The following is a 55,251-nucleotide window of genomic DNA, read 5'->3' as shown; positions in this document are numbered from 1 at the left end:
TGACGCCGGCGGTGCGATGGAAGGCCTCGACCTGCGACAGCGCGTTCTGGCCGACGGTGGCGTCCAGAACGAGCAGCACCGCATGCGGCGCAGTCGCGTCCACCTTGCGGATGACGCGCACGACTTTTTCGAGCTCGTTCATCAGCTCGGCCTTGTTCTGAAGCCGCCCGGCGGTGTCGATCAGGAGCACGTCGGTGGCCTGCTCCTTCGCCGCCGTCAGCGCGTTGAAGGCGAGGCTCGCCGAATCCGAGCCTTGTGCGCCCGATATGACGGGGGTCCTGGTGCGTTCGCCCCAGACCTTGAGCTGCTCGATCGCTGCGGCGCGAAACGTGTCGCCGGCCGCCAGCATCACCTTGCGGCCTTCGGACACGAATTTTTGCGAGAGTTTCCCGATGGTGGTGGTCTTGCCGGAGCCGTTGACGCCGACCACCAGGATGACGAACGGCTTCTTGCCGGCGTCGATCTCGAGCGGTTTCGCCACCGCCGCCAGCACCTTCTCGACCTCGGTCGCGACGACGTCCTTGACTTCGTCCGCCGAGATCGCCTTGTCGTAGCGCCCGGTGCCGACCGCATCCGCGATCCGCACCGCGACCGAGGTGCCGAGGTCGGCGCGCAGCAGCACGTCCTCGATGTCGTCGAGCATGGCGCGGTCGAGCTTGCGCTTGGTGACGAGGTCGGCGACCGCGGTCCCGAGCGAGGACGAGGTGCGCTTCAGCCCGTCGGACAGGCGGCGCCACCAGCTCAGCTTGGGGGTCTCGGGGGTGGTATCGTTCATGGTGGCGGTGTGTTAGCCGTTCCGGCTCGCAAACGAAAGTCTTGACCGAAAGTCCTGCAATTGCTCGATGTTCCCGAATTGACCGCCGAGGAAATCTTAGGCCGCGTGCTCCATCGCGACGGATTGATGCTGGTCATCGACAAGCCGGCCGGCCTGCCGGTGCATCGCGGACCCAAGGGCGGGGCCAATCTGGAAACCTCCTTCGACGCGCTTCGTTTCGGCCTGCCGCGGCCGCCGGTGCTGGCCCACCGGCTGGACAAGGACACCTCCGGTTGCCTCGTGCTCGGCCGCCATCGCAAGGCGACGGCGTCGCTCGGCCTGCTGTTCAAGCATGGCAAGATCGGCAAGACCTACTGGACCATCGTCGAGGGCGGCCCCACTGAGGACGAAGGCACCATCGACATGCCCCTCGGCCGGCTCAATGCCGAGCGCGGCTGGTGGCAGAAGCCCGATCCCGAGGGCCAGAAGGCCATCACCAACTGGAAGGTAATGGGCCGGGGCGACGGCCTGACCTGGCTCGCCATGGAACCGGTGACCGGACGGACCCATCAATTGCGGGTGCATTCGTCGGCGACCGGCTGGCCGATCTTCGGCGATAACATTTACGGCAACGGCCCGCGCTTCGGCGAGCCGAAGCTACACCTGCATTCCCGCGAGATCGTGGTGCCGATCTCTCGGAACAAGGAGCCGGTCCGCGTGGTGGCGCCGGCCCCACCCCACATGCACGAGCGGCTCCGGGCCTGCGGGTGGAACGGAGAATAATCCTGTCAGTCCCTCATGGTGAGGAGGCCGCGTAGCGGCCGTCTCGAACCATGCAGGCCCGCATCTCGCCCGCGGCCATCCTTCGAGACGCCCGCTTTGCGGGCCCCTCAGGATGAGGGCAGTGCCCGCCGCGCTCCCTATAGTTTACGAAACGTTCAGTGCTCGTCGCTAATGATAATGGTTGCTTAGAACAAGCTTCCGTCAATCTGCTCAGGACGAGCTGCGCGTCATGTCCACGGCCGAATTATCGATCATCGACGAGGTCGAGTCCGCGCTTCGGACTGGCTCGGCGGAAAAGGGCCTGGCAACAGCCCGCCGCGTCACCGACCTGTTCCTGTCCTCCGCCGGCAGTTTCGATGACGAGCAGATCGCCCTGTTCGACGACGTGCTCGATCGCCTGATCGGCACTATCGAGCTCCGCGCCATCGCCGACATGGGCGCACGCGTTGCGCTCGCCGAGATCAGCGCGCAGCTCGCCCCGATCGCGCAGGCGCCGCCATCGGTCATTCGCCGCCTCGCCAACAATGACGAAATCCGCATCGCCGGTCCCGTGCTGCAGGAATCCGCGCGCCTCGACGATGGCGCGCTGGTGCAGATCGCATCATCCAAGGGCGAGCCGCATCTGCTCGCGGTCGCCGGACGTTGGTGGCTGAAGGAGATCGTCACCGATGCATTGCTGGCGCGGCGCTATCCCAGCGTCAGCCGGCGGCTCGCCGCCAATCCCGGCGCGCGCGTGTCCGGAAACGGATTTGCTGTCATCGTCGGACAAGCCGAGGCCGATCCCGAGCTCGCGGTCAGCGTCGGCGTCCGCGTCGATCTGCCGTCAGACCTGCGCCGTCAATTGCTGCGCTCGGCGAGCGATGCCGTGCGGACCCGTCTGTTGTCGCGCGCGCCGCCGCATCTGTTCGAGGAGATCCAGACCGCGATCGCCGCCGTCACCGTCGGTGTCGAGCGCGAGATGTCGGGGGTCCGCGATTTCGAAGGTGCCAAGCGCGCCGTCGCAGGCCTCAAGGCGACCGGCCAGCTCAGCGAAGCGACGCTGCTCGGCTTCGCCACGCAGCGGCGCTACGAAGAGGCGGTGGCCGCATTGGCCGCATTGTCGGGATCGACCGTCGAAGTGATTCGCCCGCTGATGCAAAGCCTGCGCGAGGACGGCCTGCTGGTGCCATGCAAGGCGGCGCAGCTCACCTGGGAAACCACCGCCGCCGTGCTCGAAAGCCGCTTTGCGAGCGGCGCGATGAAGCCCGCCGATATCGCAAGGGCTCAAAGCAACTACGCGCGCATGACCCCGGAGAATGCGCGGCGGACGCTGCGGTTCTGGCAGGTGCGGGCGTTGTAGGCGCGTTAGAGACGCTGCGCGCCAAATATTCCGCCGTCGTCCTGGCGGAAGCCAGGACCCATAACCACCGAATTCAGTTTGGCGAAGACTGCTAGTTGGCCGTCGCGTGCGACAACTTCTCCATGGGGTAATGGGTCCTGGCTTTCGCCAGGACGACGGCGGAGCAAGTTCAGCGTCTCGAGAGCTAAACCGTCAGCCGCGCGCCATCACGACCGGCGATCCGCAGCGGCACGACGCTGCCCATTCGCTCGCCCGCAATCGCCACCGGCAGATAGTGCTCCGTCCGTCCCTGCTCCTCGCTCTCGATCAGCACCTCGCGCGCGGCGCCGATCTCGGCTTGCAGCCGCTGCAGAAGCGCAGCTTCACCGGCCGCACGCAGCCGCTTCGCACGCTCCTTGATCGCACCGCCCGCCACCTGCGGCATCCGCGCGGCCGGCGTGCCGGGACGCGGCGAATAGGGGAAGACGTGGAGGAAGGTCAGGCCGCATTCCTCGACCAGATCGAGCGAGCGCGAGAACATCTCCTCGGTCTCGGTCGGAAAGCCCGCAATGATATCGGCGCCCAGCGCGATATCCGGGCGCAGGCGACGGACCTGGCCGCAGAACGCGATGGCGTCGCCGCGCGTATGCCGCCGTTTCATCCGCTTCAAGATCATGTCGTCGCCCGACTGCAGCGACAGGTGCAGATGCGGCATCAGCCGCGAATCCTCGGCGATTGCATCCAAGAGATCGCTGTCCGCCTCGATCGAATCGATCGATGAGATGCGCAGGCGCCTCAGCTCCGGCACATGCCGCAAAATCTGCTTCGTCAGCAGGCCGAGTTTCGGCGCGCCCGGCAGGTCCGTGCCGTAACTGGTGAGGTCGACGCCGGTCAGCACGATCTCGGCATGGCCGCGCTCGACCAATGCCCGCACCTGATCGACCACGGCGCCCATCGGCACCGAGCGCGAATTGCCGCGCCCGAACGGGATGATGCAGAAGGTGCAGCGATGGTCGCAGCCGTTCTGCACCTGCACGAACACGCGCGGCAGGCCGCTCGCAAAGCCGTCGACGAGATGCGGCGCCATCTCCTTCACCGACATGATGTCGCTGACGGCGATTTTTTCGCTGGCACCGAGATCGAACGCCGCACGCGCCTCGCGCCATGCGGACGACCGCATCTTGTCGTCATTGCCGACGACGCGATCGACCTCGGCCATCCCGGCGAACATGCCGCTTTGCGTCTGCGCGGCGCAACCGGTGACGACGATGCGCGCTCCCGGCCGCTCGCGCTTCAGCTTGCGGATCGACTGCCTCGCCTGCGCCACCGCCTCGTTGGTGACGGCGCAGCTGTTGATGACGATGGTGTCGGAGAGCCCCGCGCCCTCGGCCTCGCGGCGGATCACCTCGGCCTCGAAGGCATTGAGGCGGCAGCCGAAGGTGACGATATCGACGGTCATCAGCCGACCGGCGCGAACAGCGCCGGATCGAAACTGCCTTCATATTCGAAGGTCGCCGTGCCCGTCATCAGCACGTGATCGTCGCGCTCGCGCCATTCGATGCCGAGCTTGCCGCCGGGCAGCGTGATCTCGACATTGCGCTCGGCGCGCTTCAGCCGCGCCGCCGCGACCGCCGTGGCACATGCGGCCGAGCCGCAGGCCCTGGTCAGGCCGGCGCCGCGCTCCCAGGTGCGGATCGTGATGTGCTGGGGATCGACGATATGGGCGAGCGTGATGTTGGCGCGCTCCGGGAAGATCGGATGGTTCTCCAGCAGCGGACCGAAACGCTCGAGGTCGTAGGCGTTGACGTCATCGACCCAGAAGATCGCATGCGGATTGCCCATGCTGACCACCGAGGGCGAATGCAGGATCGGATTGTCGATCGGGCCGATCTGCAATTCGATGTAGCGGGTGTCACGGAATTCCTGGTCGAGCGGAATGTCCTGCCAGCCGAATTTTGGCGCGCCCATGTCCACCGTATAAAGATCCGGCGCCGGACCCTGCCAGGCGTTGAGCAGGCCCGCGGCCGTCTCGAACGTTGCCTTGCTCTGGCCGGTCTTCTCGAAGATGCGGCGCACGACGCAGCGCATGCCGTTGCCGCAGGCTCCTGCCTCGGAGCCGTCACTGTTGTAGATGCTGATGAACGCTTCGGTGCCCTCGAAGCGCGGCTTCTGCAGCACCATGAGCTGATCAAAGGGCACGCCGCCTCGCGCCGATGCCACCGCGCGGGCATCGTCCGCGGTGACCTTTGAGGTGGAATCGCGCATGTCGACAACGACGATCTCGTTGCCGATGCCGTTCATCTTGGCAAATGCGTGGTTGGCCAGCGCGCTCATGAAAATTCCCGAATTTCGCCTGCCTTATATGGCGATCCTTGGCCCTCTTGGCCAGTAATTTGCCGACAACAGCCAGGAGGCTGCCATGACGCATCTGTCATGGGACGAATTCGGCGCTCGCGTGTTAGAACGGCGAAATTCGCGCGATCCGGGACATGCGGCCGGGTTAAGGCCTCGGGGACGTAAGGCCTTGGCGGATAAGCTATTGGGGAGAATAAAAATGTTCAGGTTTCGTCGTCTCGCTTTAGCCGCGCTGATCCCGGCAGCGGCCTTGTCGTTTGATCTGTCCGCCACGCTGGCCCAAACGCCGAGCCCGGCGCCGGCCGCATCAGCGAGCCCCTCGCCGGCTCCGTCGGCCTCGCCCGCCCCCGCGGCAAGTGCCTCACCCGCACCCGTGGCCACCCCGTCGCCGGCGGCAAGCGCCTCGCCCTCGCCCGCAGCCAGTGCCTCACCGAGCCCGGCCGCCCCGCCGCCCGCTGCGGCCGCGACGCCGGCTCCCGTGCAGACGGCCGATCCCTTCGGACAGGAGACCACGCTCGAGCCCAAGAAGGTCGTGATGGTCAAGGGCACTGCCAATTGGGACTCTGCCTTCGACACGCTGATCGACGCCTTCAAGGCGCTGAACACGTTGCTGGACAAGCAGGGCATCAAGCACGCCGGCAATTCGATGATCGTCTACACCTCGACGGACGACACCGGATTCACCTTCCTTGCCGAGATCCCGGTCGAGCAGGACCCGAAGAACCTGCCGAAGGACATGAGCGTCGGCAAATCGCCGGAGGGCAAGGCGTTGAAATTCGTCCATCGCGGCTCCTACGACAACATGGACAACACCTATGAGGCGATCACCAATCACCTCGACGACAAGAAGCTGGAAGCCAAGGACACCTTCATCGAGGAATACCTCACCGATCCCCTGAAGACGGCCGAGGACAAGCTCGTGATCAATGTTTTCGTGCCGCTGAAATGAGACCGATGAAAAAGCCAGCCATCCTTTTGACGTCCCTTGTTACGTCCTTTGCCGCCGGGCTGCTGGTAACGCCCGCGCTCGCCGACGATTTTCCGTCCGCGATTTCGGTGAGCGGCGAAGCCACTATCTCCGCCGCGCCTGATCTGGCGCAGATCGACGCCGGCGTCGCCAACGACGCCAAATCCGCGAAGGAAGCCTCCGACGCCAACAACGCCGCGATGGGCAAGGTGCTGCTGGCGCTGAAGGGCGCAGGCATTGACGAGAAGGATTACCAGACCTCGCGGCTGTCGCTGCAGCCGCAATACGGCCAGAACAAATCCACCGGCGCCTCGCCCGTAGTCGGCTTCCGCGCCTCAAACCGCGTCACCGTGAAGATCCGCGACGTGACCAAGGTCGCCGCCATCATCGACACACTGGTCGGCGCCGGCGCCAACGATATCGGCAACATCTCTTTCGAGGTCACGCAGGCCTCAAAACTGCTCGACGATGCCCGCGAGAAGGCTGTCGCAGACGCCCGCCGCAAAGCGGAGATCTACGCCAAGGCCACTGGCGTCGCGCTCGGCGCGCCGCTGAGTGTGTCCGAAGGCGGCGCTCCGATGCCGCTGTTCAAGGGACGCATGGCCGCAGCGCCGATGGCCGCAGGCGGCGCAGCCGTTGCGCCCGGCGAGGAAACGCTGGCGGTGACGGTGAATGTGAGCTGGGCGATCAAGCAGGGGCAGTGAGGCCGCAAGAGGCACGCTGCGGCGCCAATTTCAGGCGTCGTCCTGGCGAAAGCCAGGACCCATTACCCCAGGGCGTGGTTATAGCGCGAAGCAGCTAACCCGACTGTTCGCCAAACTACTCCCTGTGGTAATGGGTCCTGGATCAGCGCTCGCTCCGCTCGCTTGTCCAGGACGACGGGTTGTTTGCTTGATGGAGTCAGATCTCCACCACCTGCCCGGGCTTCATCGCCACGAACCGCTCCTGCGGAACCTTCGCGGCGTCGAGCGCCTCGACCAAGGCCTTCGCCGGCGCATCGATTGCTTCATCGGTCAGCTGAAACGTGCCGTGGTGATGCCCGAGTGCTTTCTGCGCGCCGCAATCCGCCAGCGCCTTCACCGCGTCTTCCGGGTTCATGTGCTGATCGCGCATGAACCAGCGCGGCTCGTAGGCGCCGATCGGGAGGATCGCCAGACGGAGCGGCCCGTGCTTGTCGGCGACGCGGCGGAAATGCCCGCCATCGCCATAGCCGGAATCGCAGACGACGTAGATTTTCCCCGCAGGCGTCTCCAGCACGAAACTCGCCCACAGCGCCTTGTTGCGATCGAACATGCCGCGCGCCGACCAGTGCCGGGTCGGCACCAGCGTCACGGCGATGCCGCCGCCGAGCTCGACGCGATCGTGCCAGTCGAACGCTTCCACCTTGATCGTCGCATCGGTGCTGCGCATCGTGACGTCGTTGCCGAGCGGGGTCACCACACGCGGGGCGAAATTCTTGGCGAGCCGCGACAACGTCGCCATGTCGAGATGATCGTAATGGCCGTGCGAGACCAGCACGGCATCGATTTTCGGCAGCTTGTCGAAGGCAATGCCGGGATCGTTGTGCCGCTTCGGCCCGGCAAAGCTGACGGGCGAGACCCGCGAGGACCAGACCGGATCGACGAGAATGTTGAGGCCGCCGGTCTGGATCAGCCAGCTGGCGTGGCCGACGAAGGAGAGCCGCACCTTGTCGCCCTCGACGCGCGCCGGCGGGGTATCGGCATGGGGGCTCGGCGCCCAATCCGGCCAGGTCGCGCGCTGCCGCTTGCCGCCGAACTGCCAGCGCAGGACCTCACGAAGCGATCGTGGCGGCGCGCCGTCCGGATCGAAGAAGGTCAGTCCGTCGAAATGGTCGGAGACCGGGCCGTCATAGGTTTTCATGCGGGACATCCAAAGGGAGGGCACACCGACCAATGCGCTGGCCCCGGCGAGCAGTCCGAAAAGGCGGCGGCGGGTGATCGGCACGGATCTGGCTTCAGGGATGGTCGGAGCGGCAGGACATCACCGCTATATGGGCGGGGTCTGCGGAAAAGGAACCCAATGCCGAAAATGTCATATTTTCAAGGCCTTGCCCTCCCGAAGGCGTCCCGGCGTCCTAACTTTCCTTGACTTTCGGGCGGGAGCGGCGTTTAACCCCCGGCACTTTCTCGGAAAGGCTTTCTTTTCGACCCGCCCACTGGCCCCAGAGGCCAGAGGCCAACGCCCGACAGCGCGATGCGCCCTCGGGCGTAAAGGTGTTTGGAAGATCGCTCGCCCAAGTGAGTGGTCATCCCCCGCGAAGGCGGGGGATCCAGTATCCCGGACGCGGCTCGGCTAGAACCGGAAAGCCACGGCGTACTGGATGACCCGCCTTCGCGGGGCATGACAACAGTGAATACGGCAACCCTGCGTAAGCAGGACAAGGGACAACGGCATTGTTCGACAATCTGTCGGAACGGCTTGGCGGCATTCTCGATCGTCTGACGGGGCGCGGTGCGCTGACCGAAAAGGACGTCGACGCCGCCATGCGCGAGGTGCGCCGCGCGCTGCTGGAAGCCGACGTCGCCCTCGAAGTGGTGCGCAGCTTCACCGAGCGGGTCCGCGAGCAGGCGATCGGCGCCACCGTCGTCAAATCGGTGACGCCCGGCCAGATGGTGGTCAAGATCGTCCATGACGAGCTGATCAACACGCTCGGCGCCGAAAGCCAGACCATCGACATCAATTCCGTGCCGCCGGTGCCGATCATGATGGTCGGCCTGCAAGGCTCCGGCAAGACCACCACCACCGCAAAGCTCGCCCGTCGCATGGTCCAGCGCGACAAGCGCAAGGTGCTGATGGCGTCGCTCGACATCTACCGTCCTGCGGCGATGGAGCAGCTGGCCGTCCTGGGCCGCGATCTCGACATTCCGACACTGCCGATCGTCGCCGGCCAGCTGCCGGCGCAGATCGCGAAGCGCGCGCTGGAGGCCGGCAAGCTCGGCGGCTACGACGTCGTGCTGCTCGACACCGCCGGCCGCACCACGCTCGACGAAGAGATGATGGCGGAAGCAGCAGCCATCAAAGCCGCCGCCAATCCGCATGAAGTGCTGCTGGTGGCGGACAGCCTCACCGGCCAGGACGCCGTCAACCTCGCCCGCGCCTTCGACGAGCGCGTCGGCCTCACCGGCATCGTGCTGACACGAGTCGATGGCGACGGCCGCGGCGGCGCCGCGTTGTCGATGCGCGCGGTCACCGGCAAGCCGATCAAGCTGCTCGGCACCGGTGAAAAGACCGATGCGCTGGAGGATTTCCATCCCGACCGTATCGCCGGCCGCATCCTCGGCATGGGCGACGTGGTGTCGCTGGTCGAACGCGCTGCGGCCAATATCGATGCGGAAAAGGCTGCGCGCACCGCCGAGCGGATGCGCAAGGGTCAGTTCGACCTCAACGACATGCGCGAGCAGCTGTCGCAGATGGCGAACATGGGCGGCATCAGCGGCCTGATGGGCATGATGCCCGGCATCGCCAAGATGAAGAACCAGATCGCGGCCGCCGGCATCGACGACAAGATCTTGAAGCGCCAGGTCGCGGTGATCGATTCCATGACGCGCGACGAGCGCCGTCATCCCGATCTGCTCAAGGCCAGCCGCAAGAAGCGTATCGCCGCAGGTTCCGGCCAGAGCGTCGAGCAGGTCAACAAGCTGCTCAAGATGCACCGGAACATGGCCGACATGATGAAGGCCATGGGCTCCGGCAAGCGCGGTCCGCTCGCGGGCATCGCCCAGGCGATGGGTTTTGGCGGCGGCATGAAGCCGCCTTCGCCGGAAGAGATGAAGGCGCTGCAGGAAAAGATGCAGGGCGGCGGCGGACAAGGTTTGCCCAGCCTGCCGAAGGATTTGCCGCCCGGGCTGCGCCAGGGTCTGCCGAACGTTCCAGGCCTGACCGGGCTGAGCGGCAAGCCGATGCTGCCGGGCCTCGGCGGTTTCCCGGGCAAGAAGAAATGAGGAATTCGTCGCGGGAGATCGCAACGGTCTCGCGCAACGCGGAATACCAATCAACCGAACAAAACGTACTTTGAAGGAGAACTTAGATGTCCGTCGTTATCCGTCTCGCCCGCGCAGGCACCAAGAAGCGCCCCGTCTATCACGTCGTCGTCGCCGATTCGCGCTTTCCCCGCGACGGTCGCTTCATCGAGCGTCTCGGCTATTTCAACCCGCTGCTGCCGAAGGACAACGAGACCCGTCTGAAGCTCGACATGGACAAGGTGAAGGCCTGGCTCGCCAAGGGCGCGCAGCCGTCGGACCGCGTGTCCCGCTTCCTCGACGCCGCCGGCGTCAAGAAGCGCGAAGTGCGCAACAATCCCGAGAAGGCCGTGCCGCGCAAGGAGCGCAAGGCGCAGGCCGAAGCCGCCGCGAAGGGTTAAGGCCAGATCATGCCGGCGCTGGTCTGCGTCGCGCGGATCGGCGCCGCGCATGGTGTGCGCGGCGCGGTCAAACTGTGGACCTTTACCGAGGATCCATTTGCCGTGCGGAGCTACGGCCTGCTCTCGTCCAAGGATGGCAAGCGCCAGTTCGAGGTCGCAACGGCGCGCGCGGCCAAGGATCATCTGGTTGCGACGTTCAAGGGCGTCACGACCCGCGATGAGGCCGAGCGCCTCAACGGCATCGAGCTCTACGTCGCGCGCGAAAAGCTGCCCGCGACGGACGAGGGCGAATATTACCACACCGATCTGATCGGGCTCGCCGCCGTCACCACGGCCGGCGATGCGCTCGGCCGCGTGCTCGCGATCCACAATTTCGGCGCCGGCGACATCATCGAGATCGCGCCGCCCACGGGGACCACGATGCTGCTGCCGTTCACGGACGCGGTGGTGCCGGAGGTCGATCTCACAGGGGGCCGCGTCGTGATCGCGCTGCCGCAGGAAATCGCGGGGGAGGATCCCTCCCCGGGTCGTCCCGGCCTAGTGCGCAACTTGCGCACGGGGGGCCGGGACCCATAACCACAGGCCAGAATTTTTAGCTAAACTGATCGCTCCAGCCGTCGCCAAACGAAGTGCGGTGGTTATGGGTCCCATCTGCGCTCCGCTTGTCCGGGACGACAATAACTGAGATCCGATGACCAACCCCTCACCCTGGCGCGCGACGGTGCTGACGCTGTTTCCGGAGATGTTTCCGGGGCCGCTCGGCGTGAGCCTGGCCGGCCGGGCGCTGGCTGGCGGGCTCTGGGAACTGGAGGCGCGGGACATCCGGGCCTCGGCTACCGACCGCCATCGCAGCGTCGATGACACCCCGGCCGGCGGCGGACCGGGCATGGTGCTTCGGGCCGATGTTCTGGCGGCCGCGATCGATGCCGCCGGGATCGGCCCGGACCGGCCGAAATTGCTGATGAGCCCGAGAGGTCGGCCATTGACCCAGGCCCGCGTCCTCGAACTGGCCAAGGGTCCGGGTCCCCTGATCGTCTGCGGGCGGTTCGAGGGGGTGGACCAGCGCGTGATCGACGGGCGAGGCCTGGAGGAGGTCTCGATCGGGGATTACGTCCTCTCCGGCGGTGAAATCGCGGCCCTGGCCCTGATCGACGCCTGTGTTCGGCTGCTGCCGGGCGTGATGGGCAAGGAAGCCTCGGGAACCGAGGAAAGCTTCTCCGACGGCCTGCTCGAATACCCCCAATACACCCGGCCGCAGCTGTTCGAGGGGGCACCGATCCCTGATATCCTGACCTCCGGTGACCATGCCAAGGTCGCCAGCTGGCGGCGGGCGGAATCCGAGGCCCTGACGGCGGCCCGGCGACCGGATTTGTGGGCCCGGATCCCGAGCAAAGTCCCGAATCGGGCAGGACGCCAAAAAACGCCAAAAAACAAGACAGACGGGTGACAAACGCTCCGGCTTGCCTTATAGCAGCGGCCACATCCGCAATGGCTGGATAAACGAATTTCGCGCAGCCCCCGTTTTCCAAGGCTGGGCGCGCCGATGGAGATTTACCCATGAACCTGATCCAACAGCTCGAAAAAGAGCAATTCGACAAGCTCTCCGCCAACAAGGAGATCCCGGAGTTCGGCCCCGGCGATACCGTGATCGTCAACGTGAAGGTCGTCGAAGGCGACCGCACCCGCGTGCAGGCCTATGAAGGCGTTTGCATCGGCCGTTCCGGCGGCGGTCTCAACGAGAGCTTCACGGTGCGCAAGATTTCGTACGGCGAAGGCGTGGAGCGCGTGTTCCCGGTGATGTCGCCGATGATCGACTCGATCAAGGTGGTGCGCCGCGGCAAGGTGCGTCGCGCCAAGCTCTATTATCTCCGCAACCTTCGCGGCAAGTCGGCCCGCATCGTCGAGAAGAAGCAGGACCGCCCGGCTGCTGCCGTCAACGAGTAAGCTCCGCTTACATGCGAGTTTCCAAAAGCGCGGGGCCAAACCCCGCGCTTTTTTGTTGCGTCAGCCGTGCGCGTCAAAGCCCTCGCGATTCCAGTTCGGCCTGCTATATATTCTTGGAATGTTTCCAGATTTGACCAGCCTCTCGCCCGTCAAGCGCGTCGTCATCGACGATCGCTCGCGGCTGCCCGGCCGGTTCTTCGGACGCTTCGCGACCTCGGCAACGTCAGAGCTTACGCGCGCAGCCTAAAAGCTGCGCTGACGATTTCGTTGCCCCGCGCGCCAGCCGCGCAACCCGCTCTACACAACATTCCTGGAGCTGACGCTCATGCCCAAGCCGACCACATTGTACGACAAGATCTGGAACGACCATCTGGTGCACGAAGCCGAGGACGGCACCTGCCTGCTCTATATCGATCGCCATCTGGTGCACGAGGTCACTTCACCGCAAGCGTTCGAAGGCCTGCGCGCCACCGGCCGCAAGGTCCACGCGCCCGAGAAGACGCTGGCCGTCGTCGATCACAACGTGCCGACCACCGACCGCACCAAGCCGAACCCCGACCCTGAAAGCATCGAGCAGATCAAGGCACTGGCCGACAACGCCAGGGAGTTCGGCATCGAATATTACGACGAGTTCGACAAGCGTCAGGGCGTCGTCCACGTCATCGGCCCCGAGCAGGGCTTCACGCTGCCCGGCACCACCATCGTCTGCGGAGACAGCCACACCTCGACGCACGGTGCGTTCGGCGCGCTCGCGCACGGCATCGGCACGTCGGAAGTCGAACACGTGCTGGCGACGCAGACGCTGATCCAGAAGAAGGCGAAGAACATGCGCGTCACCGTCGACGGCAAATTGCCGGATGGTGTGACGGGCAAGGACATCATCCTGGCGATCATCGGCGAGATCGGCACCGCAGGCGGCACCGGCTACGTGCTCGAATACGCCGGCGACGCGATCCGTGCGCTCAGCATGGAAGGCCGCATGACGGTCTGCAACATGTCCATCGAAGGTGGCGCGCGCGCCGGCCTGGTCGCGCCGGATCAGAAGGCGTTCGACTTCCTGCGCGGCCGCCCGAAGGCACCGAAGGGCGCGGATTGGGACGCGGCGATGCGTTACTGGGAGCGCTTGCGCTCGGACGAGGGCGCGCATTTCGACCACGAGCTGCGGCTCGATGCCGCAAAGCTGCCGCCGATCGTGACCTGGGGCACGAGCCCTGAAGACGTGATCTCCGTCACCGGCAGCGTGCCCGATCCCGACAAGATCGCGGACGAGGCCAAGCGCCTGTCGAAGCACCGCGCGCTGAAATATATGGGCCTGACCGCGGGGACGAAGATCACTGACATCAAGCTCGACCGCATCTTCATCGGCTCCTGCACCAACGGCCGGATCGAGGATCTGCGCGCCGCCGCGAAGATCGCGGAAGGCAAGCAGGTCGCAGGCGGCGTCAACGCCATGGTCGTGCCGGGCTCCGGCCTCGTGAAGGAGCAGGCCGAGGCTGAAGGTCTGGACAAGATCTTCATCAACGCCGGCTTCGAATGGCGCGAGCCCGGTTGCTCGATGTGCCTCGCGATGAACCCCGACAAGCTGGCTCCGGAAGAGCGCTGCGCCTCGACCTCGAACCGCAACTTCGAGGGCCGCCAGGGCTTCAAGGGCCGCACCCATCTGGTGTCGCCGGCGATGGCGGCGGCCGCGGCGATCGCAGGTCACTTCGTCGACATCAGGGAGTGGCGGTAAGCCGCTCGTTTTAATTTGAGCGATCGCGGCAAACCGCCGTTAATCGGTAGCGCCGACACTGCGTCCTCGCGAACATTTCGCGAGGACACGAGCTCATGGCCAGCAAGCCTGAATATGTCGATCTGATCAGCGCGGCGACGCCCCAGCACCGGCGGCGCGCGGCACCGCTGCGCATGGTCGCCAAGCCCGAGGTCGAGGAGACCTCGAAGCTCAGCCGCTGGCCGCCGGCGATGTTCAAGCAATGGAAGATCGAGAACCTGACGCGATGGACGTCGGCGTCGTGGAAACTGAAGGATTGGCTTTAAGCCACCGGATGAACAAAGGGCGCCGTCGAGGCGCCCTTTTCATTTCGATCGTGCTTACCAATAGCGGTACGGATGGTGCCAGCGATGCCAGCGGCAGACGCGGCGCGGGCCGTAATAGGTCCAGATGACCCGGCATCGGCGCGGATGGCTGTAATAGGGATAGTAGCCGCCGTAATAGCGCCGATGAAAATGGCGATAGCCGTAATGCGGGCGATAGATGCCGTAGCGGTGGAATCCACCTCCGCCATAGTGGCGAACTCCGCCGTAGCGATAGCCGCCGCCATGAAACGCGGGCGCGGCGCGGAAGCCACCAGCATGGAAACCACCGCCGCGGAAGCCACCGATATGTCCTCCGCCACCGTGGAAGCCGCCTCCACCGTGGAAACCGCCGCCGCCATGAAAGCCGCCGCCACCATGCCCACCGCCGCCACCGCCGCCGTGGCGAACCGGGATCACATCGTCACTTGCGGCCTTCGCCACAGGCAACGCCGTCGGATTGATTGGAGTCATCGCCTCAGCACGACGCGTCGTTCCGGCCGACAGCATCAGCGTCGCGGCGGCCGCAATGCCGAGCAAGCGCATCGGGCTTGCCCTGAGACCCAATATTCTCAGCATCGACTTCTCCCTGAATCTGGACAGCGGAGTTGCGACGCTCGCTCCCGGCGTGCGTCATCCCTGTTCATTGGCGGTCGCTCCCAAGATTAAATTAGGGACAGCGACGTGAATGCCTCATGAATGAACGACGGGCGCAGCATCGCGCCGCGAGGTCACCGCCACGGCCCGAAGCCGAGCACGAACGGTGCGGGCACGCCGTAGGGATAAGGACGGTAGTAGACCGGCCGCGCGTAGTAATGCGGATCACGACGCGGGGCGTATCGCACGACGTCGGACCGCACATGTCGGCGCCCGTCGAACACCGCGCGCCCGGCCGACGCATCGGGCAGCTTCGTCACCCTGTGCGCAGCGGACGCGTGAGACAGGCCTGCGGCAAGCCCGACGCCAACCGCCAATGCGAACCATCTCGTCATGACGACCTCCGCCTCAGCGCGCGACGGGCACGGCGTTCGTATCAGCCCCGGCGCCAGTAGCAGCTCATATGCGGCACGATCACCGTGCCGCTGGGGCGAAATTCCTGCACATAGGTGGCGTTGCACTCGCGGACCGCATCGGGACCGGGATTGTAACGGGGATAGACGCCATCCGGACTGTAATAGGGCGTGACGCGCAGGCGCGCCGGGGGCCGCTTGCGCGGCGGCGGCAGATCGTCTCGCGAGGCCGCCTGGGCCAGCCTGATCCCGGGAGCCGCGGTCTGGGCCTCCGCGCCAACGCAAAACTGCGAAAACAACCCCATGCACAGTAGCGTCAGCGCTGTTTTCGCTCGCATTTTTCCGCCCATCTGAACGTCCACTTCGAGGCCCTAGGCTCCCCGTTTTGACGGCGCCCGTCAACCTCGCCGCGCTTATAAAGCCGGATGCATCGCCGCGAAACCCACGCTATGAGAAGCCCATGTGGACGGAATTGAAAGCACCCTCGCTGGCCGAGATGGAAGCGATGGCGCATGAAGTGTTCGAACGCCTGCCGGCGGAGTTTCGTAGGCTGTGCGAGGGCGTGATCATCCGCGTCGACGACTTCCCCACCGAGGAAGTCCTGGACGAGATGGCATGCGAGAGCGAGTTCGACCTGCTCGGCCTGTTCCAGGGCGTCGGCCTGCCGCAGCAGAGTTTTGGCGACGTGGCGCGGCTGCCCAACATGGTGTGGCTCTACCGCCGGCCGATCCTGGATTACTGGGCCGAGCACGACGAAAGCCTCGGCCATATCGTTCGCCACGTCCTGATCCACGAGATCGGCCATCATTTCGGCCTGTCGGACGACGATATGGCCGCGATCGAGGCTCAAGAGCCCGGTTAGGCAGACGAGATCTGCCGAATTCGGCCTAGGATTTCCGCCCCGATCGCGATAAATACCGGTTCCCTAGACCACCCCGGGAAAGCGCAACCATGGACAAGTTCACCACGCTGGAAGGCGTCGCGGCGCCGCTGAAGATCATCAATGTCGATACCGACATGATCATTCCGAAGCAGTACCTCAAGACCATCAAGCGCACCGGCCTTGGCAAGGGGCTCTTCTCCGAGCAGCGCTACAAGGACGACGGCAGCGAGAATCCCGATTTCGTCCTCAACCAGCCCGCCTATCGCAATGCGAAGGTGCTGGTCGCCGGCGACAATTTCGGCTGCGGCTCGAGCCGCGAGCATGCGCCCTGGGCGCTGCTCGACTTCGGCATCCGCTGCGTGATCTCGACCTCGTTCGGCGACATCTTCTACAACAACTGCTTCAAGAACGGCATTCTGCCGATCCGCGTGGCCCAGGAAGACCTCGACAAGCTGTTCGACGACGCCGAGCGCGGCGCCAACGCGACGTTGACGATCGATCTGCCGAACCAGGAGATTCGCGGCCCCGACGGCGGCATGGTCAAGTTCGAGATCGACCCGTTCCGCAAGCACTGCCTGATCAACGGCCTCGACGACATCGGCCTGACGATGGAGAAGAAGGCCTCGATCGATACCTATGAGGAGAAGCTCAAGCGCGAACGCGCCTGGGCCTGATCTCAAGTTTTTGTTTGAGCCCCGGTGCTGACAGCGCCGGGGCTTTTTCTTTGCCAGCGTTGTCCTCTATAGCTTGCGCCCATGTTGCCTGACATCGTCACCTTCTGGCACGGCCCAATGGACGCCCTGCGCCAGACCTGTCTGCGCTCGCAGCTGGCTGCCGGCCACAAGGTCACGGTCTACAGTTTCGACACCATTCCCGGCCTGCCCGCAGGCGTCGGCAACGCGGACGCCGAGGCGATCCTGCCGCATGCGTTCTCCGAACGATTGCGACCGCCGCAGCCGGACGGCAGCTGGCGCGACTGGACCACGCTTCAGTTCAGCGACTTCTTCCGCATGAAGCTGATGGCGAAGGGCCTCGGCCTCTGGCTCGACGCCGACGTGCTGCTGCTGAGGCCCGTCGAGATCGATCCGGCAAAGCCCTACTTCGCGTGGGAGCGTCCGCGCCAGCTCGGCAATTCCGTGATTTACCTTCCGCCCCGGCACGGCATCGTTGCCGCCTTCGAAGAGCTGATGGAGCAGGAGGAGCTGACGCCGAACTGGCTGTCGATACGCCATCGCGTCACGTTTGCGATGCGCCGCCTGCGCGGCGGCTCGAACCGCCTCTCCGATATCCGTGTTGCGATCTTCGGCCCGGCGGCACTCACCGCGCTCGCGCGCCGCACCGGCGAGCTGCACTGCGCCTTGCCGAAGCAATCGTTCTACGCCGTGCATGCCGAGCCAAAACTGTTCTTCGATCCCTCGAGCTATCTCGGCCTCGTCACCGACCGCGAGATCATCGGCCTGCACATCTCGCCCAAGGGAAGGGGTGGTGAGAAGCCGATTCCGGGTAGTCTTTATGCATGGGCGACGGAGCGGTTCGGCTAACGCCTGATGGGATGAGACTCGCCCGGCGCCGCGACGGCGGTGCGTTCCCTCCCCCCTTGTGGGGGAGGGCTAGGGAGAGGGGTGGCCCAGGAAGAGGTGCTGGGTATTGGCGATGCATCGGGTGTCGATACTCGACCGAAAGAGTCCCCGTGTGGCACCCCCCTCCCTGCCCCTCCCCCACAAGGGGGGAGGGAACGGAAAGAGCATCGCTGTTTCCTGAACTCGATTCGAGTTGGGCCGATGTGCTTTAGGGGCACGGGATCAGTTTCACCGACACATCCAATTTGATCCAGCGCAACGCGCACCTGCACCATTGTGCCTAATCTCGCTCCAATTCCGCCGTTCGAATGGAGCTTCGCATGAGCACCGCAACCAGGCCTTATCCCATTGTCCAGGACCTCATCGAGTCCTTTGCAGGCTGGCTGAAGCATCGCCGCGAGCTGAACGAGATCCGACAGCTCGACCGCGCCGATTTCGACCGGATCGCGCAAGATCTGCGGATCGCGCCTGACGATCTGGAGGAGCTGGTCCGACACGGCAAGCACTCCGCCGACGAGTTGCCGAAGATGCTGGAGCAGCTCGGCATCAGCGCCGAAGGGCTCGGCCGCGCGCATCCGCTGCTGCTGCGCGACATGGAGCGGGTGTGCGCGCTTTGCAGCCACAAGGGCCAGTGCGATCGCGAGCTGGCCGACGGTACCGCCGTGGAGAACTACCACGGCTTCTGCGCCAATGCCTCGACACTGGAGTCGCTCGATCGCGCGGGCGTCGCGCCGCGGTGACGCGCGCGCTTACACGATCCAGTCTGGCGCGTGAGGCAGCTCGTCGCTCTCAGCCGTATCGTGATTGATCCAGATTTCGGCATTCTCGGAGCGAAGCAGCTCGACCACTTTGGCCATGGATGCGACCGTTGCCTGCGGGTCGGCATTGAAGGACGGCACGCGCATGTGCCGGAGGTTCTCGCGATTGTGCGCGACGTCGCCGCTCAGCAGCACGGCGCCGCGCCTCGGTAGCCTCACCATCAGCGAGCAATGCCCGAGGGTGTGGCCTGGCGTGAAGATCATACGCACCGCGCCGTCGCCAAATACGTCGTGGTCACCATCGACGATCTGGTAAGGCCGCTCTTTCAGGGATCTGTAGTGCTGCAGCGAATAGCCGAACTCTTCGGGCTCCGGTCCGAACATGGCCTCGAATTCAGCCCGCTGAGCGATCCATCTTGCATTTTCGAACAGATCGACATTTCCGATATGATCAAAATGCGCGTGGGAAAGCAGGATCGTGCTGATGTCGCGGGGCCGCACCCCGATTTCGTCCAATTGGTCCGCGATGGGGCGACGCACGACGCCGCGTATGCCATGCGCGATAATGCGTCCTTCCGGATGCTTCGATAGCTCATCCTCGATTCCCGTATCCCAGATCAGCCATTCGCCACGATGACTGACGAGATAGGCATTGCAGCTCAGCGTCATGGGGACGCCGACATTGATGCCCGGAGAATAGATCGACCCGTCCGCGACCTGCGCAATGCCGCCGTCGAGGATGTAGAGTCTGTCAACCGGCGCCATTGGGGAACTCATCAAGCCGCCGATTCAATCCGCCGCTTCGCCTCGCGCATATCGCGCCCAGGCGGCATGCCGAACAGCCGGGAATATTCTCGCGTGAACTGCGTGATGCTTTCGTAGCCGACCTGATGAGCCGCGGTCGCGATCTGCGCACCGTCGGCCAGCATCGCGCGGCGGGCTTCGATCAGGCGAAGCTGTTTCTGAAACTGTAGCGGGGTCAGCGAAGTGACGCTCCGGAAGTGCGCGTGAAATGCCGACGGGCTCATCGCGGCGGCTTTGGCCAACCGATCGACGCGCAACGGCTTGGCATAGCCGGCACGAATGAGCGCAACCGCGCGGCCGATCCGCTGGGCATGGCTATCGGCAATTCCGAGCGCCCTGATGGCCCCGCCGTGGCGGCCGGCCAGCAGCCAATAATGCAGCTCTCGCATCAAATGGCCGCGCAGGATCGGCAAGGCCGAGGGACGGTCGATCAGGCGCAGCAGCCGGAGCGCTGCATCCGCGAGTTCCTGCTCTGTCGGTTCGACCCGCAGCGGCTGCGACGGAATGAACGGGAGCGACCCCATCTCGACCACCAGCCCCTCAATGATGGTGGGGTCGAGCTCGACGACGAGCGAAAGATAGGGCGTGGCCGCCGTCGCGCGCGTGATCTGGCTGACCGTCGGCACATCACTCGCAATCAACAAGGAAGCGCCTGCGCCGAAGTCGAAGGACGTCCGGCCGGTCGCCACACGTTTGGCGCCTTGCAAGACGAGCGCGACCAGAGGCCTGGAGATCGCGTACAGGAGCGCACTCGGCGCGGTCTCGCGGATGATCGAGACGCCGGCGAAGGGCGTGGAGGCGACGCCCCTGTCGTCGGCGTGAGCCGCGGAATAACGACTGGCGATCTGGAGCAGCGTTTCGGTCACGCGCCGATTTTAGGCCGAGCCCGGCGCACAGGCAATCGGCGCCGGCCGTTCAGGCAGAAAATCAGGAGTTTTGGGCAAGTCCGCCGTCGCCGCATCCCGGAGTGTTGGGCAAGGCACTCCGAGGATCCGGCAACACCGGACGATCGATCGCGGGCAAACGGACATCACCGCAACGCTTCGAGGAATTTCCAATGCCCACCATTTCTCTCGTCACCGGCGCCAGCCGCGGCCTTGGCCGCAACACTGCCATCGCCATCGCACATCACGGCGGCGATGTGATCTTGACCTATCGCAACGGGGCCGCCGCAGCACGCGAAGTCGTCGCAGAGATTGAATCGCTGGGGCGCAAGGCCATCGCGCTGGAGCTTGATGTCACCGCCATGTCGAGCTTTCCCGCGTTCTTCATAAAAGTTCGATCCGCGTTGGCGGCGCATTGGCGCGCCGAGAGATTCGATCACCTCGTCAACAATGCCGGTCAGGGCGAGATGGCCGCGATCGCGGAGACGACGGAGCAACAATTCGACGCCCTGTTCGCCACGCACGTCAAAGGACCATTCTTCCTGACGCAGGCCTTGCTACCCTTGCTCGCCGACAAGGGCCGGATCATCAACTTCTCCAGCGGGCTGACGCGCATGTCCTTCCCCGGCTTCTCGGCCTACGCGGCTGCGAAGGGCGCCATCGAGGTTCTGACCGTCTACATGGCCAAGGAATTTGGTGGACGCGGCATCACGGCCAACATCGTCGCGCCGGGCGCAATCGAAACCGATTTTCTCGGCGGCGCGGTTCGGGACATGCCGGATTTGAACAACCAATTTGCGCAGATGACCGCACTGGGCCGCGTCGGTCTGCCCGACGATATCGGACCGATGGTCGCGAGCCTGCTCGGTCCCGACAATCGTTGGGTCACGGCGCAGCGGATCGAGGTGTCCGGCGGCCAGACGATCTGAGCGAGGCGCGATTGGGTTACGAAGCGGGCGCGTCCCCGGCGCGCCCGCTGTGGCCCGCAGCATCGCCTTTTGATTCCCACACGGCTTCTGCGCCAATGCCTCGACCACGGCCGACGGCGTCACTCGTGAGCTAGAATATTGACAAGCCGTCCGAAAGGATCGCGCACGTAGAACCTGCGTACACCCCACGGCTCCGTCGCAGGTCCATACTCCAATGTGACGCCAGCACGCTCCATTCTGCGTAACGCTTCGTCCAGGTCATCGACTTCGATCGAAAGATCCGGCACCGGCGTACCCGAGCCGCCTTCAGTTGCGATGCTCAGTTGAGGGGCCATTTTCGATTGTGCAGCGAATGTCGCGATCCATCCCTGGTCCATGACGATCTCCAGGCCGAGGACGTCCTGGTAGAATCGGCGCGCCAGCGATACGTCGGCCGCGGCGATGTTCGTGACGATGCGTTTCACTCTCATGGCGCCGGCGCTCCGCTTTTTCGGCTAGGCAACTAGCCCTTCCCCATCGCCGCAATCGCGTCCGCGATCTCGATCGTGCGCCGCGCCATGTCGGCGTGCAGGCGCTCCACCATGGCGCCGTCGAGACGGATCGCGCCGCGCGAGACGTTCTCCGGCAATTCGAACGCCGCGATGATCTTTCGCGCGCGCGCGACTTCCTCTTCGGGCGGGGTGAAGATCGCGTTGCAGGCTTCGATCTGCGAGGGGTGAATCAGCGTCTTGCCGTCGAAACCGAGATCGCGCGCTTGCGCGCATTCGGTGGCGAAACCGTCGGAATTGGCGATGTCGCTGTAGGGGCCATCGAGGATTTCGAGGCCATGGGCGCGCGTCGCCAGGATGCAATGGGTGATCATCGGGATCATCGCGGCGCGGCCCGGCAGCATCTTGATGCGCGTCTCGCGCGAGATGTCGTTCGGGCCGAACACGAAGCCTGACAGGCGCCGCGCTGGATCGCGCCCCGCGGCCGCCAGTTCCTCCGCATGCAGCACGGCGCGTGCGGTCTCGATCATGGCCCACACCTTTACGGTCGGCGCCGCGCCGAGTTCGGCGAGACGACGGCCGATCGTGTCGAGGTCCTCGACGCTTGAAACTTTTGGAACCAGGATGCCGTCCGGCGAGGCCTTGGCGGCCATCGCGAAATCGTCGCTCCACCAGGGCGTGTCGAGGCCGTTGGTGCGGATCAGGATCTCGCGCTTGCCGAACCCTTTGGCCGCGATCGCGGCGGCGATGCCGTCGCGCGCCACCGCCTTGGCGTCGGGCGCGACGGAGTCTTCCAGGTCGAGGATCAGGCCGTCGGCGGCGAGATTGCGCGCCTTTTCCAGCGCGCGGGGGTTGGAGCCGGGCATGAACAGATGGCTGCGGCGCGGGCGGGTCATGCAAGCGTTCCTTCCGGTTTCCTCATCTCACTTCCGACCGAAGCCGATAGCATCTGGCCTGCCTATTCGAAAGGCTTGTTCGTCCCAGCGGTATATGATTAGGCATAGACCATGACCACATTCCCAGAGCATTTGCTGGAAGGCTACAAGGCCTTCGCCACCCAGCGGCTGCCGACCGAGCAGACCCGCTACCGCGAGCTGTCGGTGAAGGGGCAGTTCCCCGAAGTGATGGTGATCGGCTGCTGCGATAGCCGCGTTTCTCCCGAAGTGATCTTCGACGTCGGGCCGGGCGAACTCTTCGTCGTCCGCAACATCGCCAATCTGGTGCCGGTGTATCAGCCCGACGGCAACGCGCATGGCGTCTCGGCGGCGCTGGAATATGCCGTGACGGTGCTGAAGGTGAAGCACATCGTGGTGCTCGGGCACGCGCAATGCGGCGGCATCCGCGCCTTCGTCGACAAGATCGAGCCGCTCACGCCGGGCGACTTCATCGGCAAATGGATGCAGATGTTCATCAAGCCGGGCGAAGTGGTGGAGCAGCGCGACCACGAGACCATGGCGCAATTCGTCGAGCGCATCGAAAAGGCCGCGGTGTTCCGCAGCCTGGAAAACCTGATGACCTTCCCGTTCGTGCAGAAGGCGGTCGAGAGCGGCCAGATGCAGACCCACGGCGCCTATTTCGGCGTCGCGGAGGGATCGCTGTTCGTGCTGGACAAGGCGGCGAAGGAATTCAGGAACGCGCGCGAGGTGGCCTAGGTCCCCAGCTCTTGTAGGGTGGGCAAAGCGTAGCGTGCCCACCGCTTCTATCGCGATCGTGGAGAGATGGTGGGCACGGCGCTCCGCGCCTTTGCCCACCCTACGGCAGCGGAGCTACGCCGCCTTCTTCTTCGCGCTGATCAGCTTGCGGTTGATCAGGACTTCCGCGATCTGGATCGCGTTGAGCGCAGCGCCCTTGCGTAGATTATCCGAGACGCACCACAGCACGAGACCGTTCTCCACCGTCGCGTCCTCGCGGATGCGGCTGATATAGGTGGCGTCCTCGCCGGCGGCTTCATACGGCGTGGCGTAGCCGCCGGGCTCATGCTTGTCGATGACGAGGCAGCCCGGCGCCTTGCGCAGGATGTCGCGCGCTTCGTCGGCGCTGATCGGGTTCTCGAACTCGATGTTGACGGCTTCGGAATGGCCGACGAAAACAGGCACGCGCACGCAGGTCGCGGAGAGCTTGATCTTGGGATCAAGAATCTTCTTGGTCTCCGCCATCATCTTCCACTCTTCCTTGGTGTAGCCGTCCTCCATGAAGACGTCGATCTGGGGAATGACGTTGAAGGCGATGCGCGCGGGAAACTTGTTATTGACCAGCTCCTGGTTGGTGTAGACGGCCTTGGTCTGGGAGAACAATTCGTCCATCGCGTCCTTGCCGGCGCCCGACACCGATTGATAGGTCGAGACCACGACGCGCTTGATCGTCGCCTTGTCGTGCAGGGGCTTAAGCGCGACCACGAGCTGCGCGGTCGAGCAGTTCGGGTTGGCGATGATGTTCTTCTTCTTGAAGCCGGCGGTCGCGTCCGCATTCACTTCCGGCACGATCAACGGAACGTCCGGGTCCATGCGCCAGGCCGAGGAATTGTCGATCACGACCGTGCCGGCGGCGCCGATCTTCGGCGACCATTCCTTCGACACCTCGCCGCCGGCCGACATCAGGCAGATGTCGACGTCGGAGAAGTCGTAATGCTCGAGCGCTTTGACCTTCAGGGTGCGGTCGCCGTAGGAGACCTCGACGCCCATGCTGCGGCGTGACGCCAGGGCCACCACCTCGTCCGCGGGGAATTTGCGCTCATCCAGAATGTTGAGCATTTCCCGTCCGACATTGCCGGTCGCGCCGACGACTGCGACTTTGTAACCCATCGTTCACTCTCCGACGAAAAAGCTCTTTCCTGAAGCTGAGGCTTAAACAGGAAGAGCAGCGCTTCTATGCGAGAACCGGCCTCAAGACAACGTTGGACCATGCCTTAGGGACGTGGATGCAGTCGCCTGAGGCCAGCACGGCCACAAACCCCACCCAGATCCATCTGGCGCTTGCAGCCTTCGCCGACGAGGTCGTCGGCACGCTGGCGCGCCTGTTCGCCTATGTGGGGGCTTTGGTGCTGTTTGCCATCCTCGGGCTTGCGGCACTCGGCCAGCTGCCAAACTTGCGCGACGACGAGCCGGCGTTGAAGCCGGGCTGGAGCGTGGCCGACCGCTCGCCTCAGGGTTTCGCCCTTAGCCGGCTGGATTCGTCAGAAAAAACAGCTTCTTACGCCATCTTCAGGCACCTCGAAGGCGGCCGCAGGGACGTGATGCGCTGGGCCAGCGAGGCGGACAAGCCCATAGCCGAACTCATGGCCGAGCTCGAGATCTACCGGGAAGGCGGCGAATTCGACGTGGCGCGCCCGGCAACTCTGGATCTGGCCGCCCGGATGGGACTGGGCACCGCGACCCCGCTGGAGCAAGCCGGCCTGATCGACACGAAGTTCGGCCCCGTTGCCCTGTTCCAGCCGACCGGCACGACGGAGGGCGCGCGGGCCTGCCTCGGCTACCTCAAGCGCAGCGAGGAGCCGGCGCTCCAGATCTCCGGATTTTCCTGCCAGGGCGACAGCCTGCCCGCCCGGCGCGCGGCGATCGCCTGCACGCTGAACCGGCTGACGCTGCTGACCTCGGGCAACGAGCCGAAGCTGGCCGAATTGTTCGCCCATGCGGAGCTGAAGCGCCGCCCCTGCGCGCTCCCGGGCTCGTCGGACTGGCTGCTCGGCGCCGCCAATGCGCAATTGCGCGGCGCGCTCTGACCGGCATCAAGCTCAAGTGGCTGTATCCATGCAACTTTTGCCGGCGCGCACGATTATTCAGCGCTGGTGTGACCCAATAGACCTAGTTGCAGACGCCCCGGCCGGGTTAGTATGAGGGTGAAATTGATTGGCGGCTTGCCGCCTGAAGGGGACGTGATGAGCTCGAATTTCTCTGCCGCGAACAAACTGGCGATGTGGCTTGCGGCCGGCGCCGTGATTGCCATGTCCTCAGCCTTCGCGACACCCGCCTCGGCCGACACCAAGAAGCAGCGCTATGACAGCGGCCGTCACTATTACGGCCCCAGCGGCCCCAATGCGAGCTATCAGCAGGGCCGCACCCGCATCTATGTGAGCAAGCGCTCCTGGCTCGACGGCGGCACCGAGGTCAATCCGGGCGACCGCAAGTTCTCCGACTACGCCTTCCCGCCGGCGGTGGGCTACCCGACCTTCGCACGCGAAAATCTCAACCGCCCGATCGATCGCCAGCCGCTGAGCACGCCGCAGGATGTTGGCGGCTATCCGCAGAATTTCCCGCTGTACTGAGGCGGACATATCGACCGAATCAAAATGGCCGGGCTCGCGCCCGGCCATTTTTGTTTTGATGAGACCTTGTAGGGTGGGCAAAGGCGCGAAGCGCCGTGCCCACCATCTCTCGGCAATGCCGATCAGAATGGCGGGCACGCTTCGCTTTGCCCACCCTACAAACACTGCGGTCGCCGTCAGGCGTGCAGCTTCTGCAATTCCTTCAGGATCGCTTCGCCCATCTGCGTGGTCGAGGCGGCAATGGTGCCTTCCGACTTGATGTCGGCGGTGCGCAGGCCGTTGGCCAGCACCGCGGCGATCGCGGCGTCGACCTTGTCGGCGAGATCGCCCATGTCGAAGGAATAGCGCAGCGCCATGCCGAACGACGAGATCATCGCGATCGGATTGGCGAGGCCCTGGCCTGCGATATCAGGCGCCGAGCCGTGCACGGGCTCGTACAGCGCCTTGCGCTTCTTGCTCTTGACGTCGACCTCGCCGAGCGAGGCCGAGGGCAGCATGCCGAGCGATCCCGTCAGCATCGCAGCGATGTCGGACAGCATGTCGCCGAACAGATTGTCGGTGACGATGACGTCGAACTGCTTCGGCCATTTCACCAGCATCATGCCGCCGGAATCGGCGAGCTGGTGCTCGAGCGTGACGTCGGGATATTCGCGCTTGTGGACCTGGGTCATGACCTCGTTCCAGAGCACGCCCGACTTCATGACGTTGCGCTTCTCCATCGACGTCACCTTGTTCTTGCGCTTCTTCGCAAGCTCGAAGGCGACGCGGCCGATGCGCTCGATTTCATAGGTGTCGTAGACCTGGGTATCGATGGCGCGCTTCTGGCCGTTGCCGAGGTCGGTGATGGTCTTGGGCTCGCCGAAATAGACGCCGCCGGTGAGCTCGCGCACGATCATGATGTCGAGGCCCTCGACCGCCTCGCGCTTCAGGCTGGAGGCCTCCGCCAGCGCCGGGTAGCAGACCGCCGGGCGCAGGTTGGCGAACAGACCGAGATCCTTGCGCAGGCGCAGCAGGCCGGCTTCGGGGCGGACTTCGTAAGGCACCGCGTCCCATTTGGGACCGCCGACCGCGCCGAAGATGATCGCGTCGGCGTCCTTGGCCTTGGCCATGTCGCCTTCCGAGATCGACACCTTGTGCGCGTCATAGGCCGAACCGCCGACGAGGCCGGTGTCGGTCTCGAACTTGGCGATGCCCGCCGAATTGAGCCAGTCGATCAGCCGCTTCACCTCGCCCATCACCTCGGGGCCGATACCGTCGCCGGGAAGCAGCAGCAGTTTGTGGGTCGCCATGGTCGTTTCCTCTGAGGCCGATTTCGGCCGGAGTGCTAGAGCGGCGATGCGTGCTTGGCAAGACACCATTGCCGCCTCGCGGCTGTGCAAGGCGGGCAGGGCCTGCCACACTGCGCATGCCGGAGTACCCCTTGCACGCACCTGACCGCCCTCCACCCGATGCCCACCCCGCACGGTTGATCCTGACCCTGTCGCTGGCCGCGACGGTTGGGCTGGGTATCGGCCGCTTCGCCTATTCGCTGGTGCTGCCCGACATGCGGGAGGACCTCGGCTGGTCCTACTCGGCGGCCGGTTTCATGAACACCATCAACGCCGTCGGCTATCTCGCGGGCGCGCTTGTGGCGTCCCGGCTGATCCAGCGCGTCGGCTGGTCGGCCGCGATCCGCGGCGGAACCCTGGCCTGCGTCGCCGCGCTCGCGACTTGCGCGCTGACCGGGAATTTCGTCGCGCTGAGCCTGGCCCGTCTCGTGCTGGGCGTGGGCGCCGCGGCCGGCTTCGTCGCCGGCGGTGCGCTGGCCGCTTCCATCGCGCAGTCGCGCCCGGAGCGGGCCAATTTCCTGCTGAGCCTGTTCTATGCCGGGCCCGGCATCGGCATTCTCGCCTCGGGCCTGATCGCCCCGTTCACGCTGCAATATTTCGGGCCGGGCTCGTGGTGGATAGTGTGGTGGGCGATGACCCTGCTGTCCGTCGTCATGACCGTGCCGCTGTTCCTGGTCCGCATCGAGAGCGGCGTGCGGTTCTCGCAAGGCAGCCACGGCGCCTTCGCGATTCTTCCCGTGCTGATCTATCTCGCCGGCTACTTCCTGTTTGGCGCGGGCTACATCGCCTACATGACTTTCATGATCGCCTATGTGCGCGACGGCGGCGGCGGGGCCGCGGCGCAGGCCGCGTTCTGGAGCCTGATCGGCTTGAGCGCCTTCGTCACGCCGTGGGCCTGGCGCCGCGTGCTCGCGCTCGATCGCGGCGGGCTGGCCACCGCCATCATCCTCGGCACCAACGCGCTCGGCGCCGCCCTGCCAATGCTCGGGCATTCGCCGGCATGGCTCGCGGTCTCCGCGATCGTGTTCGGCGTCGCGTTCTTCGCCGTGGTCGGTTCGACCACCGCCTTCGTGCGCTTCAACTACCCACCCGAGGTGTGGCCGACCGCGATCGCGGCGATGACGATCTCGTTCGGCGTCGGCCAGACGCTCGGCCCGATCGTGGTCGGCGCCATCACGGACGCGCTGGGGAGCTTGAGTTACGCGCTGAATGTCTCGGCGGCGCTGCTGGCGTTGGGCGCGGTGGCGGCGCTGTGCCAGCGGAAGGTGGGGCCGGCCAAAAAAACGGTGCCGTAGGGTGGGTTAGCCGAAGGCGTAACCCACCACTTCTGTCGTCGCGGAAGCCAAAGAGGTGGGTTACGCCGAGCAGATGCGCTTCGCGCATCTGCAGGGCTAACCCACCCTACGGCAGCGGCGCGCCTAGCTCCCACTAAACGAATTATATCCCTGGTCTTCCCAATAGCCGCCCTTGTAGTCGTTGGTGACTTCCATCGACACCACGTATTTCGGGTTCTTGAAGCCAAGCTTGGTCGGCACGCGGATCTTCATTGGAAACCCATACGCGCGCGGCAGGATTTCGCCTGCGTATTTGAACGTCATCTGGGTCTGCGGATGCAGCGCGGTGCGCATGTCGAGCGGGGAATTGTAGCCGTCCTTGTCGGCGCACTGGAACCAGACGTATTTGGCGCGCGTGTCGGCGCCGATCAGCTTGAGGAAGTCGCGCATCGGCGTGCCGGTCCAGCTGCCGATCGCGCTCCAGCCCTCGACGCAGATGTGACGGGTGATCTGCGTGACCTGCGGCAGCTTGTACAATTCCGGAAGCGTCCAGGATTTCTTGTTGTCCACGAGGCCGCGGACCTCGAGCTTCCAGTCGTCGCCATTGACCTCGGGCGCGTCGTCGAGATCGTAATAGGCGTTGAACGGGAAAGGTTTTGTGATCGCGCTCTCCGCAAACGTCGGCGCCAGCGCGTCGGGATTGAAGATGAAGGCCTGCACGGCATCGTTGAATTTCGAAACCGACTTCAGCATCTCCTCAGCGGAGGACGAGTCGATCACGTCGCAGCCGGTGAGCAGCGTCAACGCGCCGAGGCTGGCGCCGCCCGCGATGAAGCGGCGGCGGCTGACCTCTGGCATCGTCTTGATGGAGTCCTTGATCAGCAGCCGCTTGTCGACGCCGGGGATCAGGAATGAGCGCTTGGCCATGACTCTCTCTCCGCTCTAGCGACCGATGATCATCGCACGCAGGCTCTTCGGCACCAGCAGCGCGAGTAAAACGTGAATGACGAGGAACGCGCAGATCGCGGCCATGCAGAAGAAATGGATGTAGCGCGCGGTCGGATAGTCGCCGAACAGGGACACCAGCCAGTGCAGCTGCACCGGCTTCCACATTCCCAGCCCCGACAGCACGATGATCACGCCGACCAGGATGATACCGGCATAGAGCGTCCGCTGCACGTAATTGTAGACGGTGAGGTCGGCATGGCCGAGCTTGAAGGTCAGGGCAGCCCTGACATCGTGGAGCACGCCGGACGGCGTGATCGGCAGCAGTTTCTTGCGGAAACGGCCGGTGGCGAAGCCCGTGACGAGATAGGCAAGGCCGTTGATCATCAAGAGCCACATCGCCGCAAAGTGCCAGAGCAATCCGCCGCCGAGCCAGCCGCCGAGCGTGTAGTCGCGCGGAAAGCTGAAACCGAACAGCGGCGAGGCGTTGTAGATCTGCCAACCCGACAGGATCATCAGGATCATGGCGAGGGCGTTGATCCAGTGCATGACCCGGACCCAGGCCGGCTGGATCACTTTGGCCGGGGTGGCGCTGACCTGCTCGTCGGTGACAGTGAGGCTCGACATGATGGTTCCGTCCTGAACATCGTCTGACAGCAATTATACGCCGATGCGTCCGCTTTCGTTACGCCCTGCCCGGCATCGAATCGATACCAGCGGGCTATCATGGTCACAATAAAGCGAGCCGGGGACCCCCGGCTCGCCATTTCGTCGCATCCGGTTCGGAGATGAAGCCAGACCGCGCGGTGTCAGGTCGCCGGCATCAGCACGGTATCGACCACATGGATCACGCCGTTGGACTGGTTGACGTTGGAGATCGTCACCATCGAGGTGCCGCCTTTGGCGTCGACGATCCAGACCTTGCCGTCCATCTTCTTCACCGTCAGCTCCTCGCCTTCGGCGGTCTTCATCTTCTTGCCGTCGGTGAGGTCGGACGCCTCGAGCTTGCCGGGCACAACATGGTAGGTGAGGATCTTGGTCAGCGTCGCCTTGTTCTCGGGCTTGACCAGAGTGTCGACGGTACCGGCCGGCAGCTTGCCGAAGGCGGCGTTGGTCGGCGCGAACACCGTGAACGGGCCCTTGCCTTCCAGCGTCGGCACCAGGCCGGCCGCCTTCACCGCCGCCACCAGCGTGGTGTGGTCCTTCGAGTTGACGGCGTTCTGGACGATGTTCTTGGACGGAAACATCGCGGCGCCGCCGACCATGACGGTCTTTTCCTCGGCGCGGGCGGGCGCGACGACGGTCGCGGTGATGGCCAGCGCGCTGAGAGCTGCGGCGGTGAGATAGGCAATGCGCTTCGACATGGAGAGTCTCCCGATTGGATGAGGACCGGCGATTGCCGGCGTTCGAGTGGGCAACAACGGCGGCTGCGACCTGTGAGCGTGAAGCAGCAGCGACGTCGTTGGCTCGAATTACGGGAGGGTTTGCGAAACGGTTTCGAACAAAACTTCTTTGTGATGCGTGAAACTAAGTGCGGGTGTGTTCGTGGGGGGCGTCATTGCGAGGAGCGAAGCGACGAAGCAATCCAGGCTGCCACCGCGGATGCACCGCTGGATTGCTTCGCTTCGCTCGCAATGACGAGCCTCGACGATCTACCTGCCGCTCAATCCCTGTTGTGCGGCGTCTGAATGAATCCGCGATTATGCGTCGGGCTGATCAGCAGTTCATTGATGCACACTCGCGCCGGCATGCTCGCGATGAAGGCGATGGTGCGGCCGAGATCTTCCGATTGCAGCATCCTGGCCTGCTCCTCCTCGCTCGGCACCACCGGGCGCAGCTTCAGGATCGGCGTCGCCACCTCGCCCGGCATCAGGCAACAGGCGCGCAAGCCGTTGACGCATTCGTCCATGTTGAAGGAATGGGTCAGCGCCAGCACCGCATGCTTGGTCGTGGTGTAGGCCGGGCCCGGCATTTTCGAGACGTGGCGGCCGGCCCAGGACGAGACGTTGATGATGGAGCCGTCCTGTTGCTTGCGCATCGTCGGTAGCACCGCGCGCATGCAATAGAGCACGCCGTTGAGATTGACCTGGACCAGCTTATCCCAGCCCTCCAGTTCCATGTCCTTCCAGCTGCGCTTGGGGACATTGATGCCGGCATTGTTGACCAGCAGGTCGATGCGGCCGTGCTTCGCGACGATTTGATCGGCAGCCTTCTGGGCGGCGGCGGCGACCGACACGTCCAGCGCGATGGCCTCGGCGGCGCCGCCCGCCCCGGTGATCTTCGCGACTACGGTATCCAGGGCGTCCTTGCGCCGGCCCGAGACCACCACCGTCCAGCCGTCAGCCGCCAGCGCCTCGGCGCCGGCCTCCCCGATCCCACTGCCCCCGCCTGTCACCCAGGCCACGCGTTTCCCGTTTTTGGTCATGCAAACTGTCTCCGTTGCTTCATCGGGGCGGTTTTTGCTAATCCAGCCCTCGGTTTTGACCGGCCTTGTCTGACGAGCCTTGTGGTCAAGCCTTGCGGTCGAGGAAATCTTGCATGAACCAAGCAGCCAACGCCAATCTGTTTTCCCGCCTGTTCGATGGCCTCGACGATCCGAAGCGCCTCGCGATCGAGACGCACGACGGAGGACGCATCAGCTATGGCGATCTGATCGCCCGGGCCGGGCAAATGGCCAATGTGCTGGTCGCGCGCGGCGTGAAGCCCGGCGACCGCGTTGCGGTTCAGGTCGAGAAATCCGTGGCCAACATCGTGCTGTATCTGGCCACGGTGCGGGCCGGCGCGGTCTACCTGCCGCTCAACACCGCCTATACGCTGAATGAGCTCGATTACTTCATCGGCGATGCCGAGCCCTCGCTGGTGGTCTGCGATCCCGCCAAGGCGGAGGGCCTCGCCCCCATCGCCGCCAAGGTGAAGGCGAAAGTCGAGACACTCGGGGCTGACGGCAAGGGCTCGCTGACGGACGCCGCCGACAAGGCGAGCAGCGAATTCGCCACGGTCCCGCGCTCAAACGACGATCTCGCCGCGATCCTCTACACGTCCGGCACCACCGGCCGCTCCAAGGGCGCGATGTTGACCCACGACAATCTGGCGTCGAACTCGCTCTCGCTGGTCAGCTTCTGGCGCTTCACCGACAAGGACGTGCTGATCCACGCGCTGCCGATCTACCACACCCACGGCCTGTTCGTGGCGACCAACGTGACGCTGTTCGCGCGCGCGTCGATGATCTTCCTGCCGAAGCTCGACCCTGATCTGATCATCAAGCTGATGGCGCGCGCCACGGTGCTGATGGGCGTGCCGACGTTCTATACCCGGCTGCTCCAGAACGCCGTGCTATCGCGCGAAACCACACAACACATGCGGCTGTTCATCTCGGGCTCGGCGCCGCTGCTCGCCGAAACCCATCGCGAATGGTCGGCGCGCACGGGCCATGCGGTGCTCGAGCGCTACGGCATGACCGAGACCAACATGAACACCTCGAACCCCTATGACGGCGAGCGCGTGCCCGGCGCAGTCGGCTTTCCGCTCCCCGGCGTCTCCGTACGCGTCACAGATCCTGAGACGGGCAAGGAGCTGCCGCGCGACGAGATCGGCATGATCGAGGTCAAGGGCCCGAACGTGTTCAAGGGCTATTGGCGCATGCCGGAGAAGACCAAGGCGGAATTCCGCGACGACGGCTTCTTCATCACCGGCGACCTCGGCAAGATCGACGCCAAGGGTTACGTCCACATTCTCGGCCGCGGCAAGGATCTCGTCATCTCCGGCGGGTTCAATGTCTATCCGAAGGAAATCGAGAGCGAGATCGACGCCATGCCCGGCGTGATCGAATCTGCCGTGATCGGCGTGCCCCACGCCGATTTCGGCGAGGGCGTCACGGCGGTGCTGGTCTGCAACAAGGGCGCCGATGTGACAGAGGCTGCGGTGCTGAAGGCGCTCGACGGCCGGCTGGCGAAGTTCAAGATGCCCAAACGGGTCTTCGTGGTCGACGAGCTGCCGCGCAACACCATGGGCAAGGTGCAGAAAAACGTGCTGCGGGATATTTACAAGGATCTTTACGCGAAGAAATAGGGGCTGTTGTTCGCTGCACTCTCGTCGTCATTGCGAGGAGCCCTTGCGACGAAGCAATCCAGACTACCGCTGCGGAAAGATTCTGGATTGCTTCGCTACGCTCGCAATGACGGATTTTGCGGCGGCTACTGCCCGCCTATCAAGCTCATCACAAACCGGCTGCCGACAATAAACAGATAGCACCCGAACGCGACCTCCAGCGTCCGCTTCGACATCGCATGCGCCGCCTTCACACCGAGCGGTGCTGTTACAAGGCTCATCGGCATCACCAGCACGGCGCCGATCAGGGAGACGTAGCCAAGCGCGAACGGGATTTGCAGGGCTGCAACGGCCGGGTAGCTGGCCGCCGCAGGCCAGCCAGCATAGATGTAGCCGAGCGCGCCGGGGATCGAGATCAGCACTGCGAGCGCCGACGAGGTCGCCACCGCCTGATGGATCGGGCGGCCGTAGAACGTCATCAGCAGGTTCGAGAACAATCCGCCGCCGATGCCCATCAAGGTCGACAAAATGCCGACGCAGAAGCCGTAGATTCGCATCAAGATGCCTTTCGGCAGATCATCGCCGAGTTTCCAGCTCTCGCGCGCGAAGATCAGCCGTACCGCGGCCGACCAGGCGACGGCGACGAACACGATCTTGAACAGCCGCTCCGGCGCGTAGCGCGCGACCACGCTGCCGGCGATGACGCCGATCAGGATCGGCAGCCACCAGACCCGAAGGATCGCAAGATCGACGGCGCCGCGCTTGTAATGCGCCTGGAACGAACGAATCGAGGTCGGAATGATGACGGCGAGCGAAGTGCCGATGCAGAGCGGCATGCGCACCTCCAGCGGCACACCGGCGATGCGGAAGCACTCGTAGAACACCGGCACCAGAATCGCGCCGCCGCCGATGCCGAACACGCCGGCCAAAAATCCGGAGAGCGCGCCGGTTGCGATCAGCAGCAGCGTGAGCTCGAGGATCTCCTTGATATCAAGTCCTGCAATCACCCCTGACCTGCCCCGGCGATGGCTCGCAACTTCTCCGATGCATCGCTCGGACAGCTGCCCGCAATGCTCTAGGCGATCTGATTTGTCGGGTCGACCGCCGCATCGGCGGTCTGGGGTGGGATGCAGGTTGCGCATATCCGCCCGTCTCGCGAAAAATCGGTGCGCTTTGCGGAAATTGAAAATTGCTCGCCGATCATCCCTGCCGGTCCGAACGTCATGAATGACTGGTTCGAACCCTGGTTGGCCTGCGGCGGCTTAGAGCCGTTCCAATAGTAATTTCAATGCGCCGCAGCTCTCCGACAAGGAATGAATTTTTGTTCTGTCTTTAGCCGGTGCGCCATGGCCCTGGTATACCAAGCGCCCGATTGGCCTTGTTACATCAAGGGCCTAGAGCTGAACCCAGGTTCGATTTATGGCGATTTGGTGATTGCGCAGGTGAAATCGACTCCGTAAATAGAGCCGACCTTTCGCGATCCCCGCGCGCCCCATGCTGGGCCGCAATAAAGCAATCGAAGCCCATGACCGCACGGATCGAACGACCGCTTTCGCCACACATGCAAGTCTACCGCTGGACGCTGACGATGGCACTTTCCATCGTCCATCGCGCCACCGGGATTGCCCTCTACGCCGGAACGCTGCTGCTGGCCTGGTGGCTGATTGCGACGGCCTCCGGCCCGGCCGCCTATAGCCACGTCCAGGCCTTCACCGGCAGCATCATCGGCCGGCTGATCGTGTTCGGATTCACCTGGGCGCTGATGCACCACATGCTCAGCGGCATCCGGCATTTCGTCTGGGACCTGGGCTACGGCTTCAAGGCCAATGAGCGCGAAGCGTTGACCTGGGGCGCGTTGATCGGCGGCATCGTGCTCACGGTCCTGGTCTGGATCATCGCCTACGCGATCGGAGGCGGCCGATGAGTTTCGACGAATCCCACGGCGCTCCGAAGGGCTCCTCCATGCGCACCCCGCTCGGCCGCGTGCGCAATCTCGGCGCGGCGCATTCGGGCACGTCCGATTTCTGGCGCCAGCGCATCACCGGCGTCGCCATGACGCTGCTGATGATCCCGGTGATCGTGATCGTGATGATGCTGCTCGGCCGCAACCAGGCCGGCGCCGCACAGATCCTCGGCTCGCTGCCGATCGCGGTGATCCTGCTGCTCTTCATCTTCGCCAGCGCCTGGCACATGAAGATCGGCATGCAGGTCGTGATCGAGGACTACATCCATAACGAGAAGCTGAAGCTCATCTCGATCATGCTCAACAACTTCTTCTCGTTCGCCGTGGCGCTCGCCTCGACCTACGCGATCCTGAAACTTTCCTCCGGAGTCTAACCCATGGCCACAGAGACCAATGGCAAGGGCAACGGCGCTCCCGCCACCAACGGCAAAGCCTATCCGATCGAAGACCACACCTATGATGTGGTCGTGGTCGGCGCCGGCGGCGCGGGCTTGCGCGCCGTGGTCGGCTGCAGCGAAGCCGGCCTCCGCACCGCCTGCATCACCAAAGTGTTTCCGACCCGCTCGCACACCGTCGCGGCGCAGGGCGGCATCTCGGCGTCCCTCGGCAACATGCACAAGGACGACTGGCGCTGGCACATGTACGACACCGTGAAGGGGTCGGACTGGCTGGGCGACCAGGACGCGATCGAATACATGGTGCGCAACGCGCCCGAGGCGGTCTACGAGCTCGAGCATTGGGGCGTGCCGTTCTCGCGCACCGAAGACGGCAAGATCTACCAGCGCCCGTTCGGCGGCATGACGCTGGACTACGGCAAGGGCCAGGCGCAGCGCACCTGCGCCGCCGCCGACCGCACCGGCCACGCCATGCTGCACACGATGTACGGCCAGTCGCTGCGCCACGCGGCCGAGTTTTTCATCGAGTTCTTTGCCATCGACCTGATCATGGACGACCAGGGCACCTGCCGCGGCGTCATCGCGCTCAAGCTCGACGACGGCACGCTGCACCGCTTCCGCGCCCAGTCCGTGATTCTGGCGACCGGCGGCTATGGCCGCGCCTATGCATCCTGCACCTCGGCGCACACCTGCACCGGCGATGGCGGCGGCATGGTGCTGCGCGCCGGCCTGCCGATGCAGGACATGGAGTTCGTGCAGTTCCACCCGACCGGCATCTACGGCTCGGGCTGTCTCGTCACCGAAGGCGCGCGTGGCGAAGGCGGCTATCTCGTCAACTCCGAGGGCGAGCGCTTCATGGAGCGCTATGCGCCCTCCGCCAAGGATCTGGCCTCGCGTGACGTCGTCTCGCGCGCAATGACCATCGAGATCCGGGAGGGGCGCGGCGTCGGCAAGAAGAAGGACCACATCTTCCTTCATCTCGATCATCTCGATCCCGCGGTGCTGGCCGAACGCCTGCCGGGCATCTCGGAATCCGCAAAGATCTTCGCCAATGTCGACGTGACGCGCGAACCGATCCCGATCGTGCCGACCGTGCACTACAACATGGGCGGTATCCCGACGAACTATCACGGCGAAGTGCTGACCAAGAAGGACGGCGACGACAACGCCATCATCCCCGGCCTGATGGCGATCGGCGAAGCCGCCTGCGTCTCCGTGCACGGCGCCAACCGCCTCGGCTCCAACTCGCTGATCGACCTTGTCGTGTTCGGCCGCGCCGCGGCGCTGCGCCTCGCCGAGAAGCTCACGCCGAACGCCAGCCAGCCGGAGCTGCCGGCGAATTCGTCCGACCTGGCGCTCGGCCGGCTCGATCATTATCGCTATGCCTCCGGCGGCACGCCGACCGCGAAGCTGCGCGAAGGCATGCAGCACGTGATGCAGAACAATTGCGCGGTGTTCCGCACCGGCGACATCCTGAGCGAAGGCCAGAACCTGATCGAGAAGGTCCATAGCGGCATCACCGACATCGCCGTGTCCGACCGCTCGCTGGTGTGGAATTCCGACCTGATCGAGACGCTCGAATTCGACAATCTGATCGCGCAGGCGGTGGTGACGATGAACTCGGCCGCCAACCGCACCGAGAGCCGCGGCGCGCATGCCCGCGAGGACTTCTCCGAGCGCGACGACAAGAACTGGATGAAGCACACGCTGGCCTGGCTGGAAGATTCCGGCAAGGTCAAGATCGAGTACCGCCCGGTTCACGACTACACCATGACCAACGACGTCCAGTACATCCCGCCCAAGGCTCGCGTTTACTAAACGGCGCGCATGTACTGAGCGAACAGCGAAAGCTTTATCGAAATGGTTGAATTCGCACTTCCGAAGAACTCCAAGATCAGCGGCGGCAAGACGTGGCCGAAGCCCGCGGGCGCGACCGAGGTCCGTGAATTCCGCGTCTATCGCTGGAATCCGGACGACGGCAAGAATCCGAGCGTCGACACCTATTACGTCGACACCCATGATTGCGGGCCGATGGTGCTGGACGGTCTGATCTGGATCAAGAACAACATCGACCCGTCGCTGACCTTCCGCCGCTCGTGCCGCGAAGGCGTCTGCGGCTCCTGCGCGATGAACATCGACGGCCAGAACACGCTGGCCTGCACCCGCTCGATGCACGACGTGAAGGACGGCGCGGTGAAGATCAATCCGCTTCCGCACCAGCCTGTCGTGAAGGACCTCATCCCCGACCTCACGAATTTCTATGCGCAGTACGCTTCGGTCGAGCCGTGGCTGAAGACGACCTCGCCGACGCCGCAGAAGGAATGGAAGCAGAGCCACGAGGACCGCGAGAAGCTCGACGGCCTCTACGAGTGCATCCTCTGCGCCTGCTGCTCGACCTCGTGCCCGAGCTATTGGTGGAACAGCGAGCGCTATCTCGGTCCCGCCGCGCTGCTCCAGGCCAACCGCTGGGTGTCGGATTCGCGGGATGAAGCGACCGGCGAGCGGCTCGACAATCTCGAGGACCCGTTCCGCCTCTATCGCTGCCACACCATCATGAACTGCGCCAAGGCCTGCCCGAAGGGCCTCAACCCGGCGGAGGCCATCGCGGAGCTCAAGCTCAAGATGGTCGAGCGCCAGATCTAGGCGTCATTCATGCTGCGATCCCCGGCCGGAACGGCCGGGGCATTCTACGGCGGGCGCGTCTTCCAGTAGATTTCGCCTCCGCCCCTGCGCGGGCAAGCCGACGAGTTGCAACCTCTGGTTCCAGCTACAAGCCGCTTCCTTCCCGGCGCGAAATTCAAGTAAGCTCTCCGGCGTGGGACCGGAGCGACCGTGCAGGGCGCACAACGCAATTCGCTGAGATTGCTGCAGTGGATGATGGCTGCGTCCCTGGCGCTGCCGATTGCACTGTTCGCGATCGCCGCCTCGATCTCCTACACCTCGACAAAAGATATTGCCGACCGCGAAATCGAGCGCACCCTCGATGTCGCGCACGAGCATGCGCTCAAGGTGTTCGAGACCATCGACCGCAGCCTCGCCGAGATCAACGAGGTGGTGCGCGACATGCCCGACGAAATCATCCGCTCGCGCGAACCGGCCCTGCACCGCCGCCTGAAGCAACTGACCGATTCGCTGCCGCAGCTCAAATCGGCATGGATCTTCGATGCGGACGGAAAGTCGCTGGTCAACAGCCTGGCATCGCCGCCGCCGGCGCAGAGCTTTGCGGACCGTGATTACTTTGCCGCCCATGTCGACCAGAGCATCGGCAGCTACATCGGCGTTCCCCTGACGCCGCGCCAGCCCTATCAGGGCGCGCGCTTCTTCGGGGTCAGCCGCCGCCGCAGCTCCGACGACGGCAGCTTCATCGGCGTGATCCAGGCCTCCGTCCTGCCGGAATATTTCGAGAGCTTTTATGCCAGGATCGGCTCCGATCCCGGCAGCTTCCTCGCCATGGCACGCACCGACGGTGTGGTGCTGGCGCATCTTCCGCGGCTGGACCGCGACCTCAGGCTCGATCCTAACGGGCCGGTTGGCCGCAGCATCGCAGCTCACCCCGAGCATGGCCTCATCACCATCGCCTGGCCATCGGACGAGGTCGAGCGGCGCATCGGCTACCGACGCATCGCCGAATACCCGATCTATGTCAGCGCGGGGCTGGAGACCTCGGCAATCCGCGCGCGCTGGTTCGCCACCATGGGCCAGCATCTGGTGTTCGGTATTCCCGCCACCGCGCTGCTGTTTCTGCTGCTGGCGTTCGCGTTCCGGCGCACCCAGCATCTTCAGGCCGAGGCCGCCGCGCGGCGCGAAGCCGAGGAGGCGCTCAAGCACAGCCAGCGCCTGGAGGCGCTCGGCCAGCTCACCGGCGGCGTCGCGCACGACTTCAACAACCTCCTGACCGTGATTCGCGCCTCTGTCGACCTGCTGAACCGGCCGCAGCTGAGCGAGGAGCGGCGCCAGCGCTACATCACCGCCATCGCGGACGCGGTCGGGCGCGCGGCCAAGCTGACCTCGCAGCTGCTCGCCTTTGCGCGGCGCCAGACCTTGAAGCCGGAAGTGTTCGACGTCGGCGCGCGGCTGCAGTCGCTGCACGACATGCTCGCGACGCTGCTCGGACCCGCGATCGAAATTGCGATGCGGCTGCCGGCCGAGCCCTGTCTCGTCAATGCCGATGCGAGCCAGTTCGAGACGGCGTTGATCAACATGGCGACCAATGCGCGCGATGCCATGCACGGCAAGGGCAGGATCGTTTTCGAGGTCGAGGCCGCGGCGACGATTGCGGACACGCGGGCTCCCGTCTCAGCCAACCCTGAGCTTTCAGGCAACCCTGAGCTTTCCGGCAAACATGAGCTTGCTGACAAACATGGCTTCGTCGGCATTGCCGTCAGCGACACCGGCATCGGCATTCCGGCTGCGAGGCTCGAGCGCATCTTCGAGCCGTTCTTCACCACCAAGCAGGTCGGCCACGGCACCGGTCTCGGCCTGTCGCAGGTGTTCGGCTTCGCCCGGCAGTCCGGCGGCGAGGTGACAGTCACCAGCGAAGTGGGCCACGGCAGCACCTTCTCGCTCTATCTGCCGCGCGTGGCGCCGCACCTGCTGCCGCAGCGGCAGGCACCGAACACGGCCCCGGCTGTGGCCGGTAGCGGCATGTCGGTGCTGCTGGTCGAGGACAATATCGAGCTCGCCAATTTCGCGGCCGACGGCCTCACCGAGCTCGGCTACAGCATCACGCTGATCGACAATGCAACTGATGCGCTCGCCGAGCTGGTCATGGAGCCCGATCGCTTCGATGTCGTTTTCTCCGACATCGTGATGCCCGGCATGACCGGGCTCGATCTCGCGCAGGCAGTCCGCGAGCGCGGCATCGGCGTGCCGGTCGTGCTGACCACCGGCTACAGCGAGGCGCTGTCCCAGGACGGCAAGGTCGATTTCGAGCTCGTGCAGAAGCCCTATGCGATCGATCAGCTATCGCGCGTGCTGCACCGGCTCGCGCGACGCCGGGTGCGCGACGGCGCCGCCGAATGATCCGACACTCGGAACCGAGTGGAACCTTTTGATTTAGCTTGCGTTATCCGGCCATGCAAAAGCCGGCCAGAAAGCGCGAATCGGGCAAGAAGCCGCCCATCGTCGAAATCGTCGGCGAGACCGGCGAGGAAGAGGCTCCGCCGCCGCCCGAGCTGGTCGAGCCCGACCCGGAGCAATCGCCCGAAGAGGCCGAGCAGGCCCGCAAGGACTACCTCCTCACCCGCTTCTGGATCAGCGCGCGCGGCTTCTGGGGCCGCAACGGCGACCGGCTGGCGTGGCCGTTTTCGATCGGCCTCGGCGTGCTGATCGTCCTGACGGTCGGCTTCCAATACGGCATCAACGTCTGGAATCGGGCGATCTTCGACGCGATCGAAAAACGCGAGGCGTCCACCGTCTTCCATCTCACCGCGGTGTTCTTCCCGCTCGCGATCGGCAGCATCGTGCTCGGCGTGGCGCAAGTGTTCGCACGCATGGGCATCCAGCGGCGCTGGCGGGCGTGGCTGACGGCCAGCGTGCTGACGCGCTGGCTCGGCAACGGCCGCTATTACCAGCTCAATCTCGTCAGCGGCGACCACAAGAATCCGGAATACCGGATCGCGGAGGATCTGCGCGTCGCGACCGATTCGCCGGTGGATTTCCTCGCCGGCGTGACGTCCGCGCTGCTGTCGGCCGCGACCTTCATCGTCGTGCTCTGGACCATCGGCGGCGCGCTCACCGTCACGCTCGCGGGATGGTCGGTGACCATTCCCGGCTTCCTGGTGATCGCCGCGATGCTTTATGCGGGAATCGCATCGGGCTCGATCCTGGTGATCGGCCGCCAATTCGTGCAGGTCTCCGAGGACAAGAACCAGGCCGAGGCCGATTTCCGCTACACGCTGACGCGCGTGCGCGAGAATGGCGAGAGCATCGCGCTGCTCGGCGGCGAGGAGGAAGAGCGCGACGGCATCGACCGCAACTTCACGAATGTACTGCGGCAATGGGCGCGACTGGCGGGCCAGCACATGCGCACCACGCTGGTGTCGCAGGGATCGAGTCTTGTTGCTCCCGTGGTCCCTCTCCTGCTCTGCGCGCCAAAATTCCTCGACGGCAGCATGACGTTGGGGCAGGTGATGCAGGCGGCTTCCGCCTTCACCATCGTGCAGAGCGCGTTCGGCTGGCTGGTCGACAATTATCCGCGGCTCGCCGACTGGAATGCCTGCGCTCGCCGCATCGCCTCGCTGATGATGTCGCTCGACGGCCTCGAGCGCGCCGAGCAGGGCGACGGAATCGGTCGCATCAAGCGTGGGGAGACCAGCAACGACGCCATGCTGGAGCTGAACGACCTCTCCGTCACGCTTGATGACGGTACCGCCGTGGTCGGCGAGACCGAGGTGGTGATCGAGGCTGGCGAGCGGCTCCTGGTGGCCGGCGAATCCGGCACCGGCAAGAGCACGCTGGTACGCGCCATCGCCGGGCTCTGGCCATGGGGTGGCGGCAGCGTCAATTTCCATCCCGACCGGCGGCTGTTCATGCTGCCGCAGCGACCCTACGTGCCATCAGGCTCCTTGCGCCGCGCGGTCGCCTATCCCGGCGCGGAAGATGACTGGACCGTCGAGGAGATCGGCGAGGCCTTGCACAAGGTCGGTCTCGACCATCTCAAGGACAAGATCGAGGAAGAAGCACCGTGGGACCAGACGCTGTCTGGCGGCGAGAAGCAGCGTCTCGCTTTTGCGCGGCTGTTGCTGCACAGCCCTGATATCGTCGTGCTCGACGAGGCCACCTCGGCGCTCGACGAGAAGAGCCAGGACAAGATGATGAAGATGGTCACCGACGAGCTGCCGAAGGCCACCATCGTCAGCGTCGCGCATCGTGTCGAGCTGGAGGCCTTTCACAGCCGCAAGATCGTGCTGGAGCGCCGCAAGGGCGGTGCAAAACTCGTCAGCGATATCGACCTGATCCCGCGCAAGGGCAAGCGCAAGCTGCTCGGGCGATTCCTGGGCCAGCGCAAGGCGCCGAAAAAGGCGGCGTGAGGCTAGCAGCTGTAGCCCGGATGGAGCGCAGCGCAATCCGGGACAGTCCATCGAGAGGCGAAACCCGGATTGCGCTGCGCTCCATCCGGGCTACCGACCCCTCGTGAACGATTGGAGTCCCCGGCAAAACCGGCTATGCATGCGCCGCTTGCAACGAGGACTTTGACTTGGCGACCGACAATGCCCCTTCGTCCGCGCCGTTCGGCGCGTTTGCGCCGAATGCGGCGCAGGCCGCGATCATTCGCCTCGCGACACAGTCGCGGCTGAAGCGCGGAGCGTTCCGGCCGTGGCTTTCGCGATTGGTGAACCTGCTGCGCAGTGGTCCCGTCGACGTGCAATACCAGGGCGCATCGTTCCGCTTCTATCACCAGGGCAGCGCGACCGAGCGCGGCGCGCTGTTCAATCCCGATTACAATCTCGACGAGCTCGACTTCCTGCGCCAGCACACCCCGGACGGCGGCGTGTTCGTCGATGTCGGTGCCAATGTCGGCACCTTTGCGCTGGTGATGGCGCGACAGGTCGGGCCATCAGGCAAAGTGGTCGCCATCGAGCCGCATCCGATGACGTTTGGACGGCTCTCGTTCAACCAGGCCGCATCGAAAGCGACGCAGGTGCGCCTGGTGCAGGCGGCCGCCGGCGACAGCGACGGCGAGCTGATGATCGAGAGCGGCGGCGGCAATCTCGGCGCCACGCATGTCGTCACCGGCACGGCCAGCGCGGAGGCGATCAAAGTACCCTCGCTGCGGTTGACGCGCATTCTCGACGAGGCCGGCATCACCAAGGTGGACGCATTGAAGATTGACGTCGAGGGCTTCGAGGATCGCGTGCTGATCGGCTTCTTCCGCGACGCGCCGCAATCGCTATGGCCGCGCGCGGTGGTGATCGAGCATTTGTCACAAAAGGAATGGCGGGACGATTGTATCGCTGACATGGTCGCGCGCGGCTTTGTGGTTGCGCGCAAGACGCGGAGCAATACGTTCCTGTCGCGCTGACGACGAACGACGGAGGTTGCGATGATCGACCATATGGGCTTCCCGGTCTCCGACTATGAGCGCGCCAAGGCGTTCTACGCCAAGGCATTGGCGCCGCTCGGCTACAGCCTGATCATGGAGGTCACGCAGGAGCAGACCGGACACGATCCGGCCGCCGGCTTCGGCGCCGACGGCAAGCCGGATTTCTGGATCGGCGGCGAGGGCGCGCTGAACAAGCCGGTGCATGTCGCGATTCTGGCGAAAGACCGCGCCACGGTGGATGCGTTCTACAAGGCGGCGATCGCGGCGGGCGGGCGCGACAACGGGCCGCCCGGGATCCGGGCGCATTATCATCCAACCTATTACGGCGCCTTCGTGCTCGATCCCGACGGACACAACATCGAGGCGGTTTGCCACGCGCCGGAATAGATAAAGTTCCTTCTTGCGGCCGGAACCTCGTTCCGCGCCCGCCGTTGTCGTCCCTTGCAAGAAGGAGCACGACATGGCCAACGACAATGCTCGCGACGTCGATCGCGATTTGGATCGCGTGTGGGATCTGATGAAGTCGATCGGATTCGCGATGCTGGTGACGCGCGATGGCGACAAGCTCCGCGCGCGGCCGATGAGCGCCTATCTCGATCGCAACGCGGACACGATCTATTTCCTCACCGACGCGCGGCGTCACAAGGACGATGAGATCGCGCGCAATCCGTCCATCAACCTGTCGTTCGCGGATGCGGGCAGCCAAAAATACGTGTCGCTGACGGGCACTGCCGTGGTCTCCAATGACCGTGCGAAGATCAAGGAGCTGTTCGCGACGCCGGCCAAGGCGTGGTGGGACTCTGCGGAAGATCCCAACATTCGCGTGCTCAAGGTCACGCCTGACGATGCCGAGTTCTGGGATTCGCCCGGCACGGTGATCTCCTATGTGAAGATGGCGGCCGCGGCGGTGACGAACACGCGGCCCGATCTCGGCGACAACCGCAAGGTCTCGATGTAATGCCGATCGAGCCGCCCGAGATTCCGCCGTCGACGCCGGGCACGCCCACCGAGCCGCCGCCGGGGATTCCGCCGGGCAATCCGCAGCCTGAAATCGCGCCGCCGGTGCGCGAGCCCGGCGCGCCGACGCCACCCGACGAACTGCCGGGCCGCATGCCTGAAGAGATTCCATCGCGCGGGCCGAACGGGCCGCTCACGCCGAATCCTGCGACGGATGCAAGTCCGCCGCGGGATCGCGCATGAGGCGAGGTATCACATCGGAGGCAATTGCAACCTGCGTCTGAATGCGCAATGAACGTCACTATAGTGAGGTGATTTGCGTGCAGAAATAAATCGCGCCGCGTCGGCTTCGTCCGCCACAATCCGGCCTAACGCGTAGCTGTTCATCCCAACACTTCGTCAAAGAACCTTCCGGGGAAGTTCACCATCATGACTAATCTTCGTTTCGTGCTGCTTGCCACCACGGCTCTGACCGCGATGCAGTTCGCAAGCTCCGCATCACATGCGCAAGGCGCGCCGCCGCTCGTGATCGCGCAGGCGCAGCCACAAGAGACCGGCCCTGACGGAAAACCGAAGGAGCCGCCGAAGGGAGCGCCCGCGCGCCCGGCTACACCGCCGCCTGCGGCGCCCGCGCGTCCGACCGCACCGCCGCCCGCAGCTGCACCGCCCCATCCGCCCGCGCCGCCTCCGCCGGCGGCCGCTCCGCAGCGCCCAGCAGCACCGCCGCCGCCTCCGCCGCCACCTGCGGCTCGTCCGGCACCGCCGCCGCCCCCACCGCCGCCTGCCGCCCCGAAGCCGCCTGCGCCGCCCCCGGCTGCGGCTCCGCAACAGCATGCGCCGCCTCCTGCACCGCCCGCGGCACGCCCGGCTCCCACGCCTCCAGCGCCGCCGCCCGCCGCGGCTCCGCAGCAGCACGCACCCACGCCTCCGCCGCCTGCGGCTCACCCGACACCACCGCCGCCACCGGCAGCAACTCCTCAAGGCCATCCCGCGCCGGCGCCCACGGGGACACCGTCGCCTGCGCCCGCGCCGACGGTGCGACCGGGCGCGCCCGCTCCGGCCGCCACACCTGCACCGACAAGTACACCTTCACCGACCGCGACTCCTGCGCCGACCGCGACGCCGGCTCCGGGCAGTACGCCGCCGACTGGCCGTCCCGGTGCGCCGACCCCCGGCGGACGTGCGCCCTCGGCGGCGGGATCACCAACACCGGCTCCAGGCGCCACGCCCGCTCCAACGACGACACCGGCGCCAGGGGCCACCCCGACGCCGTCCGGCCGTCCGGGTCCCGCGCCGAGCGCAACGCCGGCACCGGGCGCAACGCCCGCGCCCGGCGCAACCCCTGCCCCGACAACGACGCCGGCCCCCGGTGGCGCCGTGACATCGCCCCCGGGACGCCAGGGTGGTGCACCCGCTGCTGGCGCGCCCGCTGCCGGAGCTCCGCCGACCCAGCCGCAGACAGCTGCCCCGCCCCGGCCGCCGGCTCCCCCCGCCGGCGCCGCAGCACCGAGCACCGTCCCGGGCTCGGCGGCTGCGACCCCGCCGCCCAACAGGGCGCAATACGCGACGCCCACGGTTGCGCCGGCCTTCCGCGCCGCGCCCACGACGACCACGCCCCTGCCGCCACCGCCGCGTCCGCCGCAGCGTGACCTGACACCGCTCGCGATCGGTGCAGGTGTCGTTGCCGGTGCCGTGATCGGCGCCACCATCGCCGACTACCGCAACCAGCGCCGCGAAAGCATCGAAGGCGGCCGCACCGTCTACACCGAGCCGGACCGCATCATCATCCGCGATCCGGGTGGGCAGACATACGTCCGCGGCAACGATCTCTATCGCTTCCGCTATGGCGCCCGCGACATCCGCACCGAGACTGTCGGCGCCGATACCCGCACCGTGGTGATCCGTCCCGACGGCAGCGAGATCGTTACTGTTGTCGGTCCGGACGGTCGGCTGCTGCGGCGAATCCGCAGGGACCCGGCCGGGCGCGAGCTCGTCATCATCGATAACAGCTACCGCGATCCGCAGTCGGTCGGCGGTTTCTATGTCGACGCTCCGCCGCCCGTCGTGAACATTCCCTACGATCGCTATATCGTCGATGCCGAGGAGGCGTCGCCGGACGTGATCTATCAGACGATGGTGGCGCCGCCGGTGCAGCGGATCAACCGTCGCTACACACTCGACGAGATCCGCTACAGCCCCAATGTTCGCATGCAGATGCCGAGCATCGACCTCAACACGATCAACTTCGAGACGGGATCGTGGACCATCCCACCAGACCAGGCGGCGAAGCTGCAGTCGATCGCCGACGGTCTTAACCGTGCGATCCAGGCCAACCCGCGCGTGGTGTTCTTGATCGAAGGTCACACCGACGCGGTCGGCAACGACGTCGACAATTTGTCATTGTCGGATCGTCGTGCGCAGGCCGCGGCCGAATTGCTGACCCAGCAATTCGGTGTGCCGTCCGAGAACCTGACGTCGCAGGGCTATGGCGAGCAGTACCTGAAGGAGCAGACGCAAGGACCGAGCGCGATCAACCGCCGCGTCACCGTCCGCAACATCACGCCGTTGCTCAACGGCGGCCAGGCTTCGCTGCCGCCGCCCCCGCCCGGCACCGCGCCGCCGCGGTAACGGCACGCACAAACGCAAATGGCCGGGAGCAATCCCGGCCATTTTTGTTTTGCTTGTAGGGTGGGTTAGCCGAAGGCGTAACCCGCCACTGTTCGTATCCGCAGAGACAGAAGAGGTGGGTTACGCTGCGCTAACCCACCCTACGCTTCAGCCCTTGTCGTTCTCCAGCCGGAAGATCTGCGAGCCTTCACTGCCCGACAGCAGGCCCGTGTCGCTGTAGAGCTTCAGCTTGGCGCGGGTATCGTTGATGTCGAGGTTGCGCATGGTGAGCTGACCGATGCGATCGGCCGGCGTGAACGCCGCGTCCTCGACCTTTTCCATGCTAAGCCGCTCCGGCGCATAGGTCAGGTTCGGGCTTTCCGTGTTGAGGATCGAGTAGTCGTTGCCGCGGCGCAGCTCCAGCGAGACCTCGCCGGTGACGGCGCGGGCGACCCAGCGCTGCGCGGTCTCGCGCAACATCAGGGCCTGCGAATCGAACCAGCGGCCCTGATAGAGCAGACGTCCCAGGCGCATGCCGCTGATGCGGTACTGCTCGATGGTGTCTTCGTTGTGGATGCCGGTGACGAGGCGCTCATAGGCGATGTGCAGCAGCGCCATGCCGGGCGCTTCATAGATGCCGCGGCTCTTGGCCTCGATGATGCGGTTCTCGATCTGGTCGCTCATGCCGAGGCCGTGGCGGCCGCCGATCGCGTTGGCTTCGAGGAACAGCGCGACGGGATCAGAGAAGGTCTGGCCGTTCAGCGCGACCGGCTGGCCTTCCTCGAATCGCACCACGACCTTCTCGGCCTTGACGTTGCAGTCGTCACGCCAGAACGGCACGCCCATGATCGGGTTGACGATCTTGATGCCGCTGTCGAGGCTTTCGAGATCCTTGGCCTCGTGCGTCGCGCCGAGCAGATTGCTGTCGGTCGAATATGCCTTCTCGGCGCTCATCTTGTAGGCAAAGCCCTGCGCCGTCATGAACGCCGACATCTCGGCGCGGCCGCCGAGCTCGTCGATGAACTGCTGGTCGAGCCAGGGCTTGTAGATGCGCAGGCCCGGATTGGTCAGCAGGCCGTAGCGATAGAAGCGCTCGATGTCGTTGCCCTTGAAGGTCGAGCCGTCGCCCCAGATGTTGACGCCGTCCTCCTTCATCGCCGCGACCAGCATCGTGCCGGTGACGGCGCGCCCCAATGGCGTGGTGTTGAAATAGGTGATGCCGCCGGTGGAGATATGAAAGGCGCCGGACTGGATCGCGGCGATGCCTTCATGGACGAGCTGCGTGCGGCAATCGACCAGCAGCGCTTTCTCCGCGCCGAACTCCATCGCCTTGCGCGGAATCTCGTTGTAGTCGGCCTCATCGGGCTGGCCGAGATTGGCGGTATAGGCGTAGCAGCGCGCGCCCTTCTGCTTCATCCAGAGCAGCGCCGCTGACGTGTCGAGGCCGCCCGAAAAAGCGATGCCGACTTTCTCACCCTTGGGCAGGCTTTTCAGGATCGTGGTCATGGGGCTTCCAATCGGTCTCGAAGGGCGGATGTCGTTTCACGGGTTGACCGCGCGAATATCAAATTTCGCGGGGCTCGGCACCCCTTTAATGGCTCAAACTGACGGCTCGGGCCCCGTCTTGCGGCCGAACAGGCGCTGGCGCAGCCGGTAGGCAGGCATGTTCAGGCGGGTCAAGGCGGCATCGACCGCCTCGTCCGAAAACCGGGTCCGCGGCCAGCGGTAAATCAGCGCGTAGGCAAACCAGATCACGACGAAGGTGACGAGGCCGGCGATCGACACGTCGGTGAAGAAGTGGCCGCCAAATGCCATCCGCAGGCCGCTGGTCACGAGGCCGAACACCACGGCTCCGGCATAAGCGAGCGGGCGCCACGGCGGCGGTGCCAATGCGGCCGGCGCCAGCGTCCAGAACGCGGTCGCGCCCTCGCCCGAGAAGAACGAGCAGTTGCGCGCGCAACCGCCGCGTGGGTCCCACCACGGCACGAATTGCTGGTCGCCGGCAAACTGCGTCACCACCACCGGACGCGGCCGGCCCCAATAGGACTTGAAGGCGAAATTGGTGAGGATGCCGGCCGACACGATGATCGTGACCAGCAGGAAGACGATCGCGCGCCCCGAGACCATCAGCGGCCGGTCGGGCTTGAACATCTTGACCACAAGCGCGACCAGCGCAGGCAGCACGAACGCCCAGGCAACCCACATCGCGGCGTCCCGCGCAAAGCTGGCCCAGCCGTTCAGCTTGAGCGGAAATGTCTTGGTCTCAGGGTCGAAGAACAGCGCGGCGAGCTTGAGATCAAGCTCGGGATAAAGGCCGAAAACGACGCCGATCACGAGCCACAGCGCCAGGGCAATGAAGAGTCCGGTCCGGTTCATGGCGCGCGGTTTAGCCGAGTGGGAAGGGGATGAAAACCCCGGAATCCGTCATTCCGAGCGAAGCGAAGCAATCCAGAATCCATCCGCGGCGATAGTCTGGATTGCTTCGTCGCTTCGCTCCTCGCAATGACGGCACCTCAATCCGGCCTTGAATTCGAGGGCAGCGGCGGAGGCGGCTTACGCGGCAGCGGCGGATTGCGCCAGGCACCGGCATTGCGACCGGCGATCAGCCAGTAGACGACACCGGCGACGATGCCGGCGCCGGTCATGATCTCGAGATGGCGGCGCACGATGCCTTCGAACTGCAAGGTGTCGGAGTGAAAGGGAATGAGGCCGAGATAGCAGGCGAGGCCGACGAGGCCGCCGCCGACGGCATAGGTGAGAGCACTGCGGATGTAGAGCGCCTCGGTGATCGCGACGATCACCGCCGCCGGCACAAGCGCAAAGCCAGAGACGAAGATGAAACCGAACCCGAGCAGGATGTCGATCGTGCCCTGATCGACGGGACCGGCGCCGAGATCGGCGAACTCCGGAAACAACAGCGCGATGACGACGATCATGCCGCCGACGAAGCAGGCGGCGAGAAAGCCGATGAAGATGACGATGAGGCGGCCGATCAAGGACATGCAGAGGAAGCCAACGTTACCGTCATTGCGAGCGACGCGAAGCAATCCAGAATGCGTCTGCGGAGGCAGTCTGGATTGCCTCGTCGCTGCACTCCTCGCAATGACGGGGAAGCAACACAGTGCACCTACCAAGCTAGTCTGTCATCGCCATGGCGCGCAGCGTCTGGCGTTCCCTGGCGGAGAGTTTTTCGGTCTCCGACTTCAGCTGGCCGCAGGCGGCGAGAATGTCGCGGCCGCGCGGGGTGCGCACCGGCGAGGAATAGCCCGCGTTGAAGACGTATTCGGAGAACTTTTCGATCTGGTCCCAGTCCGAGCATTCATAGGCGGTGCCGGGCCAGGGGTTGAACGGGATCAGATTGATCTTGGCGTGAATGCCCTTGAGCATCTTCACCAGCAGCTTGGCGTCATCGAGCGAATCGTTGACGCCCTTGAGCATCACATATTCGAAGGTGATGCGACGCGCGTTCGAGGCGCCGGGATAGTCGCGACAGGCCTGCAGCAATTCCTTGATCGGATATTTGCGGTTGAGCGGCACCAGCTCGTTGCGCAGCTCGTCGCGCACCGCATGCAGCGAGATCGCGAGCATGACGCCGATCTCCTCGCCCGCGCGCACGATGTTCGGCACCACGCCCGAAGTCGACAGCGTGATGCGGCGGCGGGAGATGCCGATGCCTTCGTTGTCGCCGACGATGAGCAGGGCGTCACGCACCGCTTCGAAATTGTAGAGCGGCTCGCCCATGCCCATCATCACGATGTTGGTGACGCGACGCGTACCGTCTTCGCGATCGGCCCAGTCGTTCAGACGATCGCGTGCGACCATCACCTGTCCCACGATCTCGCCGGCGGTGAGGTTGCGCACCAGGCGCTGCGTGCCGGTGTGGCAGAAGGAGCAGTTCAGCGTGCAGCCGACCTGGGAGGACACACACAGCGTGCCGCGATCGGTTTCGGGGATGTAGACGCACTCGACTTCATGCGCCCGCTCGACATTGTCGCCGCTCGGCAGCCGCAGCAGCCATTTGCGGGTGCCGTCGTTGGAGATCTGCTCGGCCACGACTTCGGGCCGGTCGACGGTGAAATGTTGCGCGAGCTCGGCGCGAATGCCCTTCGAGACCGAGGTCATCTCTTCGAAGTTCTGGGCGCCACGGAAATACATCCAGTGCCACAGCTGCTGCACACGCATCTTGCGCTGCGCCGGTGCAACGCCGATCTCGCCGAGGCGATCGGCAAGCTCGGTGCGCGACAGGCCGATCAGCGAGGGCCTCGCCGGCGGCACATAGGTTTCGAGCGGAGTCTTCTCCACCAGCGTTGCGTTGTGCGGCTCGGTCATCGGTTGCATTGAATGGCCTGATTAGGTGGTCGTTCCGGGATGGTCCGAAGGACCAGACCCGGAACCTCGAGATTCTCAGGTGCGCAATTGCGCACCATAGTTCGCGCTTCGCGCGCCCCGGAATGACGGGAGAAAGTCTAGTCCGCCCTATATAGCAACCGGAACCGCCGATTGCGACCTTATCGACCGCAGGCTTAACGCCTGCAATCCTGCGCGATCTTGTCGAGCGCCTGGGCGAGGCCCTTCAGCGAGAACGTGTCGGTGGTCTCGGTCCCCTTGGACGAGACGCCCTTGACCACGAGATCGGCGGATTTGCGCATGGCCTCGACCATCCGCTCTTCCTCGGCCGCATTCTTGATCCAGAGACCGTCGCCCTGCGAGTACATGGCGAAAGCGGCGCCACCGACCTCGACCGACGATTCAGAGCCCGGCTTCAGTGCGTAGCCGATCATGACCGAGACTTCGTTGTTGACCTTCTCCGCCGGGCGGGTGGAGACGAAGGCATAGGCAGGATCGCGCGGCCGATTCGGCGGGTTGGTCTTCGACGACGACGGCTTGGCCAGCGCGAAGCAGACCTTTTTGCCGTTGGGCGCGGCCGAATAGGCGCCCCAGGTGCCGAACTGACCAATCAGGGTTGGCTCTGCGCCGCCCGCAACCGCCGCGTGCGGAGCCACTGGCTTGCTCTCGGGCTTTGCAGCCGTCTTTCCAGTCGTATTGGTCGCCGGCGCAGCCGATTTCGGCGCGGCCTCTTTCGGTGCAGTTTTGGGCGCGGGCTGCGCCGTCTGCGCCCGCGCGGAATCGACGATTCCACAGGCCGCCACGCCCGTCATCAAAGCTAAAATCAGCACCCGCCACATGCTGGAGTGGTTCCCTCAATATTGTGACTGGAAGATGGCCCGGTCGCGCATTGTCCCCGCGGCAGGGATAGCCGGGAAAGTCCAATTTGGGAAGGCAGTTAGCGAAGGTCGAGGCGACTAGGCCCGGGATCGCGCCGCGCGTTGCTCCGCCCATTGCGCATCGGTCCAGCGCAACAAATCCTCGGCGCCTGAGCTGCGCAAATGCGCGCCACCGTCGATCACCACCATCTCGCCGTTGATGTAGCCGGCACGGTCGGAGACCAGGAAGCTGGCGAGGTCGGCAAGCTCGCGGTGCTCGCCGGCGCGTCCCATCGGGTTGCGCGCGGCCCACCCTTCGTCGCGACCCTCGGGGCGGAGCTGACCCGAGGCGCCCGCGGTCGGGAACGGTCCCGGCGCGATCGCGACGGTGCGGATGCCCTTCGGGCCCCATTCCACGGCGAGACTTTTGGTCATCGCCAGCACGGCCGACTTCGCCATCGCCGATGGCACGGTGAAGGCGCGGCCGGTGATGGTCGAGGTCGAGAGGATCGAGAGCACGACGCCGCCATGCTTGCCGTCGATCCAGCGCTTGCCGGCGGCAAGCGTGCAATACATCGCACCATGCAGCGTCGGCGCGAGGATCGCATCCGCGGCGCGGAATGAGAGATGCTCGCTCTGCGCAATGAAAGTCGCAGCCGCGTTATTGACGAGAATATCGAGCGGCGCCTCGCGCCAGATGGCGTCCATCATGCTCTCGACGGCGGTGCCATCGCGGATATCGCAGGCGATCGTCGCGACCTTGCCGCCGATCTCTTCGCGCATCTCGCTCGCCGCCGCCTCGAGCCGATCGACCTTGCGGCCGCAGATCACGAGTTCAGCGCCGAGCGCGAGGAAGCGGCGCGCCATCGCAGCACCGAGACCTGAACCGCCACCGGTGACGAGGATGCGCTTGTCCTTGAGCAGGCCTGTTTCAAACATGGTTTGAATCCTCCCTTTCTGTCTTCCCGTCATTGCGAGCGCAGCGAAGCAATCCAGGCTATTTCCGCGGCACGGATTCTGGATTGCTTCGCTGCGCTCGCAATGACGAGAGGATAGGCCGGTGCGGTCTAATAGACAAAGAAACCGGATTGTCGCCCGCACCTAAATCCGGCAGAAACGGGCAAACTATAAATCCACTCGAAACGCCCAGTACTTCACTTCTCAAGAAGGTGCCGCCATGAAAGCCATCCTCTGCTCGCAATATTGCCAGCCCGACGATCTCGTTCTGGCCGACGTGCCGGATCCGGTGGCCGGTCCCGGCGAAGCCGTGATCGCGATCAAGGCTGCGGCGCTGAACTTCTTCGATATCCTGATGATCCAGGGCAAGTACCAGATCAAGCCGCCGTTCCCGTTCTCGCCGGCCGCCGAAGTCGCGGGCGTGATCGAGAGCATCGGCCCCGGCGTAACCGATCTGAAGGTCGGCGATCGCGTCGTCGCCTCCTGCGGCCACAATGGCGCGCGCGAAAAGATCGCGCTGCCTGCGGCATCGATCGTGAAGATCCCCGACAATCTCGATTATGACCGCGCGGCCGGCATCATCATCATCTACGGCACCGCGCTGCATGCGCTGGAAGATCGCGCGAGCCCGAAGCCGGGCGAGACGCTCGCGGTGCTCGGCGCCGCCGGCGGCACCGGACTTGCCGCGTGCGAGCTCGGCAAGCTGATGGGCCTGAAGGTGATCGCCTGCGCGTCGTCGGACGAGAAGCTCGAATTCGCGAAGGCGCACGGCGCAGAACTCACGCTCAATTACGGCAAGGAAGATTTGAAGGAAGGCTTGCGAAAGCTCACCGGCGGCAAGGGCGTCGACATCATCTTCGATCCCGTGGGCGGCACCTATGCCGAGCAGGCGCTACGCTCGATTGCCTGGGAAGGCCGCTTCCTCGTGATCGGATTTGCCGCCGGCGACATTCCGAAGATGCCGCTGAACCTCGCGCTGCTGAAGGGCTGCGACATCCGCGGCGTGTTCTGGGGCGCGTGGACCCGACTTAACCCGGAAAAGAACCGCGCCAATCTCGAGAAGCTCGTGAAGTGGACAGCGGAGGGGAAGATCTCCTCGCATGTCGATCGCGTCTTCCCGCTGGCACAGACTGCGGATGCGCTGAAGGTGCTGGCGGGACGTCAGGCCATGGGCAAGGTGATCCTGCATCCGTGAGGCTATGCGGCGTGGCGTGTGTCGGTACGGCCGCTCGCCACGAGCTCAACTGTCATCGCCCGGCTTGATGTTTAGACCGGACAGATCACTGACAGGTGTTCGGAGACATAGCTGACACATCAAAATGGGCTGGTCTGGTCGATTCGGGAGGCCGTCCATGCCC

57 protein-coding genes (1 of these 57 only partly in view) are annotated in these 55,251 nt (G+C 64.9%); 33 read left to right on the top strand and 24 right to left on the bottom strand.

Features of this window, described 5'->3' with window-relative positions; all coding sequences use genetic code 11:
- Positions 1-775, bottom strand: the 5' portion of a protein-coding gene (gene ftsY / locus ABIB80_RS28755) for a signal recognition particle-docking protein FtsY (protein WP_007598836.1). 173 nt of this gene lie to the left of the window's left edge; only the first 775 of its 948 coding nucleotides appear in the window; its start codon is at positions 773-775; its stop codon lies beyond the left edge, outside the window.
- 60 nt (positions 776-835) lie between these two features.
- Here ftsY and ABIB80_RS28750 point away from each other — a divergent pair, with 60 nt between their 5' ends.
- Both ABIB80_RS28750 and ABIB80_RS28745 read left to right on the top strand, forming a co-directional pair.
- Positions 836-1,537, top strand: coding sequence for an RluA family pseudouridine synthase (locus tag ABIB80_RS28750; protein ID WP_007598835.1), 702 nt, complete (start codon positions 836-838; stop codon positions 1,535-1,537).
- A gap of 229 nt (positions 1,538-1,766) precedes the next feature.
- Positions 1,767-2,876 (top strand): DUF2336 domain-containing protein, encoded by a 1,110-nt coding sequence (locus ABIB80_RS28745; protein ID WP_007598834.1) that lies wholly within the window; start codon positions 1,767-1,769, stop codon positions 2,874-2,876.
- A gap of 184 nt (positions 2,877-3,060) precedes the next feature.
- Here the strand turns inward: ABIB80_RS28745 and mtaB are convergent, their stop codons facing one another.
- Together mtaB and dapF are read right to left on the bottom strand one after the other, a co-directional pair.
- Positions 3,061-4,314, bottom strand: coding sequence for a tRNA (N(6)-L-threonylcarbamoyladenosine(37)-C(2))-methylthiotransferase MtaB (gene mtaB, locus ABIB80_RS28740; RefSeq protein WP_007598833.1), 1,254 nt, complete (start codon positions 4,312-4,314; stop codon positions 3,061-3,063).
- Positions 4,314-5,189, bottom strand: coding sequence for a diaminopimelate epimerase (gene dapF / locus ABIB80_RS28735; RefSeq protein ID WP_007598832.1), 876 nt, complete (start codon positions 5,187-5,189; stop codon positions 4,314-4,316). The genes mtaB and dapF overlap by 1 nt, the downstream gene beginning before the upstream one ends.
- A gap of 220 nt (positions 5,190-5,409) precedes the next feature.
- Here dapF and ABIB80_RS28730 point away from each other — a divergent pair, with 220 nt between their 5' ends.
- Together ABIB80_RS28730 and ABIB80_RS28725 are read left to right on the top strand one after the other, a co-directional pair.
- The gene (locus tag ABIB80_RS28730) at positions 5,410-6,159 is read left to right on the top strand and encodes a GyrI-like domain-containing protein (RefSeq protein ID WP_083869895.1); all 750 of its coding nucleotides are present in this window, start codon (positions 5,410-5,412) and stop codon (positions 6,157-6,159) included.
- A gap of 5 nt (positions 6,160-6,164) precedes the next feature.
- Positions 6,165-6,881, top strand: a complete 717-nt coding sequence (locus tag ABIB80_RS28725) for an SIMPL domain-containing protein (protein WP_035993901.1) — start codon at positions 6,165-6,167, stop codon at positions 6,879-6,881.
- 196 nt (positions 6,882-7,077) lie between these two features.
- On the opposite strand, the gene ABIB80_RS28720 is transcribed toward ABIB80_RS28725, so the two are convergent.
- Complete coding sequence (locus ABIB80_RS28720) at positions 7,078-8,142, bottom strand: MBL fold metallo-hydrolase (RefSeq protein WP_083869893.1); 1,065 nt, start codon at positions 8,140-8,142, stop codon at positions 7,078-7,080.
- Positions 8,143-8,591: 449 nt separating this feature from the next.
- Here ABIB80_RS28720 and ffh point away from each other — a divergent pair, with 449 nt between their 5' ends.
- The 7 genes from ffh to ABIB80_RS28685 all read left to right on the top strand — a co-directional run bounded on the left by ffh (position 8,592) and on the right by ABIB80_RS28685 (position 14,539).
- Positions 8,592-10,139 (top strand): signal recognition particle protein, encoded by a 1,548-nt coding sequence (gene ffh / locus ABIB80_RS28715; RefSeq protein ID WP_007598828.1) that lies wholly within the window; start codon positions 8,592-8,594, stop codon positions 10,137-10,139.
- A gap of 86 nt (positions 10,140-10,225) precedes the next feature.
- The gene (gene rpsP, locus ABIB80_RS28710; RefSeq protein ID WP_007598827.1) at positions 10,226-10,558 is read left to right on the top strand and encodes a 30S ribosomal protein S16; all 333 of its coding nucleotides are present in this window, start codon (positions 10,226-10,228) and stop codon (positions 10,556-10,558) included.
- Positions 10,559-10,567: 9 nt separating this feature from the next.
- Positions 10,568-11,134, top strand: coding sequence for a ribosome maturation factor RimM (gene rimM / locus ABIB80_RS28705; RefSeq protein ID WP_007598826.1), 567 nt, complete (start codon positions 10,568-10,570; stop codon positions 11,132-11,134).
- A 115-nt stretch (positions 11,135-11,249) separates the two neighbouring features.
- Positions 11,250-12,005, top strand: a complete 756-nt coding sequence (trmD, locus tag ABIB80_RS28700) for a tRNA (guanosine(37)-N1)-methyltransferase TrmD (RefSeq protein ID WP_007598825.1) — start codon at positions 11,250-11,252, stop codon at positions 12,003-12,005.
- A gap of 110 nt (positions 12,006-12,115) precedes the next feature.
- Positions 12,116-12,502, top strand: coding sequence for a 50S ribosomal protein L19 (gene rplS / locus ABIB80_RS28695; RefSeq protein ID WP_007598824.1), 387 nt, complete (start codon positions 12,116-12,118; stop codon positions 12,500-12,502).
- Between the two features lie 325 nt (positions 12,503-12,827).
- Positions 12,828-14,234, top strand: coding sequence for a 3-isopropylmalate dehydratase large subunit (gene leuC / locus ABIB80_RS28690; protein WP_007598823.1), 1,407 nt, complete (start codon positions 12,828-12,830; stop codon positions 14,232-14,234).
- Positions 14,235-14,329: 95 nt separating this feature from the next.
- Positions 14,330-14,539 carry a hypothetical protein gene (locus ABIB80_RS28685; RefSeq protein WP_007598821.1) on the top strand — a complete coding sequence of 70 codons (210 nt, stop codon included), beginning with the start codon at positions 14,330-14,332 and terminating at the stop codon, positions 14,537-14,539.
- Between the two features lie 54 nt (positions 14,540-14,593).
- Here the strand turns inward: ABIB80_RS28685 and ABIB80_RS28680 are convergent, their stop codons facing one another.
- The 3 genes from ABIB80_RS28680 to ABIB80_RS28670 form a co-directional block, all read right to left on the bottom strand.
- On the bottom strand, positions 14,594-15,154 hold the full coding sequence (locus ABIB80_RS28680) for a hypothetical protein (protein ID WP_219681829.1): 561 nt from the start codon (positions 15,152-15,154) through the stop codon (positions 14,594-14,596).
- Positions 15,155-15,306: 152 nt separating this feature from the next.
- Positions 15,307-15,567, bottom strand: coding sequence for a hypothetical protein (locus ABIB80_RS28675; protein WP_007598817.1), 261 nt, complete (start codon positions 15,565-15,567; stop codon positions 15,307-15,309).
- Between the two features lie 41 nt (positions 15,568-15,608).
- Complete coding sequence (locus ABIB80_RS28670; protein WP_035993898.1) at positions 15,609-15,890, bottom strand: hypothetical protein; 282 nt, start codon at positions 15,888-15,890, stop codon at positions 15,609-15,611.
- Positions 15,891-16,045: 155 nt separating this feature from the next.
- Here ABIB80_RS28670 and ABIB80_RS28665 point away from each other — a divergent pair, with 155 nt between their 5' ends.
- The 4 genes from ABIB80_RS28665 to ABIB80_RS28650 all read left to right on the top strand — a co-directional run bounded on the left by ABIB80_RS28665 (position 16,046) and on the right by ABIB80_RS28650 (position 18,788).
- The gene (locus tag ABIB80_RS28665) at positions 16,046-16,447 is read left to right on the top strand and encodes a metallopeptidase family protein (protein ID WP_007598813.1); all 402 of its coding nucleotides are present in this window, start codon (positions 16,046-16,048) and stop codon (positions 16,445-16,447) included.
- Between the two features lie 89 nt (positions 16,448-16,536).
- Positions 16,537-17,142: a 3-isopropylmalate dehydratase small subunit gene (leuD, locus tag ABIB80_RS28660; RefSeq protein WP_007598811.1), complete on the top strand. Its 606-nt coding sequence runs from the start codon at positions 16,537-16,539 to the stop codon at positions 17,140-17,142.
- Between the two features lie 81 nt (positions 17,143-17,223).
- Positions 17,224-18,009, top strand: a complete 786-nt coding sequence (locus ABIB80_RS28655; RefSeq protein ID WP_007598809.1) for a glycosyltransferase family 32 protein — start codon at positions 17,224-17,226, stop codon at positions 18,007-18,009.
- 359 nt (positions 18,010-18,368) lie between these two features.
- Positions 18,369-18,788: a hypothetical protein gene (locus ABIB80_RS28650; RefSeq protein WP_007598804.1), complete on the top strand. Its 420-nt coding sequence runs from the start codon at positions 18,369-18,371 to the stop codon at positions 18,786-18,788.
- Positions 18,789-18,797: 9 nt separating this feature from the next.
- On the opposite strand, the gene ABIB80_RS28645 is transcribed toward ABIB80_RS28650, so the two are convergent.
- Together ABIB80_RS28645 and ABIB80_RS28640 are read right to left on the bottom strand one after the other, a co-directional pair.
- The gene (locus ABIB80_RS28645) at positions 18,798-19,571 is read right to left on the bottom strand and encodes an N-acyl homoserine lactonase family protein (protein ID WP_354128856.1); all 774 of its coding nucleotides are present in this window, start codon (positions 19,569-19,571) and stop codon (positions 18,798-18,800) included.
- Between the two features lie 11 nt (positions 19,572-19,582).
- Positions 19,583-20,476, bottom strand: coding sequence for an AraC family transcriptional regulator (locus tag ABIB80_RS28640; protein ID WP_354128855.1), 894 nt, complete (start codon positions 20,474-20,476; stop codon positions 19,583-19,585).
- A gap of 191 nt (positions 20,477-20,667) precedes the next feature.
- On the opposite strand from ABIB80_RS28640, the gene ABIB80_RS28635 reads away from it, so the two are divergent.
- Complete coding sequence (locus ABIB80_RS28635) at positions 20,668-21,423, top strand: SDR family oxidoreductase (RefSeq protein WP_007598801.1); 756 nt, start codon at positions 20,668-20,670, stop codon at positions 21,421-21,423.
- A 119-nt stretch (positions 21,424-21,542) separates the two neighbouring features.
- On the opposite strand, the gene ABIB80_RS28630 is transcribed toward ABIB80_RS28635, so the two are convergent.
- Positions 21,543-21,893, bottom strand: a complete 351-nt coding sequence (locus tag ABIB80_RS28630; protein ID WP_007598800.1) for a VOC family protein — start codon at positions 21,891-21,893, stop codon at positions 21,543-21,545.
- A 32-nt stretch (positions 21,894-21,925) separates the two neighbouring features.
- Entirely contained in the window at positions 21,926-22,807 is an 882-nt protein-coding gene (locus tag ABIB80_RS28625) for an HpcH/HpaI aldolase/citrate lyase family protein (RefSeq protein ID WP_007598799.1), read from the bottom strand.
- Positions 22,808-22,918: 111 nt separating this feature from the next.
- Between ABIB80_RS28625 and ABIB80_RS28620 the strand changes: the two genes are divergently transcribed.
- Complete coding sequence (locus ABIB80_RS28620; protein WP_007598798.1) at positions 22,919-23,563, top strand: carbonic anhydrase; 645 nt, start codon at positions 22,919-22,921, stop codon at positions 23,561-23,563.
- A 114-nt stretch (positions 23,564-23,677) separates the two neighbouring features.
- On the opposite strand, the gene ABIB80_RS28615 is transcribed toward ABIB80_RS28620, so the two are convergent.
- Positions 23,678-24,712 carry an aspartate-semialdehyde dehydrogenase gene (locus ABIB80_RS28615; RefSeq protein ID WP_007598796.1) on the bottom strand — a complete coding sequence of 345 codons (1,035 nt, stop codon included), beginning with the start codon at positions 24,710-24,712 and terminating at the stop codon, positions 23,678-23,680.
- A gap of 116 nt (positions 24,713-24,828) precedes the next feature.
- Between ABIB80_RS28615 and ABIB80_RS28610 the strand changes: the two genes are divergently transcribed.
- Positions 24,829-25,629: a hypothetical protein gene (locus ABIB80_RS28610; protein ID WP_007598794.1), complete on the top strand. Its 801-nt coding sequence runs from the start codon at positions 24,829-24,831 to the stop codon at positions 25,627-25,629.
- A gap of 156 nt (positions 25,630-25,785) precedes the next feature.
- Complete coding sequence (locus ABIB80_RS28605) at positions 25,786-26,172, top strand: hypothetical protein (protein ID WP_027566362.1); 387 nt, start codon at positions 25,786-25,788, stop codon at positions 26,170-26,172.
- Positions 26,173-26,348: 176 nt separating this feature from the next.
- Here the strand turns inward: ABIB80_RS28605 and leuB are convergent, their stop codons facing one another.
- Entirely contained in the window at positions 26,349-27,461 is a 1,113-nt protein-coding gene (gene leuB, locus ABIB80_RS28600) for a 3-isopropylmalate dehydrogenase (protein ID WP_007598790.1), read from the bottom strand.
- A gap of 131 nt (positions 27,462-27,592) precedes the next feature.
- On the opposite strand from leuB, the gene ABIB80_RS28595 reads away from it, so the two are divergent.
- A complete protein-coding gene (locus ABIB80_RS28595) occupies positions 27,593-28,795 on the top strand; it encodes a YbfB/YjiJ family MFS transporter (RefSeq protein ID WP_007598789.1) in 1,203 nt (400 codons plus the stop codon).
- 123 nt (positions 28,796-28,918) lie between these two features.
- Here the strand turns inward: ABIB80_RS28595 and ABIB80_RS28590 are convergent, their stop codons facing one another.
- The 4 genes from ABIB80_RS28590 to ABIB80_RS28575 all read right to left on the bottom strand — a co-directional run bounded on the left by ABIB80_RS28590 (position 28,919) and on the right by ABIB80_RS28575 (position 32,144).
- A complete protein-coding gene (locus ABIB80_RS28590) occupies positions 28,919-29,701 on the bottom strand; it encodes a molybdopterin-dependent oxidoreductase (RefSeq protein WP_007598788.1) in 783 nt (260 codons plus the stop codon).
- Between the two features lie 15 nt (positions 29,702-29,716).
- Positions 29,717-30,346 (bottom strand): cytochrome b/b6 domain-containing protein, encoded by a 630-nt coding sequence (locus ABIB80_RS28585; protein ID WP_007598786.1) that lies wholly within the window; start codon positions 30,344-30,346, stop codon positions 29,717-29,719.
- A 182-nt stretch (positions 30,347-30,528) separates the two neighbouring features.
- Positions 30,529-31,083 (bottom strand): fasciclin domain-containing protein, encoded by a 555-nt coding sequence (locus ABIB80_RS28580; RefSeq protein ID WP_007598785.1) that lies wholly within the window; start codon positions 31,081-31,083, stop codon positions 30,529-30,531.
- A gap of 299 nt (positions 31,084-31,382) precedes the next feature.
- Positions 31,383-32,144: an SDR family oxidoreductase gene (locus ABIB80_RS28575; protein WP_007598784.1), complete on the bottom strand. Its 762-nt coding sequence runs from the start codon at positions 32,142-32,144 to the stop codon at positions 31,383-31,385.
- Between the two features lie 113 nt (positions 32,145-32,257).
- On the opposite strand from ABIB80_RS28575, the gene ABIB80_RS28570 reads away from it, so the two are divergent.
- Positions 32,258-33,787, top strand: a complete 1,530-nt coding sequence (locus ABIB80_RS28570) for a malonate--CoA ligase (RefSeq protein WP_007598782.1) — start codon at positions 32,258-32,260, stop codon at positions 33,785-33,787.
- A 125-nt stretch (positions 33,788-33,912) separates the two neighbouring features.
- On the opposite strand, the gene ABIB80_RS28565 is transcribed toward ABIB80_RS28570, so the two are convergent.
- Positions 33,913-34,773, bottom strand: coding sequence for a sulfite exporter TauE/SafE family protein (locus ABIB80_RS28565; RefSeq protein WP_035993891.1), 861 nt, complete (start codon positions 34,771-34,773; stop codon positions 33,913-33,915).
- A gap of 518 nt (positions 34,774-35,291) precedes the next feature.
- Between ABIB80_RS28565 and sdhC the strand changes: the two genes are divergently transcribed.
- The 11 genes from sdhC to ABIB80_RS28510 all read left to right on the top strand — a co-directional run bounded on the left by sdhC (position 35,292) and on the right by ABIB80_RS28510 (position 47,753).
- Positions 35,292-35,690 (top strand): succinate dehydrogenase, cytochrome b556 subunit, encoded by a 399-nt coding sequence (gene sdhC, locus ABIB80_RS28560; RefSeq protein WP_007598778.1) that lies wholly within the window; start codon positions 35,292-35,294, stop codon positions 35,688-35,690.
- Positions 35,687-36,103, top strand: a complete 417-nt coding sequence (sdhD, locus tag ABIB80_RS28555; protein WP_007598776.1) for a succinate dehydrogenase, hydrophobic membrane anchor protein — start codon at positions 35,687-35,689, stop codon at positions 36,101-36,103. Before sdhC ends, sdhD begins: the two co-directional genes overlap by 4 nt.
- 3 nt (positions 36,104-36,106) lie before the next feature.
- Complete coding sequence (sdhA, locus tag ABIB80_RS28550; protein WP_007598775.1) at positions 36,107-37,942, top strand: succinate dehydrogenase flavoprotein subunit; 1,836 nt, start codon at positions 36,107-36,109, stop codon at positions 37,940-37,942.
- 42 nt (positions 37,943-37,984) lie between these two features.
- Positions 37,985-38,767, top strand: coding sequence for a succinate dehydrogenase iron-sulfur subunit (locus ABIB80_RS28545; protein WP_007598774.1), 783 nt, complete (start codon positions 37,985-37,987; stop codon positions 38,765-38,767).
- A gap of 189 nt (positions 38,768-38,956) precedes the next feature.
- On the top strand, positions 38,957-41,146 hold the full coding sequence (locus ABIB80_RS28540; RefSeq protein WP_007598773.1) for a hybrid sensor histidine kinase/response regulator family protein: 2,190 nt from the start codon (positions 38,957-38,959) through the stop codon (positions 41,144-41,146).
- A gap of 53 nt (positions 41,147-41,199) precedes the next feature.
- The gene (locus ABIB80_RS28535; protein WP_007598772.1) at positions 41,200-43,155 is read left to right on the top strand and encodes an ABC transporter ATP-binding protein/permease; all 1,956 of its coding nucleotides are present in this window, start codon (positions 41,200-41,202) and stop codon (positions 43,153-43,155) included.
- Between the two features lie 167 nt (positions 43,156-43,322).
- Positions 43,323-44,147, top strand: a complete 825-nt coding sequence (locus ABIB80_RS28530; protein ID WP_007598771.1) for an FkbM family methyltransferase — start codon at positions 43,323-43,325, stop codon at positions 44,145-44,147.
- 21 nt (positions 44,148-44,168) lie between these two features.
- Positions 44,169-44,555 (top strand): VOC family protein, encoded by a 387-nt coding sequence (locus tag ABIB80_RS28525; RefSeq protein WP_007598770.1) that lies wholly within the window; start codon positions 44,169-44,171, stop codon positions 44,553-44,555.
- A 73-nt stretch (positions 44,556-44,628) separates the two neighbouring features.
- Positions 44,629-45,126 carry a pyridoxamine 5'-phosphate oxidase family protein gene (locus tag ABIB80_RS28520; protein ID WP_007598769.1) on the top strand — a complete coding sequence of 166 codons (498 nt, stop codon included), beginning with the start codon at positions 44,629-44,631 and terminating at the stop codon, positions 45,124-45,126.
- Positions 45,126-45,368 (top strand): hypothetical protein, encoded by a 243-nt coding sequence (locus ABIB80_RS28515; protein ID WP_007598768.1) that lies wholly within the window; start codon positions 45,126-45,128, stop codon positions 45,366-45,368. Before ABIB80_RS28520 ends, ABIB80_RS28515 begins: the two co-directional genes overlap by 1 nt.
- Before the next feature lie 186 nt (positions 45,369-45,554).
- Positions 45,555-47,753, top strand: a complete 2,199-nt coding sequence (locus tag ABIB80_RS28510; RefSeq protein WP_354128854.1) for an OmpA family protein — start codon at positions 45,555-45,557, stop codon at positions 47,751-47,753.
- Between the two features lie 147 nt (positions 47,754-47,900).
- Here ABIB80_RS28510 and argG read toward each other — a convergent pair whose 3' ends face one another.
- The 6 genes from argG to ABIB80_RS28480 all read right to left on the bottom strand — a co-directional run bounded on the left by argG (position 47,901) and on the right by ABIB80_RS28480 (position 53,875).
- Positions 47,901-49,238 carry an argininosuccinate synthase gene (gene argG / locus ABIB80_RS28505; protein WP_007598765.1) on the bottom strand — a complete coding sequence of 446 codons (1,338 nt, stop codon included), beginning with the start codon at positions 49,236-49,238 and terminating at the stop codon, positions 47,901-47,903.
- Between the two features lie 93 nt (positions 49,239-49,331).
- The gene (locus ABIB80_RS28500; protein WP_007598763.1) at positions 49,332-50,108 is read right to left on the bottom strand and encodes a phosphatase PAP2 family protein; all 777 of its coding nucleotides are present in this window, start codon (positions 50,106-50,108) and stop codon (positions 49,332-49,334) included.
- 137 nt (positions 50,109-50,245) lie between these two features.
- Positions 50,246-50,734, bottom strand: a complete 489-nt coding sequence (locus tag ABIB80_RS28495) for a hypothetical protein (protein WP_007598761.1) — start codon at positions 50,732-50,734, stop codon at positions 50,246-50,248.
- A 133-nt stretch (positions 50,735-50,867) separates the two neighbouring features.
- Entirely contained in the window at positions 50,868-52,070 is a 1,203-nt protein-coding gene (gene rlmN / locus ABIB80_RS28490) for a dual-specificity RNA methyltransferase RlmN (protein ID WP_007598759.1), read from the bottom strand.
- A gap of 185 nt (positions 52,071-52,255) precedes the next feature.
- Complete coding sequence (locus tag ABIB80_RS28485; RefSeq protein WP_007598757.1) at positions 52,256-52,918, bottom strand: invasion associated locus B family protein; 663 nt, start codon at positions 52,916-52,918, stop codon at positions 52,256-52,258.
- A 117-nt stretch (positions 52,919-53,035) separates the two neighbouring features.
- Complete coding sequence (locus ABIB80_RS28480) at positions 53,036-53,875, bottom strand: SDR family oxidoreductase (RefSeq protein ID WP_007598756.1); 840 nt, start codon at positions 53,873-53,875, stop codon at positions 53,036-53,038.
- Positions 53,876-54,113: 238 nt separating this feature from the next.
- Between ABIB80_RS28480 and ABIB80_RS28475 the strand changes: the two genes are divergently transcribed.
- Complete coding sequence (locus ABIB80_RS28475) at positions 54,114-55,088, top strand: NADPH:quinone oxidoreductase family protein (protein ID WP_007598751.1); 975 nt, start codon at positions 54,114-54,116, stop codon at positions 55,086-55,088.
- Positions 55,089-55,251: the final 163 nt, after the last annotated feature.

The organism is Bradyrhizobium sp. i1.15.2, from assembly GCF_040548425.1.
Classification (GTDB): Bacteria; Pseudomonadota; Alphaproteobacteria; order Rhizobiales; family Xanthobacteraceae; genus Bradyrhizobium; species Bradyrhizobium canariense.
The sequence above is the reverse complement of the archived record's forward strand: the minus strand, read 5'-3'. Positions and strand labels throughout refer to the sequence as shown.

Excerpts from the sequence above, each read along its gene's own strand:
- rplS (WP_007598824.1), top strand. The coding sequence starts at position 12,116 with ATGAACCTGATCCAACAGCTCGAAAAAGAGCAATTCGACAAGCTCTCC.
- ABIB80_RS28630 (WP_007598800.1), bottom strand. The coding sequence starts at position 21,893 with ATGAGAGTGAAACGCATCGTCACGAACATCGCCGCGGCCGACGTATCG.
- ABIB80_RS28515 (WP_007598768.1), top strand. The coding sequence starts at position 45,126 with ATGCCGATCGAGCCGCCCGAGATTCCGCCGTCGACGCCGGGCACGCCC.
- ABIB80_RS28635 (WP_007598801.1), top strand. The coding sequence starts at position 20,668 with ATGCCCACCATTTCTCTCGTCACCGGCGCCAGCCGCGGCCTTGGCCGC.
- ABIB80_RS28570 (WP_007598782.1), top strand. The coding sequence starts at position 32,258 with ATGAACCAAGCAGCCAACGCCAATCTGTTTTCCCGCCTGTTCGATGGC.
- leuD (WP_007598811.1), top strand. The coding sequence starts at position 16,537 with ATGGACAAGTTCACCACGCTGGAAGGCGTCGCGGCGCCGCTGAAGATC.
- rimM (WP_007598826.1), top strand. The coding sequence starts at position 10,568 with ATGCCGGCGCTGGTCTGCGTCGCGCGGATCGGCGCCGCGCATGGTGTG.
- ABIB80_RS28480 (WP_007598756.1), bottom strand. The coding sequence starts at position 53,875 with ATGTTTGAAACAGGCCTGCTCAAGGACAAGCGCATCCTCGTCACCGGT.
- ABIB80_RS28725 (WP_035993901.1), top strand. The coding sequence starts at position 6,165 with ATGAAAAAGCCAGCCATCCTTTTGACGTCCCTTGTTACGTCCTTTGCC.
- ABIB80_RS28580 (WP_007598785.1), bottom strand. The coding sequence starts at position 31,083 with ATGTCGAAGCGCATTGCCTATCTCACCGCCGCAGCTCTCAGCGCGCTG.
- ABIB80_RS28520 (WP_007598769.1), top strand. The coding sequence starts at position 44,629 with ATGGCCAACGACAATGCTCGCGACGTCGATCGCGATTTGGATCGCGTG.
- ABIB80_RS28670 (WP_035993898.1), bottom strand. The coding sequence starts at position 15,890 with ATGGGGTTGTTTTCGCAGTTTTGCGTTGGCGCGGAGGCCCAGACCGCG.
- ABIB80_RS28495 (WP_007598761.1), bottom strand. The coding sequence starts at position 50,734 with ATGTCCTTGATCGGCCGCCTCATCGTCATCTTCATCGGCTTTCTCGCC.
- ABIB80_RS28615 (WP_007598796.1), bottom strand. The coding sequence starts at position 24,712 with ATGGGTTACAAAGTCGCAGTCGTCGGCGCGACCGGCAATGTCGGACGG.
- ABIB80_RS28675 (WP_007598817.1), bottom strand. The coding sequence starts at position 15,567 with ATGACGAGATGGTTCGCATTGGCGGTTGGCGTCGGGCTTGCCGCAGGC.
- leuC (WP_007598823.1), top strand. The coding sequence starts at position 12,828 with ATGCCCAAGCCGACCACATTGTACGACAAGATCTGGAACGACCATCTG.
- ABIB80_RS28585 (WP_007598786.1), bottom strand. The coding sequence starts at position 30,346 with ATGTCGAGCCTCACTGTCACCGACGAGCAGGTCAGCGCCACCCCGGCC.
- ABIB80_RS28645 (WP_354128856.1), bottom strand. The coding sequence starts at position 19,571 with ATGGCGCCGGTTGACAGACTCTACATCCTCGACGGCGGCATTGCGCAG.
- sdhC (WP_007598778.1), top strand. The coding sequence starts at position 35,292 with ATGACCGCACGGATCGAACGACCGCTTTCGCCACACATGCAAGTCTAC.
- trmD (WP_007598825.1), top strand. The coding sequence starts at position 11,250 with ATGACCAACCCCTCACCCTGGCGCGCGACGGTGCTGACGCTGTTTCCG.
- ABIB80_RS28685 (WP_007598821.1), top strand. The coding sequence starts at position 14,330 with ATGGCCAGCAAGCCTGAATATGTCGATCTGATCAGCGCGGCGACGCCC.
- sdhA (WP_007598775.1), top strand. The coding sequence starts at position 36,107 with ATGGCCACAGAGACCAATGGCAAGGGCAACGGCGCTCCCGCCACCAAC.
- rpsP (WP_007598827.1), top strand. The coding sequence starts at position 10,226 with ATGTCCGTCGTTATCCGTCTCGCCCGCGCAGGCACCAAGAAGCGCCCC.
- ABIB80_RS28545 (WP_007598774.1), top strand. The coding sequence starts at position 37,985 with ATGGTTGAATTCGCACTTCCGAAGAACTCCAAGATCAGCGGCGGCAAG.
- mtaB (WP_007598833.1), bottom strand. The coding sequence starts at position 4,314 with ATGACCGTCGATATCGTCACCTTCGGCTGCCGCCTCAATGCCTTCGAG.
- ABIB80_RS28500 (WP_007598763.1), bottom strand. The coding sequence starts at position 50,108 with ATGAACCGGACCGGACTCTTCATTGCCCTGGCGCTGTGGCTCGTGATC.
- rlmN (WP_007598759.1), bottom strand. The coding sequence starts at position 52,070 with ATGCAACCGATGACCGAGCCGCACAACGCAACGCTGGTGGAGAAGACT.
- argG (WP_007598765.1), bottom strand. The coding sequence starts at position 49,238 with ATGACCACGATCCTGAAAAGCCTGCCCAAGGGTGAGAAAGTCGGCATC.
- ABIB80_RS28535 (WP_007598772.1), top strand. The coding sequence starts at position 41,200 with ATGCAAAAGCCGGCCAGAAAGCGCGAATCGGGCAAGAAGCCGCCCATC.
- ABIB80_RS28610 (WP_007598794.1), top strand. The coding sequence starts at position 24,829 with ATGCAGTCGCCTGAGGCCAGCACGGCCACAAACCCCACCCAGATCCAT.
- ABIB80_RS28655 (WP_007598809.1), top strand. The coding sequence starts at position 17,224 with ATGTTGCCTGACATCGTCACCTTCTGGCACGGCCCAATGGACGCCCTG.
- ABIB80_RS28625 (WP_007598799.1), bottom strand. The coding sequence starts at position 22,807 with ATGACCCGCCCGCGCCGCAGCCATCTGTTCATGCCCGGCTCCAACCCC.
- ABIB80_RS28650 (WP_007598804.1), top strand. The coding sequence starts at position 18,369 with ATGAGCACCGCAACCAGGCCTTATCCCATTGTCCAGGACCTCATCGAG.
- ABIB80_RS28745 (WP_007598834.1), top strand. The coding sequence starts at position 1,767 with ATGTCCACGGCCGAATTATCGATCATCGACGAGGTCGAGTCCGCGCTT.
- ABIB80_RS28590 (WP_007598788.1), bottom strand. The coding sequence starts at position 29,701 with ATGGCCAAGCGCTCATTCCTGATCCCCGGCGTCGACAAGCGGCTGCTG.
- leuB (WP_007598790.1), bottom strand. The coding sequence starts at position 27,461 with ATGGCGACCCACAAACTGCTGCTGCTTCCCGGCGACGGTATCGGCCCC.
- sdhD (WP_007598776.1), top strand. The coding sequence starts at position 35,687 with ATGAGTTTCGACGAATCCCACGGCGCTCCGAAGGGCTCCTCCATGCGC.
- ABIB80_RS28665 (WP_007598813.1), top strand. The coding sequence starts at position 16,046 with ATGTGGACGGAATTGAAAGCACCCTCGCTGGCCGAGATGGAAGCGATG.
- ABIB80_RS28475 (WP_007598751.1), top strand. The coding sequence starts at position 54,114 with ATGAAAGCCATCCTCTGCTCGCAATATTGCCAGCCCGACGATCTCGTT.
- ABIB80_RS28575 (WP_007598784.1), bottom strand. The coding sequence starts at position 32,144 with ATGACCAAAAACGGGAAACGCGTGGCCTGGGTGACAGGCGGGGGCAGT.
- ABIB80_RS28485 (WP_007598757.1), bottom strand. The coding sequence starts at position 52,918 with ATGTGGCGGGTGCTGATTTTAGCTTTGATGACGGGCGTGGCGGCCTGT.
- ABIB80_RS28605 (WP_027566362.1), top strand. The coding sequence starts at position 25,786 with ATGAGCTCGAATTTCTCTGCCGCGAACAAACTGGCGATGTGGCTTGCG.
- ABIB80_RS28680 (WP_219681829.1), bottom strand. The coding sequence starts at position 15,154 with ATGCTGAGAATATTGGGTCTCAGGGCAAGCCCGATGCGCTTGCTCGGC.
- ABIB80_RS28525 (WP_007598770.1), top strand. The coding sequence starts at position 44,169 with ATGATCGACCATATGGGCTTCCCGGTCTCCGACTATGAGCGCGCCAAG.
- ABIB80_RS28620 (WP_007598798.1), top strand. The coding sequence starts at position 22,919 with ATGACCACATTCCCAGAGCATTTGCTGGAAGGCTACAAGGCCTTCGCC.
- dapF (WP_007598832.1), bottom strand. The coding sequence starts at position 5,189 with ATGAGCGCGCTGGCCAACCACGCATTTGCCAAGATGAACGGCATCGGC.
- ABIB80_RS28730 (WP_083869895.1), top strand. The coding sequence starts at position 5,410 with ATGTTCAGGTTTCGTCGTCTCGCTTTAGCCGCGCTGATCCCGGCAGCG.
- ABIB80_RS28510 (WP_354128854.1), top strand. The coding sequence starts at position 45,555 with ATGACTAATCTTCGTTTCGTGCTGCTTGCCACCACGGCTCTGACCGCG.